Annotated in this window: 46 protein-coding genes and 2 tRNA genes (1 of these 48 running past the window's edge); 29 read left to right on the top strand and 19 right to left on the bottom strand. The window is 53.4% G+C overall.

Annotated elements, in window-relative coordinates; genetic code table 11:
• From dnaG to pyrC, 3 genes are all read right to left on the bottom strand, one after another.
• Nucleotides 1-972: the 5' portion of a DNA primase DnaG gene (gene dnaG / locus WCX19_RS01665; protein WP_373004007.1), read on the bottom strand. Its footprint begins 273 nt before the window's first position; only the first 972 of its 1245 coding nucleotides appear in the window; the start codon lies at nucleotides 970-972; the stop codon falls past the left edge of the window.
• Nucleotides 973-1150: 178 nt separating this feature from the next.
• Nucleotides 1151-1474: a DUF167 domain-containing protein gene (locus WCX19_RS01660; protein WP_373004004.1), complete on the bottom strand. Its 324-nt coding sequence runs from the start codon at nucleotides 1472-1474 to the stop codon at nucleotides 1151-1153.
• Between the two features lie 290 nt (nucleotides 1475-1764).
• Nucleotides 1765-3063: a dihydroorotase gene (pyrC, locus tag WCX19_RS01655; RefSeq protein WP_373004002.1), complete on the bottom strand. Its 1299-nt coding sequence runs from the start codon at nucleotides 3061-3063 to the stop codon at nucleotides 1765-1767.
• Between the two features lie 150 nt (nucleotides 3064-3213).
• Here pyrC and WCX19_RS01650 point away from each other — a divergent pair, with 150 nt between their 5' ends.
• Nucleotides 3214-3957 (top strand): hypothetical protein, encoded by a 744-nt coding sequence (locus WCX19_RS01650; RefSeq protein WP_373003999.1) that lies wholly within the window; start codon nucleotides 3214-3216, stop codon nucleotides 3955-3957.
• A gap of 79 nt (nucleotides 3958-4036) precedes the next feature.
• Nucleotides 4037-4273, top strand: coding sequence for a YwbE family protein (locus WCX19_RS01645; protein ID WP_373003997.1), 237 nt, complete (start codon nucleotides 4037-4039; stop codon nucleotides 4271-4273).
• A 43-nt stretch (nucleotides 4274-4316) separates the two neighbouring features.
• On the opposite strand, the gene WCX19_RS01640 is transcribed toward WCX19_RS01645, so the two are convergent.
• Together WCX19_RS01640 and WCX19_RS01635 are read right to left on the bottom strand one after the other, a co-directional pair.
• Nucleotides 4317-4571, bottom strand: a complete 255-nt coding sequence (locus tag WCX19_RS01640; RefSeq protein WP_373003994.1) for a hypothetical protein — start codon at nucleotides 4569-4571, stop codon at nucleotides 4317-4319.
• Between the two features lie 98 nt (nucleotides 4572-4669).
• Nucleotides 4670-4752 (bottom strand) — tRNA-Leu (locus WCX19_RS01635).
• 223 nt (nucleotides 4753-4975) lie between these two features.
• Here WCX19_RS01635 and WCX19_RS01630 point away from each other — a divergent pair.
• The 5 genes from WCX19_RS01630 to WCX19_RS01610 are packed head-to-tail and all read left to right on the top strand — an operon-like array spanning nucleotide 4976 to nucleotide 11824.
• Nucleotides 4976-5980 (top strand): asparagine synthase C-terminal domain-containing protein, encoded by a 1005-nt coding sequence (locus tag WCX19_RS01630; protein ID WP_373003991.1) that lies wholly within the window; start codon nucleotides 4976-4978, stop codon nucleotides 5978-5980.
• Nucleotides 5970-6239, top strand: coding sequence for an Asp-tRNA(Asn)/Glu-tRNA(Gln) amidotransferase subunit GatC (gene gatC, locus WCX19_RS01625; RefSeq protein ID WP_373003988.1), 270 nt, complete (start codon nucleotides 5970-5972; stop codon nucleotides 6237-6239). The genes WCX19_RS01630 and gatC overlap by 11 nt, the downstream gene beginning before the upstream one ends.
• Nucleotides 6239-7543, top strand: coding sequence for an Asp-tRNA(Asn)/Glu-tRNA(Gln) amidotransferase subunit GatA (gatA, locus tag WCX19_RS01620; protein ID WP_373003985.1), 1305 nt, complete (start codon nucleotides 6239-6241; stop codon nucleotides 7541-7543). Before gatC ends, gatA begins: the two co-directional genes overlap by 1 nt.
• Nucleotides 7540-8994 carry an Asp-tRNA(Asn)/Glu-tRNA(Gln) amidotransferase subunit GatB gene (gene gatB, locus WCX19_RS01615; protein WP_373003982.1) on the top strand — a complete coding sequence of 485 codons (1455 nt, stop codon included), beginning with the start codon at nucleotides 7540-7542 and terminating at the stop codon, nucleotides 8992-8994. The genes gatA and gatB overlap by 4 nt, the downstream gene beginning before the upstream one ends.
• Nucleotide 8995: 1 nt before the next feature.
• Nucleotides 8996-11824, top strand: coding sequence for a DNA topoisomerase I (locus WCX19_RS01610; protein WP_373003979.1), 2829 nt, complete (start codon nucleotides 8996-8998; stop codon nucleotides 11822-11824).
• 10 nt (nucleotides 11825-11834) lie between these two features.
• Here the strand turns inward: WCX19_RS01610 and WCX19_RS01605 are convergent, their stop codons facing one another.
• Together WCX19_RS01605 and WCX19_RS01600 are read right to left on the bottom strand one after the other, a co-directional pair.
• On the bottom strand, nucleotides 11835-12200 hold the full coding sequence (locus tag WCX19_RS01605) for a response regulator (protein ID WP_373003976.1): 366 nt from the start codon (nucleotides 12198-12200) through the stop codon (nucleotides 11835-11837).
• A 48-nt stretch (nucleotides 12201-12248) separates the two neighbouring features.
• A complete protein-coding gene (locus WCX19_RS01600) occupies nucleotides 12249-14345 on the bottom strand; it encodes a CHASE4 domain-containing protein (protein WP_373003973.1) in 2097 nt (698 codons plus the stop codon).
• Nucleotides 14346-14631: 286 nt separating this feature from the next.
• Here WCX19_RS01600 and WCX19_RS01595 point away from each other — a divergent pair, with 286 nt between their 5' ends.
• The 9 genes from WCX19_RS01595 to WCX19_RS01555 all read left to right on the top strand — a co-directional run bounded on the left by WCX19_RS01595 (nucleotide 14632) and on the right by WCX19_RS01555 (nucleotide 25420).
• On the top strand, nucleotides 14632-15318 hold the full coding sequence (locus tag WCX19_RS01595) for a phosphoglycerol geranylgeranyltransferase (RefSeq protein WP_373003970.1): 687 nt from the start codon (nucleotides 14632-14634) through the stop codon (nucleotides 15316-15318).
• An 8-nt stretch (nucleotides 15319-15326) separates the two neighbouring features.
• Nucleotides 15327-16112 carry an RNA methyltransferase gene (locus tag WCX19_RS01590; protein WP_373003967.1) on the top strand — a complete coding sequence of 262 codons (786 nt, stop codon included), beginning with the start codon at nucleotides 15327-15329 and terminating at the stop codon, nucleotides 16110-16112.
• A gap of 650 nt (nucleotides 16113-16762) precedes the next feature.
• Complete coding sequence (gene dcd / locus WCX19_RS01585; RefSeq protein WP_373004230.1) at nucleotides 16763-17314, top strand: dCTP deaminase; 552 nt, start codon at nucleotides 16763-16765, stop codon at nucleotides 17312-17314.
• Nucleotides 17315-18429: 1115 nt separating this feature from the next.
• Entirely contained in the window at nucleotides 18430-18870 is a 441-nt protein-coding gene (locus WCX19_RS01580) for a peptidase domain-containing protein (protein WP_373003965.1), read from the top strand.
• 17 nt (nucleotides 18871-18887) lie between these two features.
• A complete protein-coding gene (locus tag WCX19_RS01575) occupies nucleotides 18888-19595 on the top strand; it encodes a winged helix-turn-helix transcriptional regulator (RefSeq protein ID WP_373003963.1) in 708 nt (235 codons plus the stop codon).
• A 300-nt stretch (nucleotides 19596-19895) separates the two neighbouring features.
• Complete coding sequence (locus WCX19_RS01570; RefSeq protein WP_373003960.1) at nucleotides 19896-21110, top strand: Kelch repeat-containing protein; 1215 nt, start codon at nucleotides 19896-19898, stop codon at nucleotides 21108-21110.
• Between the two features lie 354 nt (nucleotides 21111-21464).
• On the top strand, nucleotides 21465-23291 hold the full coding sequence (locus WCX19_RS01565) for a S8 family serine peptidase (protein WP_373003958.1): 1827 nt from the start codon (nucleotides 21465-21467) through the stop codon (nucleotides 23289-23291).
• Nucleotides 23292-23304: 13 nt separating this feature from the next.
• Nucleotides 23305-23469 (top strand): hypothetical protein, encoded by a 165-nt coding sequence (locus WCX19_RS01560; RefSeq protein WP_373003955.1) that lies wholly within the window; start codon nucleotides 23305-23307, stop codon nucleotides 23467-23469.
• Between the two features lie 103 nt (nucleotides 23470-23572).
• Nucleotides 23573-25420, top strand: coding sequence for a threonine--tRNA ligase (locus WCX19_RS01555; RefSeq protein WP_373003952.1), 1848 nt, complete (start codon nucleotides 23573-23575; stop codon nucleotides 25418-25420).
• Between the two features lie 196 nt (nucleotides 25421-25616).
• On the opposite strand, the gene WCX19_RS01550 is transcribed toward WCX19_RS01555, so the two are convergent.
• From WCX19_RS01550 to purB, 4 genes are all read right to left on the bottom strand, one after another.
• Nucleotides 25617-30554 carry a PAS domain S-box protein gene (locus tag WCX19_RS01550; RefSeq protein WP_373003949.1) on the bottom strand — a complete coding sequence of 1646 codons (4938 nt, stop codon included), beginning with the start codon at nucleotides 30552-30554 and terminating at the stop codon, nucleotides 25617-25619.
• Nucleotides 30555-30736: 182 nt separating this feature from the next.
• Complete coding sequence (locus WCX19_RS01545; protein ID WP_373003946.1) at nucleotides 30737-31102, bottom strand: response regulator; 366 nt, start codon at nucleotides 31100-31102, stop codon at nucleotides 30737-30739.
• Nucleotides 31092-32897 (bottom strand): PAS domain S-box protein, encoded by a 1806-nt coding sequence (locus WCX19_RS01540; RefSeq protein ID WP_373003943.1) that lies wholly within the window; start codon nucleotides 32895-32897, stop codon nucleotides 31092-31094. The genes WCX19_RS01545 and WCX19_RS01540 overlap by 11 nt, the downstream gene beginning before the upstream one ends.
• An 80-nt stretch (nucleotides 32898-32977) precedes the next feature.
• Entirely contained in the window at nucleotides 32978-34318 is a 1341-nt protein-coding gene (purB, locus tag WCX19_RS01535; RefSeq protein WP_373003940.1) for an adenylosuccinate lyase, read from the bottom strand.
• Between the two features lie 578 nt (nucleotides 34319-34896).
• Here purB and WCX19_RS01530 point away from each other — a divergent pair.
• From WCX19_RS01530 to WCX19_RS01510, 5 genes are all read left to right on the top strand, one after another.
• The gene (locus WCX19_RS01530) at nucleotides 34897-36903 is read left to right on the top strand and encodes an ATP-dependent DNA helicase (protein ID WP_373003937.1); all 2007 of its coding nucleotides are present in this window, start codon (nucleotides 34897-34899) and stop codon (nucleotides 36901-36903) included.
• Nucleotides 36894-37343 carry an MGMT family protein gene (locus WCX19_RS01525; protein WP_373003934.1) on the top strand — a complete coding sequence of 150 codons (450 nt, stop codon included), beginning with the start codon at nucleotides 36894-36896 and terminating at the stop codon, nucleotides 37341-37343. Before WCX19_RS01530 ends, WCX19_RS01525 begins: the two co-directional genes overlap by 10 nt.
• An 85-nt stretch (nucleotides 37344-37428) precedes the next feature.
• Nucleotides 37429-38046, top strand: coding sequence for a molybdenum cofactor guanylyltransferase (locus WCX19_RS01520; RefSeq protein ID WP_373003931.1), 618 nt, complete (start codon nucleotides 37429-37431; stop codon nucleotides 38044-38046).
• Between the two features lie 175 nt (nucleotides 38047-38221).
• Complete coding sequence (locus WCX19_RS01515) at nucleotides 38222-39079, top strand: PAS domain-containing protein (RefSeq protein ID WP_373003928.1); 858 nt, start codon at nucleotides 38222-38224, stop codon at nucleotides 39077-39079.
• Complete coding sequence (locus WCX19_RS01510) at nucleotides 39055-40551, top strand: ATP-binding protein (protein WP_373003925.1); 1497 nt, start codon at nucleotides 39055-39057, stop codon at nucleotides 40549-40551. The genes WCX19_RS01515 and WCX19_RS01510 overlap by 25 nt, the downstream gene beginning before the upstream one ends.
• A gap of 453 nt (nucleotides 40552-41004) precedes the next feature.
• On the opposite strand, the gene WCX19_RS01505 is transcribed toward WCX19_RS01510, so the two are convergent.
• Both WCX19_RS01505 and WCX19_RS01500 read right to left on the bottom strand, forming a co-directional pair.
• Nucleotides 41005-41769, bottom strand: a complete 765-nt coding sequence (locus WCX19_RS01505; protein WP_373003922.1) for a dihydroorotate dehydrogenase electron transfer subunit — start codon at nucleotides 41767-41769, stop codon at nucleotides 41005-41007.
• Nucleotides 41762-42649: a dihydroorotate dehydrogenase gene (locus tag WCX19_RS01500; RefSeq protein ID WP_373003919.1), complete on the bottom strand. Its 888-nt coding sequence runs from the start codon at nucleotides 42647-42649 to the stop codon at nucleotides 41762-41764. Before WCX19_RS01500 ends, WCX19_RS01505 begins: the two co-directional genes overlap by 8 nt.
• A 115-nt stretch (nucleotides 42650-42764) precedes the next feature.
• Here WCX19_RS01500 and WCX19_RS01495 point away from each other — a divergent pair, with 115 nt between their 5' ends.
• The 3 genes from WCX19_RS01495 (at nucleotide 42765) to WCX19_RS01485 (ending at nucleotide 47743) form a co-directional block, all read left to right on the top strand.
• Nucleotides 42765-43631 carry a malate dehydrogenase gene (locus WCX19_RS01495; RefSeq protein ID WP_373003915.1) on the top strand — a complete coding sequence of 289 codons (867 nt, stop codon included), beginning with the start codon at nucleotides 42765-42767 and terminating at the stop codon, nucleotides 43629-43631.
• Nucleotides 43632-43634: 3 nt separating this feature from the next.
• A complete protein-coding gene (locus WCX19_RS01490) occupies nucleotides 43635-46100 on the top strand; it encodes a DNA-directed DNA polymerase (protein WP_373003912.1) in 2466 nt (821 codons plus the stop codon).
• 296 nt (nucleotides 46101-46396) lie between these two features.
• The gene (locus WCX19_RS01485; RefSeq protein WP_373003909.1) at nucleotides 46397-47743 is read left to right on the top strand and encodes a PAS domain-containing protein; all 1347 of its coding nucleotides are present in this window, start codon (nucleotides 46397-46399) and stop codon (nucleotides 47741-47743) included.
• An 88-nt stretch (nucleotides 47744-47831) separates the two neighbouring features.
• Here WCX19_RS01485 and uvrB read toward each other — a convergent pair whose 3' ends face one another.
• The 4 genes from uvrB to WCX19_RS01465 all read right to left on the bottom strand — a co-directional run bounded on the left by uvrB (nucleotide 47832) and on the right by WCX19_RS01465 (nucleotide 53348).
• Nucleotides 47832-49778 carry an excinuclease ABC subunit UvrB gene (uvrB, locus tag WCX19_RS01480; protein ID WP_373003905.1) on the bottom strand — a complete coding sequence of 649 codons (1947 nt, stop codon included), beginning with the start codon at nucleotides 49776-49778 and terminating at the stop codon, nucleotides 47832-47834.
• A 64-nt stretch (nucleotides 49779-49842) separates the two neighbouring features.
• Nucleotides 49843-51165, bottom strand: a complete 1323-nt coding sequence (gene rbcL / locus WCX19_RS01475) for a type III ribulose-bisphosphate carboxylase (protein ID WP_373003902.1) — start codon at nucleotides 51163-51165, stop codon at nucleotides 49843-49845.
• A 921-nt stretch (nucleotides 51166-52086) separates the two neighbouring features.
• Nucleotides 52087-52296 carry a hypothetical protein gene (locus WCX19_RS01470; RefSeq protein ID WP_373003898.1) on the bottom strand — a complete coding sequence of 70 codons (210 nt, stop codon included), beginning with the start codon at nucleotides 52294-52296 and terminating at the stop codon, nucleotides 52087-52089.
• Between the two features lie 65 nt (nucleotides 52297-52361).
• Nucleotides 52362-53348 (bottom strand): archaeosine biosynthesis radical SAM protein RaSEA, encoded by a 987-nt coding sequence (locus tag WCX19_RS01465; protein WP_373003895.1) that lies wholly within the window; start codon nucleotides 53346-53348, stop codon nucleotides 52362-52364.
• 30 nt (nucleotides 53349-53378) lie between these two features.
• On the opposite strand from WCX19_RS01465, the gene WCX19_RS01460 reads away from it, so the two are divergent.
• The 5 genes from WCX19_RS01460 (at nucleotide 53379) to hypE (ending at nucleotide 56545) form a co-directional block, all read left to right on the top strand.
• Nucleotides 53379-54473, top strand: a complete 1095-nt coding sequence (locus WCX19_RS01460) for a hypothetical protein (protein ID WP_373003892.1) — start codon at nucleotides 53379-53381, stop codon at nucleotides 54471-54473.
• Nucleotides 54474-54612: 139 nt separating this feature from the next.
• A tRNA-Ser gene (locus tag WCX19_RS01455) sits at nucleotides 54613-54697 on the top strand.
• A gap of 287 nt (nucleotides 54698-54984) precedes the next feature.
• Nucleotides 54985-55209: a HypC/HybG/HupF family hydrogenase formation chaperone gene (locus WCX19_RS01450; RefSeq protein WP_373003889.1), complete on the top strand. Its 225-nt coding sequence runs from the start codon at nucleotides 54985-54987 to the stop codon at nucleotides 55207-55209.
• Entirely contained in the window at nucleotides 55209-55547 is a 339-nt protein-coding gene (locus WCX19_RS01445; protein ID WP_373003886.1) for a hydrogenase maturation nickel metallochaperone HypA, read from the top strand. Before WCX19_RS01450 ends, WCX19_RS01445 begins: the two co-directional genes overlap by 1 nt.
• 2 nt (nucleotides 55548-55549) lie before the next feature.
• A complete protein-coding gene (gene hypE, locus WCX19_RS01440; RefSeq protein ID WP_373003883.1) occupies nucleotides 55550-56545 on the top strand; it encodes a hydrogenase expression/formation protein HypE in 996 nt (331 codons plus the stop codon).
• A gap of 513 nt (nucleotides 56546-57058) precedes the next feature.
• On the opposite strand, the gene WCX19_RS01435 is transcribed toward hypE, so the two are convergent.
• A complete protein-coding gene (locus WCX19_RS01435) occupies nucleotides 57059-57397 on the bottom strand; it encodes a hypothetical protein (protein WP_373003880.1) in 339 nt (112 codons plus the stop codon).
• 69 nt (nucleotides 57398-57466) lie between these two features.
• A complete protein-coding gene (locus WCX19_RS01430; RefSeq protein ID WP_373003877.1) occupies nucleotides 57467-57670 on the bottom strand; it encodes a hypothetical protein in 204 nt (67 codons plus the stop codon).
• Nucleotide 57671 lies beyond the last annotated feature (1 nt).

Here is a 57671-nt window from a genome sequence, read left to right as displayed (position 1 = left end):
CGTCACCGGAACTTTGGACACGCTGTCTTTTGCTTTCTTCGGTCCCGCGCCGGGCCGGCTGTCCATATCACTGCGATCCCCACTTTCTGGAGATGGTACCACACGGGGTGACCGGGGCAAGTCTGCCGGCAACTCGGCTGCATCCTCGAAGTACTGGTCACGAACGTACTCGACCGGTACCTTGTTCCGCAGCGTCTTGATGACCTCTTTTCGGGTCATGTCCTCAACGCTCTTTCCCCGGGGGGAGAATGCAACATAATCAATGTCTGCCACCTGCAGGAGTTCCCGCAGGATAAGTTCTCCGCCCCGGTCGCCATCAAAGAATGCGGTTGTTGTCTTCTTCTCGCAGAAGTCAATGATCGATTTGGGGATGTTGGTTCCCTCTACGGCCACTGCGTTCTTGATACCGTACCGCAGGAGGTTAATGACATCCGCCCGGCCCTCAACGATGATAATCGCGTCCGACTCAAGGACGTTTGGGCCGGCCGGCAGTCTCTCCTCACCGATTGTCCCGATCTTCTCAACTCTCATCGTCTGGCGGACATCGTCAAGGAGCTCGTCGCTGTCTATGGCGCCGTCCTCAAAACGTTCGACAAGGATTTCCTTTGCGCGCTCAACAATCTTCTTTCGCTTGCTGACCCGGATGTCCTCGATCGTGTCCACTGCCACGTGTGCGACACAGGGCCCCACGCGGTCGATGGTCTCAAGTGAAGCGGCAAGAATTGCCGTCTCTGCCCGGTCAAGGGAGGTGGAGATCAGTATCTCCCCGGTTGTTTCGCCTTTCTTGCTTGCTATCTGGACGTCAATTCTGCCGACCCGTCCGGTTCTCTGGAGATCCCGCAGGTCAAGGTCTTCGCCGAGTAACCCTTCAGTCTGCCCGAAAATGGCACCGACTACATCAGGTTTCTCGACCACCCCCTCTGCGGTGACGCTGATATGAATAAGGTACTTGGTAGTATCTGGTGAATACACGTAAACGCACCCCCATGTATCATGCGATGAATGAATAGCCTGATCATAGGTATAAAATATATATAACGTGTGGAATTACTTAAAGTGTAGGTTCGTGTTCAGGCCTTTTTTGCATGATTTTAAAAAAACAGTACTCGTTTAACTGTGTCCCGTTTGTATCATGATAGGATCGCCTTGATTATTCCTTTTCGCTACTCTCACAAATCTGCCTGGCAAGCTGCGCCTTCGTGACACCCGCTATTCTCACTTTCTTCTGGGATGAGGTGAGCCCGGACACAATAGAAACCGCAGAGGCCGGTACCCCGATCGTGGTGCTGATAAGCTGGATCACCGCTTTGTTTGCCTTCCCGTCAACCGCAGGAGCCGTGACCCGGCAGCCGATCGCCTTTCGCCACTCGTTGTAGCCCGCAGGAAAGAGTGCTGATTTTGCACCGGGTGAAACCTCGACGACAATCAGTGTACCGTTACGGTCATCGAAAAGTGCATCTGTCATCGTTGACATGGAGCATCCTCACGAGAAAGGAAATGTCGCCCGGCTTAAACACACGTGGATCATTAGTGGCTGCTACCGTTCTTCACCGGTGTATAAAACCCTCGGCCGGGCGATGCCTGTCGCGCACCCGGGTTGTCCCATGGATCACGTCCAGGCACTTGCCAATCGATCACCCGGGGACCTATGGGTGCGCTATATCGGCACCCTCTTTCATCTGTTCTCCGGGTTCTTTATCGTTTCGTGGCGAAAAAACTGGCAGACTGCACTGTTTTCTTTACCGCTGCCCGGCAAAAATCAGCTCACGCATCCGTGGGAGTATATCCCCGGCCGGCAAACCAGACCGGCTCTTTGCGACAGAACTCCCCGTGATCGTATACTATGTCCCCGCCCCGGATCACGATTTGGGGAAAAACGGCCCGCAGTCCTTCAAACGGTGTCCAGCCGCACCTGCTGTGCAGGAGTTCCGGTTCCACCGTCACCGCAGCTTGGGGGTACAGCGCAAAGTCTGCGCGGTCGCCCGGCGCAAAACCGGCCGGGGGTATGCCGATAAGTGCGGCAGGTGCGGTCGCGGTCTTTTGAATCAGGTCAGGCAGGGTGATCCGGCGGTCAAGTACTTCAGCCATGAGGAGGGGAACCATGGTTTCCACACCCGGGACGCCCGAGGGAGCATCAGAAAACGGGAGCGCTTTTTCTGCTTTTGTGTGGGGTGCGTGGTCTGAAGCAATCATGTCGATACGGTCCCAATATGTCCAGAGTAACTTTCGCTCCTTCTCGCTCCTGACCGGGGGGTTAACCTTAAACCGCGTGTCGGCGGCACCGGCTTTTTCCCGGGAGAGGAAGAGGTGATGGGGGGTCACTTCCACGGTTCCCCGTGCGGCATCGATCGCTCTCGCCATGCTCATGTGGCAGAAATGGATCCGGCAGCCGTCATGATTACAGGCCTGCACCGCGATCACTGCCTCACGCTCACGTTCGGATGAACGCAGGGCATCGTGCGTGGCAAGATCCGTATCCTGTCCCGTAGCTACACCTTCGGCATGGATCGTGGCAAGTCCGCCGAGCGCCCGGATGCGTCCAAGCGCACGGGAAAGTGACGGGGTGTCCAGTGCCTCGCCGTAACTTGAAGGTGCAAAAAAGGTCTCGCCAAACGCCATTGCCCCTGCCGCCCACATCGCCTCAAAGGGGGTATCCGGGGTGACCGCGCTGTTTATGGCAAAACTGCAGAACGAATGTGCCTGTGCCTCGCGGACCCGGGCCAAAAACGCTTCCGGTGTCGTCAGCGGCGGGACCGTGTTGGGCTGGTCGACGACCACGGTCACCCCACCGGCAAGGGCGCTCATGCTCCCGGTTGTCCAGTCCTCTTTTGCCGACTGGCTCCCGCCCCGCATGTGGACATGGACATCAACCGCCGCCGGAAGGACATAAAGACCTGTACAGTCGATTACCCGGTCGGCTGCCATCCCGGTACCGGTATGAACGACCCGGCCATCCTGAATCGTAATATCCGCTCTTCTTCCTTCGGGAAGCTGGACATTTGCAAGCACGAGTGCAGGACGGCGTTCCATGCAGATATGATCGGCACCGGACCATATAGTCATGCTGTTTTTAAGAGGAGACCATAAGTCCGGTCCGGGGAATACAATGTTTTTTCTGTCGCGTCCCGGAATAAATATTATACCGGGCTTGAAAAGTAGGGATGTATCTTCGCATGAGCATACCTGCGGAGGATCCGGCATCAAGGGGAGATTATGGATAAGATCATAAAAATCACGCTGGGATTCTTCATCGTTATTCTGCTGCTTTTTTCAAGCGTTGTTTCCTACACTTCGTATATCGATACAACCTACAGAACCTCGCTTACCGGCACGTATGTGTACACCTGTAACATTACGACCGATACCGTCCTTTCAAACGTCACGCTCTTTTTACCAGTTCCCGCCGACCTGAAAAGGAACTCACCGCTTGATGCTCAGATAAGCGGGCAGCATGTTTCCGGGGTTCCGAATGACTGGACAATGACGCTCTTTGATACCGGCAAGGCCACACTCCTGAAAGTCACTGCCCCGACGATTGGGCAACCTGCCGTCAACGGGAGCGCGCAAACGACGGTTATCACGATCGGGGTGAACGCATCTTCGCATTCCCTGATCGACACGCGCTCGCCCGTTGAGAATGCGGCCGTTTTCCGCCCGGTCCAGAGTATTCATACGGTCGCATGCCCCGTCGGCGATGTAAAAAACGATAGCACGCCGGAATGCTCTGAATATCTCACCAGTATTTATGCCGATTATACGGCCGCACCTTCGGCTTCGGTGAGTATCAGCGCCAGTCTTGAGGTGACAAACTCGTGGAAAATCTTTTCCCCGGAGTTCAATGGCTACAAAAACCGGATCTACGTGCTGATGCTTGGGGACAACCATGGATGGGTGACCACCCGGGGCTGGCTTGAATCCGGGATCGGTACTTATGATGCCCCAAAAATAGTCTCATAATTTTTTACCTGCATTTTAAAATGACAATATTACCGGTGTATTCCGGTGACTCATACCTGAACATACTCTGCACATTCACATGGAAAACCGACCTGACCCAACAACCAACGGAAAATGCCGTGACGCCATCCATCCCGGTTGCACGGTTGATATAATTCTCAAGGCAGACCAGCGGAGCGGAAAACTCACACGGGGCATCGTGCAGGAGATCCTGACAAATTCCTCGTTCCACCCGCACGGTATCAAGGTCCGGCTCCGGGATGGGCGCGTTGGACGGGTTGCAGGGGTTATCGGTCAGGACTCCCCCGGAATCTAAAAAACGCTAAAATACCACAATACCCAAAAAAAGCATGCCGGTCTTATTTCCAGTCCCGGGTAATAATGGTATACCCCTCCTCTTTCTGGTGCGCGATCTGTTCTTTGAGGGTTGCAAGCATACCTGGTGTGATCAGGTCCCCGGTCATCACATACAGCGACTTCTTTTTGGTTTCAGGATCGGTCTCATACGTCACCACGAAATCCTCGTGATTGGCCAGAGCCGAAACCACCATCTCCGGGAGGGTATCGATCAGGGATTTTTTCGTTCGTAACCGGTGTTTTTTTACCAAGGTCATACAGGAGTGTTTTCAGTATGAGCCAATAAGGACTTGTCCCGGTTTGTGCGCCAAACCGGGGCCCGATACAGGATGTACCTGCAGGAAAACAGATCTTATGCGAGGGATGGGAGTCGAACCCATGAATCCCTGCGGAACTGGATCTTAAGTCCAGCCGAGTTGGCCACTTTCGTACCCTCGCGCTCTATAGTATTTCGTGTGTATGATAAAAAGAATCGTGACCGGGAGAGTGCCGGTTCTGCCGAAGTCCAGGGTACTGTATCCTGTGCAAGACCTGCATTTTTCCCAGGGATCTCTCATGGTTCCATCGCTTACCCTGAAGTCATGCGCCTCTACGGATACGGTGTCACCCCATTGCCACGCATTATATGCATAGCCGGTTCCATACACTATCCGGCGAGTGCATGACCTTATTTCAGTGTACAGGCTGGATTGAGCTGGAGGGTACGCGGCTCTCTATTGCTGACGTTGAGAAGATCGTACAGGCAGATCCGGAAAAGATCCGCACCTTCGGGGGTGAGTTTGCACTCTCATTTGATACCTGCCACGCACGCGACCATTTTGGCATTATTCCGGGACCGGGCCCCAAAGGTGCGCTTGTCTGCAATGGGCAGGTGCGGTTTTCGATCGAGCCCGACCCTGCGCCCTGCGCCCTTGATGAAGCAATTGTAACGGCGGTCCGGCTCAGGAGTGATGAAGGCGTGACCGCGCTCTCGGGCGGGGTGGATTCAAGTCTCGTCGCCGCGCTTGCAAAACGGGAATGCGTGGCAGTTGGCCTTGCCGGGTCTCATGACCTTGCGCAGGCCCGGCACGCAGCAGAACTGCTCGGCCTGACCTGCACAGAAGTCGAGATAACCCCAGACGAGATCGCAGATGCTCTTCCCGCCGTTATTGCCGCGATCCCGAAAAAAGACCCGGTTAATACCAGCATTGCCGTCACCCAGTACTTCATCGCCCGTTGGGCAGGAGCACACGGGTACCAGCGCATCATCACCGGGCAGGGAGCGGATGAACTCTTCGGCGGCTACGCCCGGTATCTCACCTCCCCCACACTCGAAGATGATCTTGCCCGGGATGTCGCGGGACTTGAGGCGCAGGCACAGCGCGATCAGGCAGTCGCGGCCCTTCACGGTACGTACCTCTCCATGCCCTATCTTGATATCCGGGTTGTGCGCGCCAGCCGCGCGATCCCGGCCCATGAAAAGGTTCACGACGGGCAGCGGAAGATCCCGCTGCGACATGCCGCAGAGCGCCATATCCCTCCAGAACTGGCAGGATATGGCAAAAAGGCCATGCAGTACGGGAGCGGAGTCTGGGGAGTATTGAAGAAGCTTGCCCGTAAAAATGGTTATAAAACGTCCGTGCAAGATTACATAGACCACATCGGACGGGTGGAACATGGTCACTGAAAAAGACGTAGAACATATCGGTGAACTTGCCGATATCGGAATCGATACCGCTGAACTGGCCACTTTTACCGGCCAGTTCAACGCAATTGTGGAATATTTTGACGTGCTTGACCGGGTGCAGGGAGATGGCGCGGTCGCCCGGGATCTCTATAACGTGCTGCGGGACGACATTGTCGAACCGTCCCTTTCGCAGGACGAAGCGACACGAAATGCCGGTGCACAGGAAGATGGATTTATCAAGGCACCCCGGGTGATGTAGTGGCCGTGCACACGATTAGCTTCGAGCCCGACGACCGGTACAATGCATTCTTAAAAGTCTGTGCAAAGCCTTCCCATGGTGAGGGAAAACTTACCGGGATCGCGGTTGCGGTCAAGGACAATATCTCGACCCAGGGAATCGAGACCACCTGTGCCTCGAAGATCCTCAAAGGCTACATCCCGCCCTACGACGCGCACGCGGTCGGTCTCATAAAGGCCGCCGGTGCCGCAGTCGCCGGGAAGACCAACATGGACGAGTTCGGGATGGGTACCAGTACCGAGAACTCGGCGTTTGGCCCCACCCTTAACCCCTGTGACACCGGCCGGGTTCCCGGAGGTTCTTCGGGAGGAAGTGCCGCAGCAGTAGCGGCAGGTATGGTTCGGATGGCACTTGGTACCGATACCGGCGGCTCGATCCGGTGCCCTGCTGCATTCTGCGGGATTGTAGGGCTCAAGCCTTCATACGGTCGGGTCTCACGGTACGGCCTGATCGCATACGCGAACTCGCTGGAAACGATCGGGCCGATGGCAAAAAATGTTGCCGATGTCTCGCTCCTGATGTCGGTGATCGCCGGCCACGATCGGAAGGATACCACCTCGTATAACAAGCCCTATGCCCACGCCCCGTCTGCGGACATAAAGGGGCTCCGGATAGGGATTCCCGAAGAATATTTTGGGAAAGGTGTCGATCCCGAAGTAGCATCAGTTGTAAGAAAGGCCATCGGCCGCCTCGAAGAACTCGGGGCAGTCACCGTCCCGTGCAGCATCCCTTCGATGGAATACGCGCTTGCCGCCTACTATGTCATCTGCACGAGCGAGGCGAGTTCCAACCTCGCCCGGTTCGATGGCGTGCGGTACGGCCCTGCCGCCGACACAAAAAAATCGTGGCACGCGGCATACCAGGATGTGCGAAAGCAGGGGTTCGGTCCTGAAGTCAGGCGCCGGATCATGCTCGGAACATTTGCCCTCTCCTCCGGCTATTATGGGAAGTACTACGCAAAGGCGCAGATTGCCCGGGAGAATGTAAGAAAGGACTTTACCCGGCTCTTCTCCGATGTGGATGTGCTCTGCGGCCCGACAATGCCCACGATTGCGTTTAAACTTGGCGAGAAAAGTGACCCTCTCTCCATGTATCTCTCCGATATCCTCACGGTGCCGGTCAACCTTGCAGGTATTCCTGCGATCTCGGTGCCCTGCGGGAAGGTGCAGGGAATGCCTGTCGGCCTTCAGGTTATGGGGAGGCAGTTTGAGGATGAGCGCGTCATCGATGTTGCATATGCTTACGAGCAGGCGGTGAAGCAATGATTGACTCTGATATCGTTGTCGGTCTCGAAGTCCACTGCCAGCTCGACACGAAAAGCAAGCTCTTCTGTGGCTGTTCCACGGATTACCGGAATGACGGACCCAATACCCATGTCTGCCCGGTCTGTCTGGGACTGCCCGGTACGATGCCGGTACTCAACAGGAGGGCAATCGAGTATGCGATGCGGGTGGCAAAGGCCCTCAACTGTACGGTCATCCCTGAGTCCGAGTTCTCGCGGAAGAACTACTTTTACCCCGACCTCGACAAGGCCTACCAGGTTACCCAGTATGACAAGCCGCTTGCTGAAGGGGGGTACGTGGAGATCGAGGGGGACGACGGGAAGGAGCGAAAGATCCAGCTCACCCGGATCCACGTAGAGGAAGACCCGGGCCGGCTCGTGCATATGGGTAACGCCGAACGCGGCCGGTACTCCCTTGTGGATTACAACCGTGCGGGTATCCCACTCATCGAAATTGTATCAGAACCGGAGATGCGCTCACCAAAAGAGGCGCGCAAGTTCTTAAACAAACTACGGGCCACGCTCGAATACCTTGGCGTCTTTGACCCGGAAAAAGAGGGCTCGCTCCGTGTCGATGCGAACATCTCGCTCCGGGGTAGCGAGCGCGTGGAAATAAAAAACATTACCTCCTATAAAGGGGTCGAGAGGGCGCTTACTTTTGAGGTGACCCGGCAGAAGAACCAGCTCCGGCGCGGCCTTAAGGTCGATCGCGAGACCCGGCATTACCTCGAAGCCAGGGGGATCACCCAGTCGGCCCGGTCAAAGGAACAGGAGAACGACTACCGGTACTTCCCGGAGCCGGATCTCCGCCCGCTCCGTGTCCAGTCGTGGGTCAAGGACATTGTCCTCCCCGAGCTCCCAGATGCGCGGCGCGAACGTTTCGTCCGGCAGTACGGGTGCTCTTTAAACCATGCCCGCACCCTGACCGGTGAATTAAAGATGGCAAACTTCTTTGAGGCCGTCGTTGCTGGGGAGAAAACCGGGCTCTGTACCCTCGCCGCAACCTGGATCGCTGATACGCTTGCCGGTGAACTCAACTACCGGAGCATGGGCATCGATGCGGTGGACGCTAAAAAGTTCACCGGCCTGCTTGATCTCCTGAAGGCAGGGACGATCACCGACAAGAGCGGTGTCGAAGTCCTGCGGGTGATGCTCGATGAGCGTCTTAAGGGGGAGACTGTGGAGACGCCAGAGGCAATTGTGAGCCGGTTAAACCTTGCAAAGACGACCGATGACGAGGATGCCTATATTGCTGTCATTTCAGAAGTAATCGATGAGAACCCAAAGGCTCTCGAAGATTATAAGGCCGGAAAGAGAGGCGCCATCAACTTCCTCGTGGGACAGGCCATGAAAAAGACCCGGGGCAGGGCCGATCCCGACATGCTCAACCGGCTTATGATTGCGATTCTGGACAAATACGGAGCAGTGACCTGACGTGCACCTGATCGTTGCAGAAAAGAATATCTCGGCCCGCAGGATCGCCCAAATCCTTGCCGGGGGACAAAAAGTTGTCGAGAAGAAGGACGCCGGGGTCTCGACCTACAGTTTCGGCGACACGACAACGGTAGGGCTGCGCGGCCACGTTGTCGAAGTCGACTTCGAGCCCGGCTACGAGAACTGGCGCAGCGAAAAGTATACCCCCCGCAGCCTGATCGATGCAAAGACCATCAAGGTGCCAACCGAGAAACGGATCGTTGCGCTCCTCCAGAAACTGGCCCGACACGCAGAGCGCGTCACCATTGCAACCGATTTTGATACCGAGGGGGAGCTAATCGGAAAAGAGGCGTACGAACTGATCCGGGCCGTCAACCGGAACGTGAAGGTCGACCGGGCCCGGTTCTCTGCGATCACTCCGCAGGAAATAACAACTGCGTTTGCGAATACGACCGACCTTGACTTTGCGCTTGCCTCAGCAGGTGAGGCACGGCAGTCCATTGATCTCATGTGGGGCGCGTCGCTGACCCGGTTCATCTCGCTTGCCGCACGCCGGGGTGGAAACAACATCCTCTCGGTCGGCCGGGTGCAGAGTCCCACACTTTCCATGATTGTCGACCGGGAAAAGGAGATCGAGAAATTTGTCCCGGAGAAATACTGGCAGCTCGGTCTTTTGACCGAGAAGGCCGGCGAACAGATCGAGGCCCGGCACACGAACGGCCGGTTCAGGGACCAGAAGATCGCGGAACTCGCCCGCGACCGTACAAAGGAACCGCTGGTCGTGACCGAGATAAAGGAAGGTACCAAGCAGGACCGGTCCCCCTCGCCATTCGATACTACGACCTATATCGTTGCCGCCGCCCGGCTCGGCTTTTCCGCCGCAAATGCGATGCGGATCGCCGAAGAACTGTACATGAACGGGTATATCTCCTACCCGAGGACCGACAATACGGTCTACCCTGCATCGCTGGACTTAAACGGCGTGCTTGCGACTATCCGGAATTCCCCGTTTAAAAAAGATGTGGAGTGGACAATCGCCCACCGGCGCCCGGAGCCAACACGGGGCAAGAAGTCCACCACCGACCACCCGCCAATCCACCCGACCGGCACCGCCACGAAGGAAGGGATCGGGGACGATGCGTTCCGGATCTACGAACTCGTGCTCCGCCGGTTCCTTGCGACCCTTGCTCCGGACGCGCTCTGGCAGACCTTAAAAATTAACTTCGATGCCGGTGGCGAGCCCTACACCACGACCGGAGGTCACCTGATCGAACCGGGCTGGCACGTAGTCTACCCGTTCTCCGAAGCAAAAGAGACAATCCTCCCGAAATTTGCCACGGGTGAGAAACTACCGATCCGCAAGGTCAGTCTTGATGAAAAGGAGACGATGCCCCCGGCCCGGTACACGCAGAGCAAACTTATCCAGAGAATGGAAGAGCTTGGGCTTGGAACAAAGAGCACGCGTCACGAGGTGATCGCGAAGCTGGTCTCCCGCAAGTACGTGGAAGGGAACCCGTTGCATCCGACACTCGTGGGGCGTGTCGTAACCGAGGCGCTCGAACATAACGCCGACGCGATTACAAAGCCTGACATGACCCAGACGATCGAGTCGCATATGCAGCAGATAAAGGAGAGCAAGCGCACCCGCGACGACGTCGTAAAAGAGTCCCGCAGCATGCTGCACGCGGCATTCGACCAACTTGAGGCAAACGAACGGGTAATAGGGGACGACATCCGGGACCGCACTGCGGAGGAACTGAACCTGGGTTACTGCCCGATCTGCGGCGGCACCCTTGCGATCAAGCACCTGCGGGGCTCGACACAGTTTATCGGCTGCTCACGTTATCCCGAGTGCACATTCAACATCGGTCTCCCGGTCACCCTGTGGGGCTGGGCGGTGCGGACTGACGAAATCTGCGAGAAGCACCACCTCCATTTCGTGCGTCTCGTCAGAAAAGGCGCCCGTCCATGGGATATCGGGTGTCCGCTCTGCCACCACATCAGTTCCAATACAGAATCGCTCACCGAGATCCCCTCCATGAATGAGACTCTTCTCGAAAAAGCCCGGTCCCGACACATCTATACCGTTGCCGAGATCGCCCGCAGCGAGCCCGAACGCCTTAGTAAGGTTCTTGAACTGGTACCGGATGCGGCGCAAAAACTTAAAACCGAGGCTGAATGCGTGCTCGAAAAACTGCGCAGGCGCTCCGAATGCCGCAAGTTCATGCGAAACCACCTTATCCCGAGAAAAGGGCGTAGTTATTCAAAGATCATGGCAGCCTTAAAAGAGTCCGGGGTATCAGATCTTGCCGGCCTCGCAAAGGCAGACCCGGGAACCCTCCAGAAGGCCGGTATCGGAGAGAGTGAGGCACGTGACCTCCTGGCCGAAGCCCGGATCACCCATAACGGGCGGCTCTTAAAGGAGATTGGCATTCCGGCAGTAAGTCTCAAGAAGTACATTGCGGCAGGAATCATTAGCCCGGACGAATTTGTAACGACAACTCCGGAAAACTTAAGCAAGAAGACCGGTATGAGTATCGGCACCGTGAACCGGCATGTGGCGCTTGTCTGTGAATATCTGCACCGGCCTGTACCCATAAAGATCCCCCGTGCCCAGAGTGAGAAAGGGCGAAAAGAACTGCTTTCGGTGAAGGGCCTGACCGGGACCGTGGCTGAAAAATTTGCCGACGCCGGGGTCATCAACGGGGATAAACTGCTCGCGGCGGATGTAAAGCAGCTCAGTGTCACCACCGGGATCGACAAAGAGAAGATCCGGAATTACCAGCTCCTCTTACAAAAGAAACGTGAGAACGCAATTATCAGGATCTGACGCTATCCGGTTATTTCAGGGCAAGCCCGATGGCTACCCGGAGATCGTTGTCGTCAAACGGTTTGACAATGAATCCATCGGGTTTTGTATCCCGCGCCCGTTCCAGGGTGGGGCCGTCGGAATGGGAAGTGACATAGATCACCGGGATATTAAACCCTTTTTTAATCATCTTTGCCGTCTCGATACCATCGATATCCCCTTTGATATTGATATCCATCAGGACAAGGTCCGGCTTGTTCTTTACCACTTGTTCCATGGCCTCGGCACCGGTGACAGCCCGCCCGCAGACCTTGTATCCCAGGTTTTTTAAACGCCATTCGGCGACCTTTGCGATGATATCGTCGTCTTCTACCAGAAGAATTACTTTTTCAGACATTGCCTTCCCTGTCTTGTTGTGTGTATATGCCCGGGGGACATATGGTTGTCACACCCGTTTTTCATCATTCGTTTCTCTGATAAACCGGAATGCACCGTTGGGGATCAGCATCTCGAACCGTGCCCCCTGCCCAAACCTGCCGTTCTCCAAGATTGTAATACCGGTGATGAGCAGGATCTCCCGGGTTAAAAACAGGCCCATGCCAGTATTCTTGCCAACCCCCTGCTCGAATATCTGCACCTTTTCAGTGTCAGGGATACCGATCCCGTCATCCTCGCAGATCAGGGTAAGCCCCACATCGGAGATCTGGTAATAGAACCGGACGGTTCTGATGTGCTCCCCGTACCGGATTGCGTTGTCGATCAGATTGTAAAAGACTTTTTCGAGGAGGGGATCTGCGTAGACTTTGACATTCGCGATCTCATCATCTAACGTGATCCTGGATCCGGCAAAGTTTACGATCACCCGGTTTAAGACCTCGCCGAGGTTCTGCCATGACGGAGCGTTCACTCCCACCGATTGATATGCACGGGTAAACTCAATCTGCCGCTGGATGATCCGGGTGAGTTCCTTGATCTGGCCGAGGAGCTCCTCGCGTTCGGCCGGCACTTTTGTGGCGTTTGCCATGTCCACGCAGCCCAGGAGCGCAGTGATCGTGTTGAGGATATCGTGGCGGGTGATGTTGTTTAAGAGGTTGAGCTTCTTGTTAGCGAGCATGATGGATTCTTCGGCCCGCTTGCGGTCGGTGAAATCGCGCAGGACTCCGTTAATCCCGGTGGTTTTCCCGAATACGTCCATATTGATGGCACTCTTGGTCTCAATCCAGTGGAAAAATCCCCACTTGTCCACCAGCCGGAACGTGGTGACAAGAGGGGTGCACTCAACAACCTGCCGATGGAATTCAAGGCTGACCCGGGTGCGATCTCCGGTGTAAACAAAGCAAGAGAAATCCTGCGATATCAGGTCTTCGATCAAATAACCGTAGCGGTTGATGGAAGGGGTGACATACAGCACCTTGCCGGCCGTATCCATGGTAAAGAGAACATCGGAGGTGTTTTCGGCCAGTTCCCGGAACCTCATCTCGGTTTTTAACAGTTCTGAATTCGTTTTTTCGATATCGGTAAGCATGCGGTTGATTTCGGTGGCAAGCTCGGAGAGTTCGTCGCTGCCATCCATTTCCACCCGGGATGAACGATTGGAACCGGTACCGATGCGGCGCACCTGCAAACCCAGGGACTGCATTCGCGAGAGGACGATCCGGTCCAGAAAGAAGATCATAACGATGCCAAACGTCAGTTCCGAAAGAAGGAGGATGACGATGAACTGGAAAACCGTGCTGGTTCCCTCCCGGTAGATATCGCGTGGCTCGGTAATTTCAAGGACGAGCGCCGGGTTCCCGGAAATATCACGCATAAGCGCATAGCCGGCCACGGTGTTCTCGTCGGTTGGCTGGATGATCATGGACGTACCCGGGGTTTCCAGTGCCGACTGGAGAGATGGGGATATGGCCGGGTCTATAACCCGGTAAAATGCGATGGACGGGATGGTCATGCTGGACAGTCTTCCGATCTCATCCTGATCGAGGAACCTGCCCATGATCATAACACCCTGCGGTGTCCCGGAAAAATCCGTACGGACGATCGGATGTGATGTGATGAGCACCGGGGTGTCTGAATGCATGAGGATACCGGTTGTTTCCGCGTGAGGTGCGGTCAGGTTCATGAGAGGACGGTTGGCGTTTATTTCCTGCAGCAGGGATGTGGTCACGGGAATTATGGTCCTGTTTGCCGGGTCAAACGCCCCGGAATAGACGATCTCTCCTTCGTGGTTCGTAATAATCATAAAATCGAGATTCAGGTTGGCAAAGGTATCCGGGTTAATGTTTCTCTCGATATAATCCGGTCGTTTCCCGATAACAAAATCGTAGGTATCGTCCCACGGAGCCCAGTCGTTGTCGATGGCTGAAATCGTATGCTCCTCGTTCTTGATCTGGGAGATCGTCCGGTCAAGGTCATTTGTTATGTATTTCTGTTCAAGCGACTGGTAGTTTGAAAGGAGAAGAACTGTAACAAAAACACCGGTCAGTGCGATAGCCAGGATCAGAAACGTTACCAGGACGATAAGGGTCTTTTTCTGGAGATCCATGGGTTTTCACAGGCATTCGTCATTTGACCTTCAAGATATATAAATGATCTTATTTTTTATAATGTCAAAATTGCGTTATTTTGGCATTTACTTAATAAAATGAGGGGAAAATCCCCGGAATAAGGAGGGAGTCATTATTTTTTAGTGAAGTGCCACGGTTTCAGGAAACAAAGAATGACTCCAGGGAAAGGGTGTGATTATCCATAGTGCGCATACCCTCTCTTTTGCGTAAAGGACAACGCACCGGTTTATTGGGATAAAGAACACATGTAATTCTGATACTGACATGAAGTGGAAAGACTGGGTGCATGTGACAAAACTCGACCCTGACAAGCAGCTCAAAGCCGGTGACATCGATGCGATCGCTACGAGCGGGACCGACGCAGTGATGCTATCGGGCACGCTGAACGTGACAAAAGAGAACCTGCTCGCTCTCCAGAAGCAGCTCGCTGCGTACGACCTTCCGCTCGTGATGGAACCTGCCGGCCCCGAGGCAGTGCTTCTCGATGGGATTGATTATGTCTTTGTGCCAAGCGTGATGAACACGACCGACGTGCAGTGGATAGTCGGGAAGCACCGCTTCTGGGTGCAGCAGCAGAACGGCCGTATCCCGTGGAATCTGGTTATTCCCGAGGCTTACATCGTGCTCAACCCCAATTCGTCTGTGGGCCGGGTCACAAAGGCGGTCTGCGATCTCAAACCCACGGAAGTCGCGGCATATACCTCAGTCGCCGACCGGTACTTCCATTTCCCGATCATATATATCGAATATTCCGGGACATTCGGCGATCCCGCTGTCGTGAAAGCGGCATCGGAAGCGATCGACCAGTCGATCCTGTACTATGGCGGCGGGATCAACTCGGCGGAGAAAGCCGCTCTTATGGGTAAATATGCGGATACGATCGTGGTCGGGAACGCGGTCTACGACCTGGGTGCCACAGTTCTCAAGGCAACCGTGGACGCGGTCCAGTAACCTTTTTTATGCCCGATATTGACATCGTGCTCGTGGCCCCCCTCTATGAAGGAAACGTGGGGTTTGCCGCACGGGTGATGAAAAATTTCGGGTTTACCCGTATGGTGCTCATCGATCCCTGTAAACTCGGGAACGAGGCGAAAGCCCGCGCCTCTCATGCGCAGGATGTCCTGGAGGATGCGGAGATCTGCACTATCGAGGACGTGTTTGCCCGGAGCAGTCTCGTGGTCGCGACGACCGGGGAGGTCAGTAAATCAGTCTGCACCCCGATGAGGATGCCATTCTATTCCCCCCGCGAGATCCGGGAACGGATCGGTACTGCGGAAGGAAAGATTTCGATCCTTTTCGGGCGCGAGAACTGGGGACTCAACAATGACGAGGTAAAGAAGAGCGACATGATCTGCACGATCCCGACCTCCGAGGAGTATCCCATCATGAATCTCTCCCATGCAGTCGGCATCGTCTGTTATGAGCTCGCGAACCTCCCGTTGCCCCAGTACCGCCTTGCTTCGCCGTACGAGATGGGTTACCTGTACCGCCATATCGACCGGTTCCTGGACTCGGTGCACCACCCGGCATTTAAGCGCGAGAATACGATGATCATGATCCGCCGCATACTCGGAAGGGCCGGCCTCACGACCCGGGAGGCGAGCACCGTGCATGGCCTCCTGCGCCGGACCGAGTGGCATGTCGATCCAGATGCGCTCGACCGGGAGAAAGAGGCGCAGCGGCGGCACAAGAACCAGCATGATGAGGGGGAGTCAACCCCGGATAAAAATGTTGGGGAGAAATAGCCTCCGTGCGTTACCGGTCTCTATAAGACTTGAAGACACTGGAAAAAACTGCCTGTGGGGGTACCCCTGCCACTCATCTGAGGGTAGCACCCCCTTTCATAAGCAAAGAGAGGGGGATACCTCCTCCACCAATGCAACCACTGTTTCCTGTGACTTCAGATGGCAACAGGAATGGTATCAACTGTTTCAGCAAGGGGGGTACCCCCCACTTCCAAAACGAAGGGGTACCCCTACCCCCCGACCAATTTTTTTAAAGCATGACACCCCCACCCCCCTGTCCGGGCACATGAGAGGGTACTACCCCCAAAAAATTCCAGTACAATAACCTGCGCTTCGCGTGGAGTTATCGTCTGAAACCCTGTTTTCCCCGATCCATGTCAAGGGGGGGTAGGGCCCACACTTATAAAAAAGGGGTACCCCCCACTCCCAAAACGGAGAGGTACCCCTACCCCCGCCAATTTTTTTAAGAGCGTGACACCCCCACCCCCCTCTTGTGGCTCATGGGTGGGGGGTGCCACTTTCGTACAAAAGAGGGGGTACCCCCTCAAACACTGGTTCGCGGGGGTCATGGTGTCCCATGACCAGACTCCATAAACCGGAACCCGGTCCCAAGAGAAATTATGACCGATCAACGCCAACCGGGTATTCCAATGATTCTCGTGGACTGGCAGCTCCGGGACCGTATCGCCCGGGGCCATATCAGGATAGATCCCTACGATCCAAAACTTGTACAGCCCAATTCGGTTGACATCCGGCTTGGCAACCACTTTGTCTGGTACAACCCGGGGGAGCAGGTTATCGACCCGTACGACAAGGCACGCGTAACCGCCGATGTGGGCGAGACACACGCCGACTTCTTTGTCCTCGTACCGGGACAGTTCGTGCTTGCCGAGACGCTTGAATGCATCGGCCTGCCGGATAACATTGTCGCTACTATCGAAGGTAAGTCAAGCATCGCCCGGCTTGGTGTCACCCTCCACCAGACCGGCGGCTGGATCGATGCCGGGTTCCGAGGTACGATCACGTTAGAGATGGCAAACGTGAACGCACGGCCGGTAAAAGTCTACGCCGGGATGCCGATCGGTCAGCTCGTCTTTTACACGACCGAGCGGGCAGAAAACCCGTACGACAAAAAGGCCGATGCAAAGTATCTCAACCAGCACCAGGCGACTCTTTCGCGGTACCACGAGAATAAGCGGTAAGGATCGGGCTTCGGCGCCAAAACTCTCCGTTTGGAAGTACTATCAGTGTTATTGCAGATTCTGGGTTGTGGTTATATAAAATATATAAAAAATCCCCGTTCCAGTTTGAGTTTATGGACAGAACAAGTAAATAGTAAAATTATAAATCAATTATTATGGGCTATCAATGGCTCTATCGAGGATTCTCTATGCCCTGTCGATTTTTATCGTATTCCTTATCCTGGTGGCGGGATGCACGACAACACCGGTTTCAGAGAACCGTACTGCAGGTGCTTCCACTCCGAATATAACCCCTTCAGCTGTTTTGGGATCCAATTCTTCCTGTCAAGGCACCTATTCCCAACCGGACTATCCCGTTCATCCAGACTTTATCAAAATGGATTCAGAGGTATACAATCAGGGGGAAGTTATTGAATTTTACCTCGTAAATGAAGGAGCAGAAACCCTTACCTGTAACAACACGCCCCCATCATTCTCAATCTTCCGGCAAACCGAAAATAAGTCATGGGAAATCCAGTCGGAATTCGAAGAGACACGATCACCCATTATCTCATATTTAAAGCCCGGGGAGTCAACCCGTTCACAGAGAATAACGACAACTAACCTGTTGCCCGGTCGGTATAACGTTGTTTTTGATTGTGGAGTTTCGCGGGAATTCGAGATACGGTCTCTGTGAAACGCACTTGAACAGGAGCGATTCATGAACCGGTTTGATAAAAACCGGTTTGCTTTACTCATATCTGACATTTTGAATTCTATATATACTTCATCTTGCCGCTGAAGATTTATGATAATCTAGATTGATTCAACGGCAATATCCTTGGATTTGAACTCATTTAAAAACAATTCCCCAAAGCCTACCTGATGAGCCGCGATTATAAGTGGGGATATTCTCCGGTCGATGGCCCTACATTGAGTATAAACTACCGCTGACAATTGATTGCCCGTCCCTGAAACATCTGGCGATCCTCCATTATCGCGACTCGCTAAATGGCGCTTTGCTCTTCAAAAAAATATTAGGGGGCTCAAACGAAGCCGAATAGTCTGTATCGAAGATTGCCAGTTTGATTATTTGGACAGAAAAATTAAGCAATGTTTCCCGAAATCGAAAGTTCATGTCGAAAAGACTGGGAATCGTAGCAGTGGTGCTTCTTGTGATGGCATCATGTGCAGTTGTATCGGCAAGCGAATTAAAATCAGTGAACAGCGGTACCATCATCCAGCCGGCAAACAATATGGGATTTGGCCAGATACACCCCTTGACCGTCACCGGCTCAGTGACTCAAGGCCAGACAGCGTGGCAAACAAGAACTGTATCATCGTACATTACATCAATGAACGTGAACCTCTACTGGGGCGTTCCCGCCAATTCGCTTCAACTGAAAATTTACTCTCCGGATGGGTCGATATATGGACCCTTTTACGACAATTTTGACGGTGCCACGGACGGGAGTGTCAACGTAGATGTCATAAACAGCGGAGGAATTCCACAAGGCACATGGACTTACGAGGTCTATGGGTACAGGGTGACGGGAAGGCAATATTATACGATCTGAAATCTACCCTACATTGAATGAAATCTTCTCTAATTGTCCTTATTTTTTTAGTGGCGGTCGTTAGCAATATCGCCATTGTTCAGGGGGAGACAACATATGTTGTTCCCCATTCTCCCCAAAACGGACCATCGGACACTCTCGGTGCCGAACGGATTATCTCCTTTTTTGATCTGCCCCTGTGGATCCAGGCTGCCTGGATCTTTTCAATTGGGCTTGGAATTTTTGGCCTGCTTACGTTCTGGCCGGTTATTGTTGGTAAAGTAAAAACGATTCTGCAAAATAAAAATCGTACTGCAATTCTTGAATATATTGGCGATCATCCCGGGTGCACGATTGCGGATCTCTCAAAAAATACCAGTATCAACCGTGGCTCCGCGAAATATCACTTGTCTGTGCTTCTTCTTGAACGAAAGATTGTCCGGAAAAAAGAAAATAAGCTCGCCTATCTATTTCCGAATTTCGGGACCGCTCCCGATAAGAAACGAATGTATGGGTATATCATGAGTCATCCAAAACAGGAGATCCTCAAAGTGATCCAAGATGAGCCGGGTATTAGCAACAAAGATATCGCACAACGCTTTGGTCTGGACCCGAGCACGGTTCACTGGCACCTTAAGCAGTTTCTTGAAGAAAAAATGATCGTATCCCAGTGGGATGGCAGGAATATGAACTATACTCTGACCCCAACTGTTGACGATATTCTGGAAAAATACAGAATAAAATAGCATTGGGCCTTTTTGCGGGTAAAGACATGACGTGGTTTTGTTATCGTATCTCCCTGATGAAGAGGGGAGATCCTGAAAAGCCCGGCTTCAAGCTCTTTTTGGTTTCCGTTTTTCTTAAAATCCGGTCCAGTTGGAATATGTGGACATGAATAATAAATATCATAATTATGCATTGATCTGTGTGGATAACAGGCATTTGTCCCAAAAAAAGGCCCGGGATCACCTCTCTTTTTGTACACCGATGAACCGATGGAGAGGATTTTTAAGGATTCACGAAATTTTTACCGGGGGATATTCATCTTGAGATCACGGTATGAGGCTGTACCGGTAAAAGCAGGGCTTCTCATCGTCCTTGTCGGTATAGTCTGTATCGGTGCTGTTGATGCTGAGATAATCGGGGAGAAATGGACTCCAGTGACGGGTAATGCCACCTGGTCACCCCGTTTCGATCACACCGCACTCGTATTCGATAATAAGATGTGGGTGTTGGGAGGATCGGGCGGGAACGATGTCTGGGATTCTTCTGATGGAATCACCTGGAGCAAGGCAACGGACAGCGCCGGATGGCTTCCCCGAAGCGGACATTCTTCCGTTGTTTTTGATAACCGGATGTGGGTCCTGGGAGGGGGATCCGGCGCCGACCTGAAAAACGACGTGTGGTATTCGACCGATGGCAGTACCTGGACACAGGCAACAGCGGATGCCAACTGGTCACCCCGAAGGGGGCATACGGCTCTTGTATATGATAATAAAATATGGATAACTGGCGGCGAAGGGATCGATAATGGAAGCTCAATGAATTATAATGACGTGTGGTATTCAGCCGATGGCACTACATGGACACAGGCAACAGCGAATGCCAACTGGTCCCCCCGGGGGGGACATACGGCTCTTGTATATAATAATAAAATGTGGGTCATTGGCGGCGAAGAGATCGATAACCGGCGCTCGATACATTATAATGACGTGTGGTATTCGACCGATGGCAGCACATGGACACCGGCAACGGAAGATGCTGAATGGTCTCCCCGGTCTGATCATCAGTCTGTGGTATTTGGCCAAAGAATGTGGGTGCTTGGAGGGTATACCGGATTAAAATCCATGTACGGCCGACAGGAGGTCTCCTCTAACGATGCCTGGTATTCGTATGACGGGAAAATCTGGTACCCGGCAACGGATAATGCCGGCTGGTCACCGAGAAACGGTCATCGGGCGGTTGTTTTTCATGATCGGATGCAGGTTCTTGGCGGTATCCACCCGGGAGGGCCCGAAGGCGCAGTATTCGATCTGGGGCCTGGAGAATATGTCTATTCAAAATTACCCGATACTCTGGATAATGATGTATGGGAAAGTGTTTCCGTTATAAAAAGTCCGGCATCCGCATCTGTCACATCGTCCCCTCAAGGAGAAAAAGTGACGCAGTTCTCGCCGGTTTCGCTTATTACAATTTGTTTATCGCTGGCTGCATGCATCCTTATCTATGGTCGAATGTCCCGACGAAGAAAACAGAACTAAATGAATTCTCTACAGGGTTTTTTAGGGGGGTTCTAACCTCGATGCGGGCGTCTTCTCCCGCGCAGGTTTTTGGTTTATCCGGTAAATCCTGAAAAGTCCGAATTTAGGCTCGTTTTGTTTTTCGTTTTTCTTGAAATCCGGCCCAGTTGGAATATGTGGACATGAATAATAAATATCACAATTATGTATTGATCCATGTGGACGACCGGAGGTTGTTCCAAAAGAAGGGACTGGGATCATCTCAAGTTTTGCACACTCAAATGAACCCAGAACCGCCCGTAGGCATGATGAAATTGTGCTTTTCCTGTTAAAAGACCTTCTCGTGCCTGCAAGAACTTGTAAAAGAGGCGAGTTATGACGATAAATGCAGAACCGAGACTGAATTATCGAATAGTCATAATATCTGTATTATGCATACTGATCTGCAGTATTCATCTGGTTAGTGCCCTGGATGATAACAAAGGAATTACGAATCTAATAACAAATAGTTCTGTAAATACTGCCAACGCAGGAACTCCGGTAAACGTTCAATTGCCCGAAAAAGAATTGCCTTCGCACCAGCAGTTGAATACTGATCCGACAGGGAAATATGTGGAAGGTCAGGTCATTGTCCGTTATAAACCCGAGGTGGTTAATAATGAAGTATCCTATCAGGCAGCAACGAAAAGCGCAAATGAAAAAATAAATCCCCAAAAAATTGAGGAAATAGGTTCAAAGAGTGTGCCTGGAGTTCAGTTTATTCTTCTTCCTTCAGGAATTTCAGTCGAAGAAGCGACTGAAATCTATTCTAAAGATCCAAATGTTCTCTGGGTTCAACCCAATTACGTTTATCATTTAACGAATGTACCAAATGATCCCCTTTTCGATCAACAGTGGTCGTTACATAATACCGGACAATCCGTCAATGGTCAGCCTGCCGGTACTCCGGGAGATGATATCCATGCCCCGGAAGCGTGGGATACCTTTACTGGACCTGTAGGATCGAATGATGTTGTCGTAGCAGTAGTGGATACTGGGATTGATTATACACATCCGGATCTTCAGGATAATATCTGGACAAATGCCGGTGAAATGGGAACGGATTCCCAAGGAAGGGATAAGAGATCCAATGGGATTGATGATGACGGTAATGGGATCGTTGATGACTGGCATGGCTGGAATCTGGTGGATAGGAACGGAAACATCACAGATGACATCGGACATGGAACAGAAATGGCCGGTATTATTGGTGCGACCGGTAATAATGGAATTGGAATCAGCGGTATTAATTGGCGGGTAAAAATAGTGCCTGTAAAGATCTTTAATAATTATGGATCCGCTAGCGATTTTTGGATTATGCAGGGAATGACTCGTGCCGTTGAGGAGGCTCACGCAACCATAATCAGTAACTCATGGTCAGGGGGAGATTCACCCGATCATTATGTAAAAGACTTCATCACCCAGAACCGCAACGTTCTTTTTATGTTTGCTGCAGGAAATTGCAATCCCGATCTAGCAAGTCCATGTAATTGCAGTTATTCAGTAAACAGAAATATGGATGATACAAATACCCATTGCAAAGCTTTTCCAGCATCATATGATGTGAACAATATTATTTCCGTTGCTTCGAGCGATCAGAATGATAATCTTGCTTATCATTCGAACTATGGGGCAATATCTGTCGACTTAACTGCTCCTGGTACTAACATAACGACAACAATTCCAATAAGAAATGGCATATATTATCATGTAAGTGATGGAACATCCCCGGCCACCGCTGCGGTTTCCGGTGTTGCAGCACTTATAAAATCTATCAATCCTTCAGCAAGCCCGACTACAATTAAAAATGCCATATTGCAAAATGTTGATCAAAGAAGTTCATTATCCGGGTTAGTCCTGTCGGGTGGACGGTTAAATGCCAATAGGGCATTATCTTCTATCAGTGTAACGGTTCCTCCAATACCTGATTTCAATGCAGATGTTACATCAGGGCGGGTGCCGCTGACGGTTCATTTTACGGACAAATCTGCCGGTGCACGTATCAATTCGTGGTCATGGGATTTTGGGGATGGCGGACGGTCGTATTTACCAAATCCGACTTATTCATATAATACTGTCGGGACCTACACGGTTAGTCTCTCCCTCAATAATGGCTATCCCAACACAACGACAAAAACCAGTTACATCACGGTCAGTACATAGACGCAGCAGCAATATGATTGTCAATACCATTTTTCCCGGGCCACTTCCGGATTATACTGCAAGGGAGATCGTCGATGCAGGACGGGTCGGTATAGCCAATATCGAAGGAGTTCTGGCACCCGGTAAAATATCCGATATTCGCGTCCTTTCCCCCGGCACACCGGCTTGCCTCCTGTAATAAACTAACAACACCCCTCCCAACCGGGTGCCGGGGGCAATGAGGGTATATACCTTAAGAACCCATTTTATACGCATAATCGTTCCGGTTTGGAGATGAAGCAATGCGACTTCTTCTGATACATTCAGATTACATCGAATACGAAGCAAAAAAGAAAACAAAGATGGCAGAGGAGGGAGCCGTCCTCGCGGATCGCGAAGAAGACGCGCTTACGGTCTTCACTGCGGTTGAGTCCATCGATGAAGAGGATATGGAGGGCGTCATCCTCCAGGCCATCGAAGAGGTAAAAAAGACTGCAGGTCAGGTGCATGCCGACAAGATCGTCATCTACCCGTACGCCCACCTCTCAAGCGACCTTGCCCGGCCCGACGTGGCAGTGCCGGCGTTAAATGCCCTCAGGGATGGCCTTGCCGTGGAAGGCTTTGCCGTCAAGCGTGCGCCGTTTGGCTGGTACAAGTCCTTCAAGATTTCCTGCAAGGGTCACCCGCTCTCCGAGCTCTCAAAGACGATTGTGCCCGGCGGCGAAGAAGGAGAAGCCATCTCCGCGAAGAAGAGCAAGAAAGAGGTCACCCACGACTGGTTTGTCCTCACTCCCGACGGGAAGTCCCACGACTACCACCAGTACCTCGACAACACGCCGTTTGGCTGCCTTGTGAAAAAGGAACTGGGCGTCGCAGAGCCGACCGGCGGCGAACCCGCTCATGTCGACCTGATGCGCTCAAAGGAACTCGTCGATTACGAGCCGGCAAGCGATGTCGGCTGCCTGCGCTGGCTGCCAAAGGGCAAGCTCGTCCGCGACCTGCTCGCCGATTACGTCCTTGCCCTCGTGCTCCCCTACGGTGCGACCCCGGTCGAGACCCCGGTTATGTACGACCTCGGCGACAAGGCGATCTGCGAGCACGCGGCGAAGTTCGGCGAGCGGCAGTACCGGTTCAAGAGCAACAACCGGGACATGATGCTTCGGTTTGCCGCATGCTTTGGCATGTTCTCGATCATGCGGGACATGCACATCTCGAAAAACACCCTCCCCATGAAGATGTACGAGCTTTCCACGTACTCTTTCCGGCACGAGCAGAAGGGCGAAGTGATCGGGTTAAAGCGCCTGCGCTGTTTCACGATGCCCGACATGCACTCGCTCTGTACCGATATGCCCGAGGCGATGAAGTGCTTCGAGGAACAGCTCGCGATTGGCTGGAAGACGGGCAGGGACTTTGAGACAAAGCTTGTCGCTGCATTCCGGTGCACGAAGAAGTTCTACGATGAGAACGAGGCATGGGTCAAGAAGATCGTAAAAGAATCCGACTGCCCGATGCTTATCGAGATCCTATCAGAGCGCGTCCACTACTGGGAGGCAAAGATCGACCTCGCAGCTATCGATGGCCAGAACCGCCCGATCGAGAACCCGACCGTGCAGATCGATGTCGAGAGTTCGACCCGTTTCAACATCAAGTACTTCAAGGACGACGGTACTCCCGTTTACCCGCCCATCCTCCACTGCTCCCCGACCGGGAGTGTCGAGCGCGTGATCTGTGCGATCCTCGAAAACATCTCGACCCAGAAAGTCCCGGCCCTCCCCACCTGGCTCTCACCGACCCAGGTGCGGGTCGTGCCGGTTGCCGAGCGTCACACTGCGTATGCACAGGAAATCTGCGACGCCTTGAACGCACAGAGCATCCGGTGCGATATCGATGACCGCGAGGAGAGTGTCGGAAAGAAAGTCCGTGAATCCGGTATGGACTGGGTTCCCTACGTGATTGTAATTGGCGACGAGGAAATGGCAAATAAGAAACTCACCGTCACCATCCGCAGGAAATCGGAGCCAAACAAGCCCTTCAAGGAGCAGATGACCGCAGATACCCTTGCTGCTGCTGTAAAGAAAGAGACTGCAGAAAAGCCGTTCCGCCCGCTCTATACCCCGCGCAAGCTCTCGCTTAAAGCGCGGTATATCTGAACCTTTTTTCTTTTTTAGGAAATGTCCGGTTTTATTATGACCAACCGGTTGAGCAGATGCGGTAGTCAGGCCCGGGGGACCGTGTCTGTCCTCCCGCAATCTCCGGACTAAAAAATATGAATTACCAGTTACCCTAAAAAAAACCGGGATTCTCGTAAGTGTGGAGGGCGTACCATCATAAAAAAAGTGCCCATGCCTACTGCGTCTGTCTGATTCTCCATTTTCCCGGAGGAATGATCATTTCGAATCGCGAGCCCACCCCGGCCACCCCTGTCTCTTTTATGGTAATGCCGGTGATTGCAAGAATGTCCCGGACCAGAAACAAGCCAAGGCCGGTTGACTTTGTGGAACCGGACGAGGTGGTAAAACCGCGTTCGAAAATCAGTTCCTTTTTATCCTGCGGGATCCCCACACCATCGTCCTCATAGACAAGTATGCACCCGGTCTTTACCGTCTCGCAGTGTATCCGGATATGCCGGACATGTACCCCGTGACGCAACGAGTTGTCGCAGAGGTTGTACAATACTTTGCCAAACATCGCGTCGGCAAAAACGGCAAAACCCGGCTTCGGCTCCTCAAATGCAATCTCTCCTACATCAAAGTGCGACCTGACATCGGCAAGGATGGGTCTGATCTCCTGCCAGATTGGGGCGGTTCCCCCCAGAGACTCATAATCCTTGGTAAAATCGATGTGGCGCCGGATGGCGTTTGCCGAGGTCTCGGCCTTGTCAATAAAGCCGATCAGCTGCGGGTCACGCAGGGACACCCGGAGCAGATCGAGATACCCCAGAACCCCGGTAAGTTTGTTCTGGATATCATGCCGGGTGATACTCGATAGGATGCCCAGTTTATGGTTGGCATACGCAAGCGCTTCTGCTACCTGTACCCGGTCGGTGATATCGTAGGCATAGATCCTGATGAGAGTCTGCTCGTGGGCAGAGCAGATCGATTCATGGAACGATCGTTCCTTGATCTGCACCACGCGATCTACCATTACCGTCTGCGCCGGATTGAGCGTTTTTCCAATCGTATCAAAGTCTGCCGGCAGGAATGCAGCCGGATCACCCGGAAGCCCGAGAGATGAGAGCACCGCAGCGGTTGCCGGGTTGGCATAGGTTATTGTTCGGTCCAATTGCACCTCGATAACCGGGTTGGGGTTCATATGCGGGTAGGATGCAAGCCTCAGGATCTCGCGCTCCGCCCGGTTATGTTCCGTCATATCGACTATAACGACAAGTTCCTGCCACTCCCCGCGAATGAAAAGCGCGATCAGGGTGATATGTGTCTCAAGGGTCGTGCCGTCAACTCTCGTGGTAACCCAGGGAAATGCCTGCGGCGTTCCTCCGCGAGCTGCCTCAAGGTACTCCCGTGCGGCATCGGCAGATTCCTTCCCGTCCGGCTGGTACCTTGGGGAATATTCAAGCAGGCTGTGCCCTATGAGTGCCTCGCGGGTACAGGCAAACAGCCGGGTCGCCGCTGCGTTGCAATCGGTAATATGGTCGCTTACAAGAAGGGTGGCATCTGCCGTGCTCTCAAAAATGGCCCGGTACTGCGCTTTTTCCTCCCTCAAAGCTACCTCTGCCACCCTGCTTTCGTGAATATCGAAGCAGGAGTACGTGATGCCGGTTTCCATCCCGACCGCCGCAGGGTCTGGTATACGGATCTCGCGGATCCACCGGTATTCACCGGTATGATCCCGAAGACGATACTCCCTCTCCAGCGGGTGACTGGAGTCACCCCGATCCCCGGTGGATTCCCTATAATGTTCGCGGTCTTCGGGATGGATTCCCTCCATCCAACCGTCTCTCATCTCATCGGCAGGAGCTCTTCCGGTAAACGTGAGCCACGCTTTATTGAAAAAGACAGATTTGCCTTCGGCATTAGATCTCCGGATGGGATTAGGCAGGCAGTCGAGAAGGGCAACCGCCATCTCCTGTTCCTGCACCCGTGCTGCTCCGGCTTTTTTCTGTCCGGTAATATCCCAGAGGATCAGGTTCATGGCGGCCCTGCCGTTTCGGTCGACAAAACAGGCGGCCCGGGCCGCCGCGTCAAACTGCGTTCCATCTGCCCTGATAAGCCGTAGTTCCCCCTGTGCAGTTCCATTCTTCTTGCACTCCCGCGCAAGTTCGACAAACCGGGGATCTCCAGAGCCCGCAAGACATCCATTTTCGGCCGAACGCAGCGTATCTTCAGTCTGGCCGAACAGCCGGCACGCGGCCGGGTTGGCGGCAATGATGGCACCCGCTGGCGTTGTGATCAGCGTGGGCGTGCTGCCGGTCAGAAAGAACGTGCAGTACTGCTGCCGCTCTTCTTCGAGCATATCCATGTGCTGTTTACGGTCTGCAATATTGGTGATAAAGACAGAGACGCATAACTCACCGGTGGTCTCATCGGTTATTGTCTGGAGGAAGAGTTCGACCGGCAGAATGGTGCCGTCCTTTGTATGGAGCGCGCCCTCGTAACGCTCCGGAGTTTTTGAAACTAGAATACGTGAGAACCGCTCTTCATCAGCCGGTTTACCCCCTGTAAGGAGGCGGGTTAACGGAAGTGCGAGCAGTTCGTCCTCAGTGTACCCGGATAAGGTGCAGAGCGCTGCATTTACCGCCCCGGTGCTTCCATCGGGAAAGACCGCGGCAAATGGGACGGATGCGGACTCGATCCCACTGGCAAGGAACCGGGTGCGTTCCCAACTGCCGTGGGATCCCCTGCCGGCCCGGCGCTGGAGTGTTTTTTTATCGAGCAGGTCAAGCGATGAGGAGAGCGTGGAGCCAAGGAGTGCGAGTTCTTCTGCCTCGGTCTCTGAGAATGCATCCGGTTCACCGGAGCAGATGGTGAGTATTCCGACGATCTCACCTTTGAGCCGGAACGGTACGGCCGCGAGCGAACGGTACCCATGCCGGAGTGCATCATCTCTCCAGAGTTCCGCAGCAGGACCGGTCCCGGTATCGCGGCAGACCCTGGCAGTGCCCGTGCGGATGGCGTCACCGGCCAGCTCATCCCCTTCCTGACCCGTATCGGCGATCCGGTATCCCTCTTTGGGCAGTTCTTCCCCGTTCCCGGCATGTGCCACGGGCCGGAGAATGCCGGCAGCGTGATCGAAGAGCCCAATCCACGCCATGCAGACAGCATCTTCACCGGCGGCGATACGGCAGGTCTCAGCAAGCAGCACCTCCAGCTCGCGGGTGTTTGTTGCGGCGGCGCTGACCTTTGAACTGATTGCATAGAGCCGGTTTGCCGCCCGTATCCGCTGGACGGTTGTTGTGCGGGCGGTAATCTCCTGAACTACCCCGATAATCCCTCCGATTTCCCCGGGAGCGTTCCGCAGGGGGGAAAAGATTGCCCGTGCCCAACCATGTTTCCCGGTTCCGGTATACTCATACCAGGAATCGGGAGTGGCGACAATCTCTCCGGCCAATGCACGCGCTGGTGGCGAATCAGGCCCGGTGCCGTTTAAGAATGGCAGCAGGTCAACAAGCTGCTTTCCGACTGCGTCCCGGGCAAGAATCCCGGTAATATCCTCCATTGCCGGGTTCCAGCCGGTGAGAAAAAGATCCGGTGTGCAGACAACGATCCCGTCGCGTGCCCCGGCAATAATGCCCTCTCTGGATGCGGCTGTTGCCTGAAGCGTCGCGGCTTCCTTTGCTTGTCCGGTGATATCGCTCAACGTGACAAACAAACGGGCGGCTTTCCCGGTAGGATCCCGGGCCACAGAACCATTGAGAGAGACAAAAGTAGTATGCCCGTCGTTACGGGCAAGAGTAAACCGTGCATCACGGATGCTGCCGGATTGTTCCAGTTCCTGGATACCGGCAAAAAACCGTGCCTGTTCTTCAGGGACGATAAATTCTCCAGGGAATTTCCCTATTATCTCGTTTTTGGGACACACCAGCAGCTCAGTGCCTGCCTGGTTGATGCCTGTAACACGGCCGTCCGGGGAGAGCGTCATGAAGGCGAATGGGGCCTGTTCGTAGATCTCCTCGAACTGGTCAGCCCGGTCAGTAAGGGCCCGCATCGCCACGTTCTCATCAGTGACGTCGTGGATGATTACCCCAATCTTTTTTTGATTGTCAGTATCAATGGCCCGTGCGGTTACGACTACTTCACGGATCCTGCCGTCTTTTGTCCGGTGCCGGGTCTCGAACGTCATCTGGCCTTTCCGCAAGATCAGAGGGATTAGTTCCCGTAGTTTCTGAGGTTCATCTGCTACCACCCAGTCGCCAGGCTTGAGTCCGGCAAACTCCTCCCGGGTATAGCCCAGCTGCCGGCAGGCTTCTTCATTGAACTCGAACGGAGTTCCGGTTTTGGGATCGAGAACAAGCATCCCGTCGGTTGCGGAATTAAGCAGCAGCCGGTGCAGGATCTCGCTCCCCCGCAGCACCTCATCGTTCTTCTTGTCTTCAGTAATCTCGGTCAGCAGGCCCTGCACACCAATACACCTGCTGTGATCTATCAGAGGGCTGCCTGATGCACGCACCCAGCGGGACTGCCCGCTCGTATCGGTTATCCGAAAGTCAAATGATGAAATAATTCCCTGTTTCACATCGGTAAAGTGGCGGGCGACAGAGGGAATATCCTCTGCGCAGACAAGCATGGCAAAATCTTTTCCGGTCACATCTTTTGGATCGTAGCCGAACCGGCTTATACGGGGGCTGGCATAAGTGATGGCTCCCTCATCATTGACCACATAGACTACATCCGCAAGGTTTTCAACGAGAGAACGATATGCCATCTCTGACTGGCGGAGTGCCTTCTCGCTCTGCCGCCGTGCCACGGCAGATCGTATTTTTGTTTCGAGTTCCGCAAACCGGATCCTGGGCGAACCCCCTTTCTGGATGTAAAAATCAGCGCCGGCATTAAGAGCCTCGATCGCAACATCTTCTCCGCCTTTGCCGGTAAAAAGGATAAACGGTATCCCGTTACAGCGTGGACGGAGGTATTTTAAAAGTTCTATGCCGTCCATCTCGGGCATCTGGTAATCAGCGACCAGCGCCTCGTACCGCTCAACTTTCAGTTTTTCTATCGCTTCGCGTGCCGAGGTGGCAGTGTCGACCCGGAACTCGCCTCCCCGCTCCATAAAATCTTTTGTCACTTCAAGGAGCGCTGATTCATCGTCAACGTATAAGACCGAGATCATGGCTACCTCCGGCGGAGCCGGATCGAAAACTTACGTATATTTCCATCGTTTTTCAATATAGATAATGGTGTATGTCACGTTTGTGCCTGCCCGGCATCGTGGCGAACAAAAATTAAGCACAATAACCTGGTTAAAGGCAATCCGTCACAAAAAAAGGCGGCACTGCAACCTGTACCGGATGATTATTCAAGAAAGTGTCTGATGGTGGTTTTGAGTTCGTCAAAGGTGACCGGTTTCTGGAGAATTCCCAGTTTTGGATCATGAAGGGCTGCCATCTGCCCGGGAACCATGGGCGAGGCAGTAAAAAGGATTACGGGGATCTCCCGCAGGTTGTTCTCCGCCCGCAGATTTTCCAGGAACTCCCAGCCGGAGAGGGGTGACATCATGATGTCAAGCAGGATCAGAGCCGGCGGCTCTGATCTGACATTGGCCAATGCATCGAGTCCGTTAGTGATAAGGACCGGCTCGTATCCCAGTTTTTTCAACAGGATATCCATAAGGTCGAGAGTTGGCTGGTCGTCCTCGACAACAACAATCTTACGTATCATGGCGATCACCTTTGTCCGGTCGTTTTTTCGGGATATGGATGGTAAACGTGCTGCCGATGTTTACCATACTGTCTACGCTGATGTATCCCCCGTGCAGATGGATATACTTTTTTGAAATCGCTAGTAACTGCCCGGTATCTCCGGTGCTGGGCCGGCGGGAACCAGCACACCCGTCATTTTCGGGTTTGAAGATCTCGTCAAGCTGGGCCTCAGTAATACCTACGCCGTTGTCCCGGATCGAAAGCCGGTGGAACGGAAGGGCGGGAGAGTCGGCATATGACGAGATCCAGATTTTCTTTGGCGGTTTGGAATAACTTACCCCGTTTGCAAGAAGCACATCGATGACATAGGATAACTTCTGGCGGTCGGCCTCAAACGTTAGGTCGGGGGGGACATCGATCGCAATCTCTGCCTTGAGTGCATAGCCCCCGTTCGCGATGATGGCATCGATCATTTCCCGGACGGAAAAGATCGAATAATCAAGGCTGGTCTCCTCCCCATCCAGTACTGATAGTTCCAGCATCTGGATGATAATCTGGCGTTCGCGATCCACACTTTTTGAGCACTTTTCAAGGATCTGCCGGGTCTCCCCGGTCACACCGAAAGCCTGCGGATCCTGGAGAATCAGATTGAGATACCCCATAATCGGCTGGAGCGGTGTCCTGAGCTCATGGGCGACGGCACTCATTATTTCGTGCCGCCGTTCTCTGGTCTGCTCGACCCTCTCGCGGTACTCTTCCCATTCGGTGTTGTCGATGATGTTGATAAGACCGGCCGGCCGGTTGTTCCGGGTGATGGGGGTAAAGTAGAGAACTGCCCGCCGGATCTCACCTTTCTTTGTGGCAAACCGGAACTCTGCCCGGTCCGGTACCGGCGCTAATGCATCCCAGCGGCCGGCAAAAGTCATAAACCGTTCCCGGTCCTCATCAAGGACGTTGTCAGCAAGATCGCTACCTGTGTATTCGGCCGGTTCATACCCGGAGATGGTGGAGAAGGCCGGGTTGGCAAAGAGAATTCTCGTATGTTCGGTAATCACAAGGCCGGTGGGCGAGTTTTCCGTCACCTGACGGTACTGGGTTAAACTGTCGGCAGCTACCTGCCGGGCCAGTCTCTCGGCATTGATATCGATAACCGAACAGCTGACTACGGTGTCATCGATTCGGCTCCAGGAGAGATTAACCCAATGGGGCTCCTTTGTTTTTGTGGCAAAGCAGGTCTCAAAATTCCGGATGTTTTCTCCGGATCCCAGATGCTCAAAAAACTGACGCTGAAAGTCGTGGGAAAAGAAGAATTCAGAGAATGTCATCCGGCCGAGCTCTTCGGGGGTATAGCCGAGCATCGCTGCAACCTGCTGGTTGACAAGCCGGATCACAAAACTGTTCTTGTCAAAAAGGATGACCCCCAGAAGCGAGTTCTCAAAAATGCTGCGGTAACGGGCTTCTGACACCCGGATGATGTTCGTGAAGTATGCGACGCCAAGCGCGACGCAGATGAAGAGGACGGCCTGGCCTGTGGCTGACCAGAGCGCGAGCAGGTCCGGGAAGAGCGAGAAGTATACGAGACATTCATACACGATGCCGCAAAGGCCGGCAAGAACGATCCCGCGCCGGGGATAGAAATAGGTCGTGTACAGGATGGGGAAGTAGAAGAGCTGGGGACAGATGGCCCCGACATCCGAAACGAGAGCAATCGCCGTAATCAGGATGGATACGAGCGTAAGCGAGACAATAACCGAGAAGCGGACAATATCCGTGTGAGTGAACCGGTGTCCCCGAATAATGATCTGCCGCTCCATTGCTAGTGCGATTTAACGTTAGTAGCGTATAAATCTGTCATTATTGTTCCCGCACTTTTTATACAATAAAATCCGGGGGATCACCGTACGAGGGGTCGGAGTTTTTCAATCACCCGGTTGACCTGCGCGACCGACGTGCCAATATAGGCATCCGGTGCGAGGAGGGTAACAAGATCGTCCCTCGAACAGAACCGGATCACCTCAGGGTCTGCGCCAAGCACATCAGCAAGCGGCCGGCTTTCGGCAAGTGCCTGCATACTTGCCATCCGCACACGTTCGTGGGCGTCCTGCCGGTTCATGCCGCGCCGGGTGAGTTCGATCATCACGGATTCTGCCATGTTGATCCCGTGGAGGAACGCGAGGTTACGCCGGATTGCTGAACGGTTAATCACCAGCTTGTCGAGCACGGTCGTCATGATCTTAAGACAGTGATCGGTAAGGATGGATGCTTCGGGAAAGATCACCCGTTCGCAGGAGGAGTTGGTGAGGTCCCGCTCATCCCACAGCGTGTTGTTGAGGAGCGCAGGTTCGACGGAAGAACGGATAATCCGCGCGAGGCCGCAGACCTGTTCGGATTTTATGGGGTTTCTCTTGTGCGGCATCGTGGATGAGCCCACCTGTTTTGCGCCGAATGCCTCCTCCACCTCTCCGATCTCGGTGCGCTGGAGCGAGCGAATCTCGACGCCAATCTTGTCGAGAGTGGTTGCAACATTGGCAAGGAACATGAAATACTCCGCGTACCGGTCGCGTGAGATCACCTGGTTTGAGACATCCACGGAAGTGAGATGGAGCAGCTGCATCATCGTCACCTGCACGTCCATCCCCTTTGGCCCGATCGCGGCCTGCGTCCCCACCGCGCCGGTCATCTGTCCGACCGCGACCCGGGGGCGCAGCTGTTCCAGTCGCTCGATGTGCCTTCCTACCTCGCTTGCCCAGATGGCAAACCTGAGGCCGTAGGTAGTCGGCACTCCCTGCTGCCCGTGGGTTCTCCCGACTGCCACAAGGGTCGTTGTCTCCCCGGCTCTTTGAATCAACACCCCGAGAAGATTACGCAGTTTTGCATCGATAAGGTCCATTGCCTGTGCCAGCTGGAGACCGGTTGCCGTATCGAGAATATCGTTTGATGTGGCACCGTAGTGTACCCATCTCCCCGAATCGCCGCAGACCTCAGTGATAGATTTCACGATCGCCATCATGTCGTGGCTGATCTCTGCTTCGATCTCTTTTGCACGAATAAGGGATGCCTTCTGTGCGTTCTGTGCGATCTCCCCGGCCGCTGCCCCGGGGATCAGGCCATGGGCTGCCTCTGCCTGTGCCAGCGCGACTTCCGCGGCAACGACACAGGAGAACCGGTTCTCCTCGCTCCAGACGGCTCGCATCTCCGGTGTGCCGTACCGGTATTCGATGGGGTGGACTGCCATGAGAACAGATGGGTTGTACGGGAATATAGCGGTTGAGGATCGTAAGGGAAAATGGAAGAAATCCAAAAATGTTGCACGGTGAATTAAAGGCCGAAAATAAATGATATCCCTATAATCAGGTCCGGGGAAATATCCTTCCCATAATGAGCTCTCGAATAGGGGATCTTCTCCTGCACCCGCACACATTATTTTCCGGCAAATCTAACGAAATAGTCAACCTGATCCCGCCGTTTGCTCTTGTGGGTGCGGAGCGGTTTTTATCGCAATAATTCATGTGCTTTTTGTGGTTACCTCCGGCCTTTTGGATCAAAAGTCCGAAACGCAGCAGTCAGTTGTGCATCTGATTATCAAATGAGCAATTGATTATCAAATGTACATCTGACAAAAATCCGGATCTTCACGACGGACGAATCCGGGCAGGGGTGGGGGGGGTCCCCTTTTTTTAAAAAGCCCGGGCCGATTGTTTTTCGAAATGATGCGATGCGACCCTGCAAGGGTCACCGGATCGCGGGCGATAAGATACACGTTCCCTCAGTCCCACACCCATAAAACATCCGGGTGCCAATGGTACTCCAGCAATGGACAGCTTCGATCCTTTCTTCCCGTATGCGGAATACCGCCCCCACCAGCGCGAAATGCTTGCATTTGCTGCAGAGGTCGCCCGGGAGGGCGGGATCGGTATGATCGATGCGCCGACCGGGAGCGGGAAGTCGAGCGTGGTTGCATCACTTCTTGCGGAGCGCAAAAACCGGAAAATTGTGATCGCTGTCCGCACGGTCAGCCAGCTCACCACCTTTATCCGGGAACTGGCGCTTGTCAAAAAGAAACAGCCGAAGTTAAAGATCGTGTACCTGGTCGGGAAAAAGAGCATGTGCCCTCTGGGTGGCGAAGGCGACGTGTACCGGCGCTGCGAGGGGGTCAAGACATTTTCCTCCTCGCTCATGCGCGACCGGGCGGAGAAAGGGGCCCTTGTCCCGATAAAAGATCCCTTTATTGTCCAGCAGATACGGAGAATGGACCGGGAGCACCCGCTTATCTGCCCGTATTTTATCGCGAGCAAGATGTTCGTGCCCGGGGACACCGGGGGCCTCAAGATGGTGCCTTCGACAACGGTGCGCTCGAAGTCCGAGCGGGTGCTCACGGATCCTGTCCGACCGCAGGAACTGGCCGGTTTTGCCGGTGATATCTGCCCGTATGAACTGATGATGCACGCCGCAAAGAACGCGGACGTGATCATCCTCAATTACCACCACCTCTTCGATCGCGAGATCCGTGAGCAGCTCTACGCAAACCTCAATGTCGAGTCGCAGGACGTGATGCTCTTAATCGACGAGGCCCACAACTGCGGGGATACGATCCAGTCGATCGAAAGCATCGGGCTTGCGGAAAAGGATCTTGAGCAGGCCATCCGCGAGCTCTCGGGCATGAAACGCCACCACAAGGGAGCAGAAGCTGTTCAGCATGTCCTTCCCCGGCTCACCGAGTTCATCCGGGGGCTCGCCAACTCGACAGAACCCGAGGACTGGTTCGATCCCGGTATCTTCGATCGGATGATCGTCAAAGGCTCGCTCTGGAAGGACATGGACGATATTGTCGACGAACTTATGGGCCTTGCCGAGACGATCCGGGACAGGAACCAGAAGGCCGGCGAGTTCCGCGAGACGGCGATCGAGCGCCTGACCGTTTTCATGTACCGGCTCTCCCAGTCCTCGAATAACCCCGCATACCTCACGGTTTACAAAAGGACTGAAGAGGGGATCATCCTTGAGGTGCGAAATATCGATCCGTCCGCCCCGCTCACCGAGATCTGCTCATCACATGCCTGCTGTATCATGATCTCGGGCACGCTCTCACCGGTCGAAAGTTACCGGCGCCTCTATTTCAATAACGCGAAGGTGGCCACCCTTGCGCTGCCCAATTCGTTCCCAAAGAAGAACAGGCTCATCTGCTGCGCGACCGATATCACCACTGCCTATTCCCTACGGCAGAACAAGGAGAACACGGACCGGATCGTGCGGTACATTGCCGCGTTTGCGGCGCTTAAGAAAAACCGGGCGATCTACTTTCCCAGTTACCAGATCCTCGAATCATACGCATCGCTCGCCGCCGATACGATCAGCCGTCGGAAAATCTACATCGAGCCCCGGGACGCGGCAGGTGCCGGCGCTGTACTCAATGAGTTCCTCTCCCTTCCCACGCAGGGAGAGTCCGGGATCATGTTTGCCGTGTGCGGCGGTAAGTGGAGTGAAGGACTGGACTACCGGGGAGAGATGCTCGCCGGTGCGATGGTTATAGGTCTCCCGCTTGCTCCCTTTAACCGGGTACGGAAGATGGTCATCGAGTACTTCCGGCACAAGTACGGTGAGGAGGGAGAGTTCCTCTGTTACACGTTGCCGGCGATTAACAAGGCGCTCCAGGCGCTCGGGCGCGTGCTGCGCACTCCCGAGGATCGCGGGGTGCTCGTGCTCGGCGAGCGCCGGTTCCTTGAAAAACGCGTGAAATCGGCGCTGCCTGTCTGGATACAGGAAGAGATGATCGAGTGCGACAGTACGCAGTTCCGCGAGGTGATCGCGAAATGGAAGTGACCGGGGGATCCTGCCGGCTCGGTCTCTGGCATGTCCATGTCTGGTGGAGCGGGGATACGATTCACCGTATCCGGTTTGCTCCCACGGGCATCCCCGGCCCGGTCCCGCCGCCAATCCTGAAATACTGCGCCGGCCATCCTGTGGACCTGTCTGGGCTCGCAACCATAGCCTGCGAAGGAGATACCGTCTCTGCCCGGATCTACCGGGCCGTCCGGAAGGTGCCGTATGGCAGCACCGCAACGTACGGGCAGATCGCGGCACTGGTAGGCACCTCGCCGCGTGTCGTTGGGCGTGCGATGGCGCATAACCCGACACCGCTCGTTGTGCCCTGCCATCGGATCGTGGCGGCAGACGGTATTGGCGGGTTCTCTCCGGCACTTGAGATCAAGGAACTGCTTCTTGTGCTGGAGCAGAAAGGCAAAAAACGGGCGGGGCAGTGAACAGGATGTGTGGTTATCTGCCAGACTCTTTCGGTATCTCTAATTGCCACCCGGGAAAATATTGTAATGGTTCTGGAGTACCCTGATGCGATCTGCGGTAATACTTGCGGGAGGCGAGGCACGGAGGGCAAATGGCCAGGAAAAATACTTCTTTACGTACGAGGGAAAGACGTTCATCGAACGGCTGGTCGGTTCGCTCTCGGGAGTTGTGGATGAGATTGTTATTGTCGCCCGCAACCCAGTGCAATGCACCCGTTTCCGTGAGATCGACGGTGTTACCTGCATAAGCGACATCCGGCAGGGTCTTGGCCCTATCGGCGGGCTTCACGCCGGTTCTCTTGCGGCAAAGGGAGAACTTGTCTTTGTATCGGCCTGTGATATGCCCTGCATCGAAACCGCAGTAATCTCATATCTTTTCGAGGCCATTGGCCAGCACGAAGCGGTCATCCCCCAGTGGAATGAATGGATGCTTGAACCCCTTCACGCAGTTTACCGTCGGACTGCTCTCCTGACCTATCTGGAAGGCCACACCTCCCTCTCGCTGCGTGCCATGATCCAGTCCATGGACACCCGGTACATCCCGGTTGATGAACTGCGGGCTTTCGATCCGGATCTCAGAACGTTCACGAACATCAACAAGCTCGAAGAACTGGAGCATATCAATCGCTCTTCGTCAGAAGAGTTCGGAGAAAAAATCCCATAAGTGCCCCGCAGGTGCGGGTGATGGCATAGAGAGAGTACGAGGCGATTGCCTGGAATACTCTCGCATATTTTTAGATCCCTTCCTCTAACATTATATGTATTAAGATTCACAGTTGAGTAACGAAGTGTAGTGGCAGGTTGAGTCTCGTCCCTGTCATATGGGAGCATACAAGTAAATGGGACCATTCTCATGCGATAAGGAGGAAAGGCTGCAACTCTTTATCGTGGCCATAGCATCGATCAGTGCGATCCTCGGCACCCTCATCTCCCTCACCCATGGCATCTCTTCGGTCTTCCCGTTTCTTTATATCTTCCCCATTATCTGTGTCGTCTATTTCTATCCGCGGCGTGCTATCCTCTTCGCGCTTGCCATCAGTATCATCTATATTATCCTTGTATACCTGCTCGGGGCGTTCGATCCCATCCTTGTTGCCATTTCCACCGCATGGTTTGCCATATTTATCACCCTTGCTGTGGTTGCATCTTCCTACGCGAACGGGCTCCTGGAAGAAAAAGTGAGGATCCGGCATATCATGGAAAATAACCGGGAGGGAATCTTCTGTTTTGACCCCGGCACCCTGCGTATCCGTAGGGTCAACCAGAAATGTGCTCAGTGGCTTTTGTATTTCCGGGAAGATCTTGAGGGCAGACCGGTCAATACAGTGTGGATGGATTCGGATTCACAACAGCGGTTCATTGATGAGGTAAAGGTTAAAAAAACCGGCGTGATGTCAGAATCCCTTTTCCGGCAGAAAAATGGCGGCATGCTCCGCTGCATTATTTCCCCCCTCTACGTGACAAAGGATACGGTACTCTGTTCAGTTACGAACGTTACGGATGCAAAAGTTGCCGATGAGGAGATCCGCCAGACGCTTGAAGAACTTGAACGGCAGGTGCGGGAACGCACCGCGCATCTCGAAAAGATAAACGAGGACCTGCGGGCTGAGATCATAGAGCGCCGTACACTTGAACATTCTCTCCTGTTAGGGGAACACAGGGACGATTCCGGATGCGAAGGAAAGAAACAACCATGACCGGGGATTTTGCTCCGGTAAAAAAGCAGCAGATATACTGGACGGTCACGATCATTATCGCGCTTCTCGTCACCATATCGTCTACAATCTATTCCCTCTCCCGTGGCATTTACGATGTTTTCCCGTTCATCTATTTCCTCCCCATCATCCTGTTTGTCTATTTCTACCCGGAGCGGGGTGTGCTCTTCTCACTTGGGATCAGCACGGTGTATCTCCTGCTCGTTTACTTTTACAGCGGTTTTAACCCAAATGCCGTTGCGGTCTCGACTGCGTGGTTTGTGGTGTTCGTCACCATCGGTGCTGTTACGTCATCCTTTGCCGCGGGACTGCGCGAGGAGGAACGGAAATACCAGGGTATCTTTGATAACTCCCTGACGGGTATCTTCACGTTCGATCGGGACACCCTGAAACTTACTGAGATCAACGGGAAATGTGCACAGATGCTCAGGTACGAGATCCCAGAACTCATCGGTACGGATCTGTCGCGCATCATGCCTGATAAAGAAAGTCGTAACCGGTTTGTCCGGCAGATCCAGGAAGGCCGGGAGACCGGAGACATTGAATTACACTTTACCGCCCGTGACGGAACGATACGTCAGTTTCTGGTCTCTGCATCGGTCACCCCGGGCAATGTCGTGATTTGCTCTGTGATTGATATTACGTCCCGCAAAATGGCAGATCAGGTGATTGAGAGGGCACGGGATGACCTTGAGCGCCGGGTGACCGAACGGACCCGGGAACTCCTGCGGGCAAATGAGGAACTCGTGGCCGATATCGAGGAACGCAAACGTTTCGAGGCAGCAATTCGGCTTGCCAACCACAAACTCAATACCCTCTCCAGCATCACCCGCCACGATATCCTCAACCAGATTACCGCAATGGTGATGTATCTCTCGCTCATCCAGGAAGTGGAGACCGACCCGGCCCTCCACGAGTACCTCGGAAAGATCGAGGAGAGCACCCGGAGAATCCAGAAGCAGATTCAGTTCACGCGTGATTTCCAGGACATCGGGGAGAGCAAGTTCCGTTGGCACAACATCGGCACGACCATCAAAGAGGCAACTGCCTGGATAGATCTCAAAGATGTGACGCTCGACCTGCATGTCGATGATCTTGAGATCTTTGCAGATGCGGGGCTCTCAAAAGTATTTGCAAACCTGATAAAAAATGCGCTTATCCACGGCAAGCACGTAACCGCGATCCGGTTCTTTTTTAATGAAACCAAAAATGATCTGGTTCTCTCATGCGAAGACAACGGGGTCGGCATCCCCGAAGATGCAAAGGAGCGGATATTCCGTCGTGACTATTCGCGCAATACCGGATACGGGTTGTTTTTGATCGTGGAGATCCTTGGTATTACCGGACTTTCCATAAAAGAAACAGGTACTCCGGGAAACGGGGCAAAGTTCGAGATTCATGTCCCAAAAGGAAGTTACCGGGTTGTCCAAAAGACCAATAGGCCGGCCTCCTGACATTGATGCAACCGGTACTCTTCCTGATTGTTTATACCAATATTTGTCACAGGACCCGGGACTCAGTACTTCTCAAAATTTTTCTTTACACACATCAGAATTTTTTAATAGGACTTGCCGAAGCGATTCACGATCCATTGGGGGTACCCCCCTCAACCAGCCCGGGGTGGCACCCCCCGCTCCCAAAAATGAGAGGTACCCCCCGACCGATTTTTTAAAAGCATGATACCCCCACCCCCCACTTGTTACCCGGGAGTGGGGGGTGTCACCTTTGTACAAATGCGGGGGAGTACCCCCTCCTGACATAAAGGAGAATGGCGGCTGCCAAAAAAGGGTTCTCCCGCTTCCAGATCTGGCTCATACGAATTTTCGGCGGTTGTTCTTTTACCGTGAAAATAGAGAAGTACTGGGACTCACTATAAAGACCTCTTGGTCCGGGGGAAATAGTACCGGTCAGATATTCTTCTTCCTGCCGCTTGCGTCCCGCAGGTAGTGCCCGAACTCACTCTTTTTGAGTTGATCCCCGGAAAATATCGGCCCGTCCCGGCAGACCCGGAGGCCATCCGGGTCGATACAGCAGGAACCGCAGATCCCAATCCCGCATTTCATGTAACGGTGGAGGGAGAATTCTGTCCGGGATGCAAATCCCAAACCATCGATTTTTGCAAGCACGGCCCGCATCATCGGTTCCGGCCCACAGACAGCGATACGGTCATACGTGGCAAGAGGAAGGTCATTCATAAGATCAGTCACGAACCCGTGCTGTCCCAGCGTCCCATCGTCAGTTGCGATCAGGACATCGGTGCTTTCGTCCAGCTGGTCGATAAAGAGCAGTTCTTTCTCGGTCCGTGCGCCCAGAAGCATTGTCATTACACAGTCAGAACGGGCGAGCGGCAGGAGGGGTGCCGCCCCGACACCCCCGGCGATGGCAAGCATCTTCTCACCTTTGGTAAACCCGTTGCCGAACGGCCCCCGGATACCCAGCGATTTACCTGCTGCAAGATCGAACATGGCCCCGGTCGCGTCACCGACTTTTTGGACAGTAATGCTCTTTGCCGAGGAAAGTGCCATAGGTACTTCGTCCACGCCCGGCACCCAGACCATGACGAACTGCCCGGGTTCAAAGGAAAACTCACGGTCAAAGAAGAATGTCTTTACCGAGGGCGTTTCGTTTTTTATCTCAGCGATGGAAACCTGCACGGGTAACTGGTCATCCATGGGCGCACCCCACGATCTCTTCGGGTACTATGCCATTTTTCGCGTACAGCTCGCTTTTTATGGTCTCAAAAATCCCGATATCCCTTTGAACCGCACTGCCGATCTCGACCGCCCGGGCGCCGGCCATCATCATCTCGATCACATTGTCCGCAGTCGAGACTCCCCCGCACCCGATAATGGGGATAGTGCAGGCCTCGTAGAGTTCATACACGCAGCGGACAGCAACCGGGAATATCGCATTTCCCGAGAGCCCGCCGTACCGGTTGCCGAGCACCGGTTGCCTGAGTGCTGTCGAGATGCGCATGGCTTTTACCGTGTTGATGGCGACGATCGCAGTCGCCCCGCCACGTTCCGCCGCCTTTCCAATTGTGGTAATATCGGTCACATTCGGGGTGAGTTTCACCCATGTCGGTATTCCGAGCGCACTCACCGCGTGGGTACATGCCTCCACAAGTGCAGGATCGACACCGATCGCCGCCCCGTAGCCTTCCGCATGGGGACAGGAAAGGTTGAGTTCAAAGCCTGCGGCTTTTCCCTTAAACCACCCGGCGACTTCGGCAAATTCCTTCGGGTTCCCCCCGAAAATGCTGACAATCACCGGTTTATTGTTAAGCGATTGTAGTTCCTCGGTAAAATCCCTAGATGGGTTCGGGAGCCCCATGGCATTTAAAATCCCGTTGTCAAGCACAGCAACACAGGGACCTGCATGCCCATTCTTTGGCTGCGGGCCAATGGACTTGGTTACCACGCCTCCGGCGCCCCGGGTAAGCATCCTTGATAAGGATGCTCCGGTTGTCCCGAGAACCCCGGCGGCAAGTATGAGGTGGTTGTCAAGTGCGACACCACCGACCGTCACCGGACCCGTCCTGAGTACGACCATCCATCACAAGATGGACGTGATAAATAATAAAGAGCATCTGTGTTTAGAGGACTTGGTATCACCTTGTCGGTAGTCACTTAAATTCAGGAGATACATACCTAATACTGGACGAAAAATGGTGCGGCTTGCGGTAGTGGGTGTCGGGAGAATCGGAGGGGAGGTTGCCTATCTTGCTGCCGCGATGGGACTCGTAGATGAACTTGCCCTGTATGATCGCACCAGCATCCTGCTCAAGGCCCAGGTGCTCGATATCCAGCATACCGGTCTCCCAATCGATATTATGACCGATACCAGCGCTATACGGGATGCCGATATCTGCGTCTTTGCGGCCGGCAGGCCCCGAACACCTGCCGTGAAGACCCGGGCAGACCTGCTTGCCGTAAACCTCCCCGTGACCCGACATTGCGCCCGGTTGCTTGACGGGTTTTCCGGCCTTCTTATCACGGTGACAAACCCTATGGACGTGAACAATTTTCTCCTGCACCATCTCACCGGCATTCCCCGGGAACGGTGTATCGGGTTTGGCGGACAACTGGACAGTGCACGGTTCGCGCTTTCCCTTCGCATGCGGGATATAGAGGGCCCGGCCGCTGTCCTTGGCGAGCACGGGGAGTACCAGGTACCAGTCTTTTCCCGGCTCAAAAAACCGGTAGCCGATGAGCGACGTGATGAGATCACGAGCGAACTCCGTGGTGCAAGCATGGAAGTGATTAAAGGAAAAGGTGGGACTGTCTTTGGTCCGGCATACCATATCGCCTCTCTCCTGCGGATGCTGCTTGCCGATACACGGGATACAGTTCCCTGCTCATCGGTACTTGAAGGAGAGTATGGTATTTCCGGGTGCTCGCTTGGAGTTCCGGTCAGGGTCGGGCGGGAGGGTATCCACGAGATCGTGCAGTGGGATCTTGACGAATGGGAAAAGGCAGGAATGGCACAGGCCGGGACATTTGTCCGGGATCTCTGCCGCACGGTGGTGCCTTAGATCATGCCTGCACAGGCCATAAGATCCGCAGAAACCCTGACCGTTACCCGCACCCTTGAGGAGTCCGGTTTACTGACCATCGCGATCAACCAGGTGGAATACAGTAACAGTCCCGACGGGCCAATCATCCATATCTTCGGGCGTGACAAGGAAGGGACGGCGCACCGGATTGACGTGACCGGGTTTCTCCCGTACTTCTATGTACCCGAGGATCAGGTGGGCCAGACACTTTCCCCCAATGTGACTATCGAGCCCGATACTATCTACCGATCGATCCGTGGCGAAAAACTCAAACGGCTGTATACTGTCCGGCCGGGTGACGTGCGGGATCTCCGGGAACGGTACCGGCATTTCGAGGCCGATATTCCCTTTGCGACCCGGTTCATGATTGATAGCGGGCTCACCGGTGCCGTATCAACTGCAGAAACGACTGTGGATTACCACGAACTCGTGCCCACAGAGATTGACGCGCCGGCCCGGGTCTGCATGATAGATATCGAATGCGAAGATGAGCGGGGTTTCCCGGACACCCAGCGGGATGCGATCATCTGCATCACTTGCCATGACTCGTTTGACGACGATTACGTCACCTTCTTGTTCGGCGGCGGGGTGATGCCTGCCGAGATCGCGGAAAAGGAAACCGCAGGTGGTCTCGTAAACGGCTGTTTCCGGAAAGGCACCCACACCATCTGCACGTATGCTGACGAAGTCTCCATGCTCAAAGCATTCGGCGCGTATATTGCCAAGCGTGATCCGGACGTTCTGTCAGGGTGGAACTTTGTCGAGTTCGATATGCCCTATATCACCGGGAGGATGGAGAAACTGGGTCTCTCGCCGGTCATGCTCGCCCGCCTGCCCGGCATGACCGAGAGGAACGCGCTCCGCGGCCGGGCGCTCTTCGATCTCCTTACCGGTTACAAGAAGATGCATTCGACCCAGAAGGAGTCCTACCGGCTCGATGCGATAGCCCAGGAGGAGGTTGGGGAGAGCAAGGTGAGATACACCGGCACGGTCTCCGATCTCTGGAAGAAGCAGCAGGCACTTCTTGTCGAATACAACTACAAGGATGTCGAGCTCTGTGTTGCGATCAACAAAAAGGATAACATCGTCGGTTTTTACCGGGAGATCGCCCGCTACGTCGGGTGCCCGCTTGACAAGACCCTCAATTCATCGAGCGTGATTGACGTCTACATCCTAAGGAAGGCCCACGGGAAGTATGTCCTGCCTTCGAAGGGTTTTGCAAATGCCGAGGAATTTGAAGGGGCGACAGTCTTTGAACCGAGCAGAGGTGTGCGGGAGAACGTTGTGGTGCTCGATTTAAAATCGCTCTACCCGATGGCGATGATGACGATCAACGCTTCGCCCGAGACAAAAGATCCCGACGGCGAACTTGTGGCCCCGAATGGCATCCGGTTCAAAAAGCAGCCAGACGGGCTGACCCGGAGTATCCTCTCGGAACTTTTAAAGGAGCGGGACGCACGAAAAAACCTCCGCAACACCTTCCCCTATGGCTCGCCGCAGTACCTCCTCTACGACATGCAGCAGAACGTACTCAAGGTGATCATGAACACCTACTATGGGGTCTCGGGCTACACCCGGTTCCGGCTCTTCGACAGGGAGATCGGCGCTGCGGTTACCTCGGTGGGCCGGGCGATTATCGAGCACACCCGGCGCGTCATCGAGCAGCAGGGCTACAAGGTGATCTACGGCGATACGGATTCCTGCATGGTTCAGATCCCGCCGCTCGACCGGGAAAAAACCATCGAGACGGCCCGGATGCTCGAAAAACAACTCAATGCGAGTTACCAAGATTTTGCAAAGCGTGAACTTAATGCCGACACCCATTACTTCTCGATCAAGTTCGAGAAGATCTATGCCCGGTTCTTCCAGGCGGGAAAGAAGAAGCGGTACGCGGGACGACTCGTCTGGAAGGAAGGAAAAGACGCCGACCAGATCGACATCGTCGGGTTCGAGATCCGGCGCAGCGACACGCCGCAGATCACAAAAACCGTCCAGTCAAAAGTAATGGAGATGATCCTTGCAGGTACGGACTATTCCGAGATCAAAGCATATCTCGGCGGTATTATTACCAGGTACCGTGCCGGGAAGTTCACGCTTGACGAGGCCGGCATACCGGGCGGGATCGGCAAATCCCTTGACGATTACGAGACCGATGATGCCCAGGTCAGGGGTGCCCGGTATGCCAACCAATACCTGCATACGGAGTTCGGGAAGGGCAGCAAACCAAAGCGTGTCTACATAAAAGCCGTGACCGGGAAGTACCCCAAGACCGATGTGCTCTGCTTTGAATATGCCGATCAGGTGCCAAAAGAGTTTGTCCCCGACTGGGAGCTGATGCTTGAAAAGACCATTGAGCAGCCGATCTCCCGGATTATCGAAGCACTCGGCTGGAGCTGGAAGGATGTCGATCCCTCGCACACGACGCTTGCCCAGTGGGGTTTCGGATAAGGTTATAGCCGCGATCGATTGGCCCGTTCCTTCCATCTTTTATCGTGGCATGCAAACAGGCCCTATTAACCCGTGAAATACCCGGTATCTGTTGATAAAGGGATAAATATCCAAAAAACGGTGATTTATCACCCCGCCGTTAAAATGCCGCTCTCATTACTTATATTTAGTAAAATGCAAACCAAAAATTGTTAATACCAATTTGTGCAATGTGAAATTATTGACGGGGAAGGAACGGAAAGAGCGTTTGAAAAGTGTTTCTCACAATAGTGGTTCATATTTGAAGGTGCAAATTAATGACAGGTCAAACATCTCCCTTTGGGGAACGTGAAGAAAGTTTTGTGGATCTCTGGCTATTCATTATCGTCACCACAACCATCCTTGCGCTTCTCGTGAACATCCTCGCGCTCTATTACGGCACCGTGGCTGTCGCAACAAACCTTCTTTATATCCCGATTGTGATCGCAGCGTACTGGTATCCCCGCTGGGGGATCTTGTATGCCGCCGTGATCGCTGCCATCTATCTCGGAATAGTTGCAGTTATCACGGGCGGATCCCTGGGAGAACTGGCTGCTGCATTTGTCACCTGCGTTGTCGTGATAGGTGTTGCCGCCGTCGTCGCCAGCCTTGCAATCCACATGCGCAGGAATGAGATTAAATACCGGGGTATCTTTAACCATTCTGAAGCCGGGATAGGCCTCGTGAACAGTTCCGATCGCATGATAAAGGAAGTAAACCGGCGGTTTGCCGACACGCTTGGTTATGACCCCGCAGAGATTGTCACCATACCCTTCACGCGGCTCTGGTCCGACGTGACAGACCGGGACCGGTTTTTCCAGATTCTTTCCAATCAGGGTAGTGTGGAAAATCTTGAGACCCGGTTTATGACAAAGACCGGGACATCCCGGTGGGTTCTGCTCTCTTCCGGTATGCTCCCGGACAACCAGTTTGTCTGTACCATTGTGGATATCACGGCCAGAAAGCAGGCAGAGGAGGCGCTTATAATAAAAGATCATGCGATTAGTTCCTCCATCAATGCGATTGCTATTATGGATCTCGATTTCACGATCACCTACGTGAACCATTCCCTTGTAACCATGATGAAATACAATGATGCACATGAATTATTTCATAAAACCTTGTGGGAATATGTCGCGTCCAAAAAGGGGATCGACGCGATAAAGGATGCACTCCACTGGAAAGGTAGCTGGTTTGGAGAGATCCTCATTTATAAAGCCAACCAGACGCCGTTTTATATCCTGCTCTGGATCAACCTCGTGAAAAATGAAAAGGATAATCCTGTCTGCATCATGGCCTCATTTATTGATATTACCGACAGGAAACAGATGGAGGCAGTAAAGAGATCGGCACTTGAGCAGATAGAGAAGAATATCGAGCAGTTTGCTGTCCTTGGCGACCATATCAGGAATCCGCTTGCCGTGATCGTGGGGCTTTCGAGCCTTGCCCCCGGGGAGGTGACGGATAAGATCATCCTTCAGGCACGGGAGATCGACCGTATTGTCACCCAGCTTGACCAGGGCTGGATTGAATCAGAGAAAGTGCGGGAATTTATCAAGCGTTACTATATGGTCGGTGTCCCTGAAATGGGTGAGACCGGGGTTGCTAAAGGTATGGCCAAATAGCCGGACTCTCTTTTCTTTTTAACAGATCTCTTTCCAACCCTGTGTAATATTCCCGTGTAATATTCTGGTGTCCGTCTGCAATCCGGGATTACGGGTGAGTTCCCCCCTGTTTCAGCCGTTCATGGAGTTTTTTTACCTGTTCGCGAAGCGCTATTGCCCGTTCGAAATCAAGGTTGTCTGCCGCATCCCGCATCTGTTTTTCAAGTTCGATGACAACGTTCGGGATCTCGGCCCGGGGCACATATTTTGTGTCCTTGATCTCGACCTCTTTTTCTTTTACGGGTTTTATGATCGTCTGTGGGAGGATATGGTGTTTTTTGTTGTACGCGATCTGCATCTCGCGCCGGCGCTTTGTCTCGGAGATAGCGGTCTTCATCGAATCCGTCATTGAGTCCGCGTAGAGCACGACGTTCGCGTTCACGTTCCGGGCCGCCCTCCCGATGATCTGGATCAGGCTCCGTGCGTCCCGGAGGAACCCTTCCTTATCCGCGTCGAGGATACCGATAAACCCGACTTCGGGGATGTCGAGACCTTCCCGCAGGAGGTTGATCCCGACCAGCACATCGAATTTGCCAAGCCTGAGTTCGCGGATGATCTCGGTGCGTTCGAGTGTCTGGATCTCCGAATGGAGGTACCGGGTGCGGATGCCCCGGTCGGCAAGGTACTCGGAGAGTTCCTCGGCGAGTTTTTTTGTGAGGGTTGTTATAAGCACACGGTCGCCGCGTGTGATGGTCTTTTTTGTCTCGTTTATCACATCGAGTGTCTGTCCCTCAATGGGCCGGACTTCTACCGACGGGTCGACAAGACCGGTCGGCCGAATAATCTGCTCTACGAGCTGCGTGGAGTGACTGAGTTCGTACGGCCCGGGCGTCGCTGAGACAAAGATTACCTGACTCATGTACTGCTCGAACTCGTGGAATTTCAAGGGCCGGTTGTCGAGCGTGGAGGGGAGCCGGAACCCATAATTCACCAGCGTTTCCTTTCTGGACCGGTCACCGTTGTACATCCCGTGCAGTTGTGGGATCGTCTGGTGACTCTCATCGATGATCATTAAAAAATCTTCGGGGAAATAGTCGAGCAGGCAGTACGGTTTTTCTCCTGTCTTTCTCCCGTCGAAATGCCGGGAATAGTTCTCGATCCCTTTGCAGGAACCGGTCTCCTGGATCATCTCGAGATCGAAGTTCGTCCGTTGCCGGAGCCGGTGCGCCTCGATAAGTCCGAGTGTGGGGAGGACTTCATCGAGTTCCTCCCGGATGGATACGATCGCGGCTTTTTGTGCGCTCTCCGTGGTGACGAAGTGACGGGCCGGGTAGACATAGAAATACTTCATCTCCTCTTTTTTTACGCCGGTATTTTTGTCCACTTCCCGGATCTTCTCGATCTCGTCCCCGAACAGTTCGATCCGGATAATATCATTGAAATACCCGGGCACGATATCGATGGTGTCTCCCTTGACCCGGAACCGGCCCGGGGAGAGATCAATGTCGTTTCGCTCGAACTGGATATCCAAGAGCCGGCTCATGATCTCGTTTCTGGTGATCTTCTGGCCCACGGAAAGATCAAAACCCATGTTCCGGAAGTTCTCGGGGTTACCCAAGCCAAAGATACAGGAGACCGATGCGATAACGATCACATCGCGCCGGAATGAGAGGGATGCGGTGGCGGAAAGCCTGAGCATCTCGATCTTGGGGTTGATGGCAGAGTCCTTCTCGATATACTGGTCCTTTGCCGGGATGTAGGACTCCGGCTGGTAGTAATCATAGTACGAGACGAAGTACTCGACCCGGTTTTTCGGGAAAAAGTCGCAGAACTCCTGGTAGAGCTGGGCGGCAAGTGTCTTGTTGTGGGCGATGACAAGGGTCGGCTTGTTTGCTGCCGCAATCACGTTTGCCATAGTAAACGTCTTGCCGGAGCCGGTGACGCCAAGGAGCGTCTGGCACCGGGCATTGTCTGCCAGCCCGTCATTGAGTTTCGCTATCGCTTCCGGCTGGGATCCGGCAGGGGGAAAAGTGGAGACGAGCTGGAATTCTGTCACGGTGCTTTAAGTGTTTTTGCCGGGATATAAAAAGGGATTGGGATGCGGCATGAAGGTAATGCCGTCACTTTGGTTTATAGTGCCCCCACTTCGCGAGGGCTTCCTTAAGTTCCGTTGCTTTTTTTGCCTTCTCTTCGAGCGTCACGCCATCCTGCCACGCCTCGATTGCCTGCATGGTCGCCCGTGCCCCGGCCCTGGTACCCTTCGGGTGACCGTGGATGCCGCCTGAGACCAGCAGTATGAGATCCTTGCCGTAGATATCGAGTACATCGGGGACAAGTCCGGGGTGCAGTCCGCCCGATGAGACCGGGAATGCGGTCTTTATGGAACCCCAGTCCTGAGCAAGGCACTGGTGCGGGACCTCCGTAATTTTTTTCTTCCGCAGCAGGTCGGCAAGGAGGATCGACTCGGTTTTAGTACCGGTCAGTTTTCCCACGGCAGTCCCGGTGTGGATCTGGGAGACCCCGATAAGACGCATGATCTTTGCGAGGAAGTACATCGTCATCCCATGCTTCCGGTTCCGGTCGAAGGCTGAATGGAACGCCCGGTGCGCATGGATCGCGAGGCCCAGATCCGAGCAGTAGTCCCGCATCGTCATGACACTCGCATTTCCTGCGACCACCACATCGATCATCGCGTAGTTCCAGCCGTACTCCGCGAGCAGATCGGCACGCTTTTTCATGGTCTCCACATCGGCGGAGATATTTAAAAACGCCGATTTCTTCTCCCCGGTCTCCTTCTCGGCCTTGTCCCGGAGTTTTGTCATATATTTTACCCGGTCATCGAACCGGTTAAAAGAGGTCGATGTGAGGTTCTCGTCGTCTTTCACGAAATCAAAACCGCCCATCCACGTCTCGTACCCGACCTCCGCGTGCTCTTTTGCGGAGAAACCGATCTTGGGCTTGGGTACTGCACCGGTCAGAGGCCTGCCGTAGACCTTCATCATCTTCCGGATCCCGTCCATGCCGAAATGCGGCCCTTTAAAACCCCGGAGATAGGCTGACGGGAGCGTGGCGTCAAGGAGACGCAGGTTTTTGAGGGCCTTCATCCCGAAGATGTTCCCCGCGATCCCGCTCATCAGCTGCACGGCGTTTCCTTCCTCCCAGAGTTGGAGAGGGTAGGCGATCTTCACAAAATTTTTGTCGAACTCAAACGCGGTGGCCTCCAGTTTTTTCATACGGGGCGGCATCGTAAAGAGCGTCGTCCATGTACCTGTGGAACTCTCGGATGCGATCCGTCCGGCCGCCTCTTCCTTTGTGATCCCCGCTGCCGGTTCAAAATAATAGAGACAGACAAGGTCGTCTTTTGCCGGCTCATAATTTGTGTCGACAAACTCTTTGTACCAGTCAATTGCCATGGTTTTTCCTATACCTACAAATGCGTGCATGATTCAAAAATCTTCAGATAGGGAATCGCCCGGGGCTGGTTTTCTCAAAATCCCTGTAACAGGCAAAATGGGTGATGACCTATCCTGCAATTGAATAGGGTGTGACAAAAATTCTCCCGATGTCCAGACATGATCTAAAATTTTCTCAATCATCGCCGGTGTCTTTTGTTTGTTTTTTTTTTCAGATCCAGTACTTCTCTAAATTTTCCTTTGCAAACATCAGAATTTTAATAGGACTTGCCGAAGCGATTCCCGGTCCCTTGGGGGTACCCCCTCCTGCCAGCCCGGGGTGGCACCCCCCACTCCCAAAAAGGAGAGGTACCCCGACCCCCCGACCGATTTTTTAAAAGCAGGGTACCCCCACCCCCTGTCCGGGCATAAGAGAGGCCCTACCCCCCTTTTTCCTGCATTTCCAAAACCTGTGCTTCGCGTGGAGTTATCGTCTGAAGGTATATTTTGCCGGCCGATGGCTTAGTGGGGGTAGGGGCCTCTTTTCTTGCAAAGGGGGTACCCCCCGCTCCCAAAAAGGAGAGGCACCCTGACCCCCGACCGATTTTTTAAAAGCATGATACCCCCACCCCCCCTTGTGGCCCGGGGGTGGGGGGCGCCACTTTTGTACAAATGGGGTGTGCCCCTTCCTGCACTAAAGGGAGGGTGGCGGCTGTCAAAAAGAATATTCCCGCGTCCAGATCTGGCTTATATGAATTTTTGGTGGTTGTTCATTCAACTTGAAAATAGAGAAGTACTGAGATCAATGAAATTATTGATAGTGTAAACAACTCGCTGGATCTCCCAAGATTTTAACCCCTATTATCTCAACCAACCGATTGTCCTCTTTTCTTTTGATTACCTGACCATAATCGATACATGCTTCACAATACAGATCCACCAGTGTATCGACATACTGGGTATTTCAATCAGTCAACACGATAATTTTTGTTTTTGGATGAATGTCCAAAGTTCATCCAGTTCAACCCGCCCCGGTGCAATGTCCCGAAGATAACATTTGTTCAGGATCTCAAGCATGTTCTCCGATGAGACAATAATACCGGGATACCGTATCCCGATGATGACCAGTCCCGCAATGCCTGCGCAAATACTGTTGATTTCCCGCACAATTCCACCCGTCAATTTAGATCTTACGGTTTCTTTTGCCCGGGTTAAAAATTAGAGAAGTACTGAGATTCATAAATCTTTTATCGTGTCAGTGGCATGCAGTATGGCTGCTCACGCGCGAGAACGTATTCCCACTCGCTCTTGCAGGTACAGTCCATATCCAGAAGTGCCTCGATAAGGTCACGATCTGCGGAGAGGGAATAATCGCGGATGCCTTTGGTGATTTCAAAATCACATGTCCCGCAGTTGTGCGGCCCCCGTTTCTGCCCGCCACCCAACGGGTCGCAGGTCACGTGCATCGGTGCGTCTTTTAAGATCGAGAGCACGCTCCAAAGGTACGGCGGCCGATAAGTTCCCTGTTTCCAGTATAGTTCAAGTTCTGTCCGCTTCTGCACTGTGCAGGGATTCATCGAGACCATCTCCACGGTACCAGCGAGATCTACAAGAGATGACCGCATATCAGTGATGGCCTCGGACTCGGTCAGGAAGAGCGGCTTACAAAGGAGATACGCCTTCACCCCCGCTCCTGCAGCATGAGCAACTGCTGCGGCCTGTTTGAAATCCGCATACGTGAACCCCTTGTTGATGCACTTCTCCCGTATAGTATCGCTCGTGGTTTCGAGACCGATGGCGCAGTAGAGCGGGGTTGTCTGGGAGCCATCGCTAAGGTCTCCAAGAAACTGTTCGATGGTGTCGGGCGTTATATATTCTGGCCGGCTCTCCGCAATTACGATTTTTCCCCGGAATGCCTGTGCGACCTCCTTCTGGAAGGAAAGAGGGACCTCGGCAGGATCAAAAAAACTTCCCGAGGTAAAGATCTTAATCATCGCAAATTCGTCAAGGTTAAACTGCGATCGTATCCAGCCCAGCTGGGCATGCAGGTGAGAGGCAAGCTCTTCGCAGGATTGCGCCCGGTACCGTTCGTGCCGGTAACTGCACATCCGGCACCGCGCCCACGAGCACCCCCCCGACTCAAAGATAATAGTCAGGCATTCTATAGTGCCGCCGTTGTATCTCTCTTTTCCGCGCCAGCACGCAAGCGGTTTTTTCATACTTTCAGAAATCATTAACAACCTCATAGTTGATCTTGTACATAGATGAAGAAGATCGTCCTGCAGGTGCTTGGTTTTTTCATGCTAATCAGCTGCGCATCGGCATATCAGGTCTTCATTTATGCCCCGGATACCCTGACAGTAGGAAAGCCCCTTGTGGTCAATGGGACGACCACCTTTGGCATCGGGACCCCCATCGATGTGGTGCTCTACCAACAGGTGACCACCAGTACCGAGGTCAAACGCAAGATTGCATATGTCCAGTCTGACAATTCTTTCCGCGTGGTCTTTGATACGACCCATCTCCAGAAAGGGCTCTATAAAGTGGAGGTTCCGGCGAGCGGTACGGGTGAATCTATCTCCATGCGACAGGTCCGGCTTATCGATCGTTCCGATGAGATTACCCTAACATCTCAGGCGACTCAGACTCTCTCCGGTAAGATATACATTGAAGGAAAAATTCTCGGGAACATAAACTCCGGCGTCCAGATCGCTGTTATCGGGCCGGATAACTCAGTCATCTATGGTCCCATGTACGTAAGTACCGATTATCTGGGGGGATTTGACGTGGTTGTTCCCATCAGCCAGACCGGCGATTATGAAGTCAGTTTTACCGATGAGCAGGGGTACGTGGGTACAAGAACGATTAGCATCATCGGTGGACATGATACGGTTGCTCCGAAAACGACCGTGACGACTACTACCATTCTGTCTAGCCATGGGAGAACGTCCCGGGATAACCCGATCTATTTTGTTGTCCAGCCCATTGGTGACGCCCCGGTTACAATCTCCACATCCTCATCCGTTGACTGGGTTGTGGAATACGTTGTGGCAAATGGAGACCTTCACACGATTAATGATCAGGGCGACATTGCGTCCGAGGAAATTGTCTTGAATGGTGCTGGCAAGCCCCTGTACTTCAAGGTATACCCCTACAAGTATTCGGTCGATACGGTGGTTTATCTCTATGCGAAAAATGCAGACTCTGTTGTGGTTAGTCCAACGGTACCAGCGGTATTCGGTATGATGACTCCAACTCTGGCATCTCCGCCAGAGACGCAAAAATCCCCACTTGCGGTAGCTGGCAGCATGGCCGCCGCATGCATGGCCGCACTCTTTATTTACCTGCGCAGACACTGATCTTTGCGCGGGCGGGGACGGGAGGATCTTTTTCGAATCTCCTGCTCACAGTGTCTTCCAACTCCCGGAACGTACCGGGAAAACCGCATAGGTAAAGAAGCCTTTTTTATATTGCACGGCCAAAAGAGTAAAAACACATGCCGGGGTAGTCTAGTCCGGTAAGGCGGTGGCCTTGAAAGCCACTGGTGCCCCGCACCTCAAGAGTTCAAATCTCTTCCCCGGCGTCTGATTTTGTTTTTTTTTTGATTTTAACATTTCAAGATTGTGGATTAGAGTCTAATGGTACCCGACCGCACCTTTTGAGGTGAGTGTGGTATAAGAGTCCCCCACCGGTAGGTTTCCCGGTGTAACATGTTCCGTGCGGATCCGGTTGTCTGGGAACAGGTACTGATTTTTTTGCATGAAAAACTGACACCTGAAAAAACCAACGTCGGGCTGCCTATGCCATATCACTGTTTTTATGAGTGTGGAACTCCTACACAGTACAAACGGATACGGGTGTGAATCATCGATGTGCGTTGCAGTACCTGCGGAAGTGCTGGAGATCAAGGAGGGAAATGTTGGGGTTGTAGACTACGGCGACCTCAAACAGGAAGTCCGGCTCGATCTTGTTGACGTCAAGATCGGCGAGTTCGTGCTCGTGCATGTGGGTTTTGCGATCCAGCGCCTCTCCCGCGAGGAGGGTCTTGAGACCCGGGAGATCTTCAAGCAGGTCTACGCCGCGCTGGAGGAGTGATGCACGAATACAGTATCGCTTATGATCTATACGCGACCGCAAGAAAAGCAGCGCTCGACTACCATGCGACAAAGGTAAAAAAGATCAGCGTCGATGTAGGAAAAATGGCAATGGTGAATCCCGAGCAGGTAATCTTTTTATTCGATACGATAAAAGAGGACGATCCGCTCTTTACAACGGCCATCCTTGACTGCGCCGATGTAGAACCCGAGACGAAATGTCCCTGCGGGTATGCAGGAAACGAGATATATATCTGTCCTCGCTGCGGCGCGCTGCCGGAAGTGATCCGGGGTCGGGAGATTGTCGTAACCAATGTCGAGATTGAGGTGGCGGACTAACTATGAAAGTAAACATGATGCATGGCGCCGGGGGAGAAGTGATGGGCGAACTGCTCCAAACGCTCACGAAATTCACCCACAACAATGCTGGTGGGATCGGCCTTGAATCGATGGATGACGGGGCAGTAATCCCCATTAACGGCACCAATATTGTCTTTACCACGGATTCCCATGTGGTACGCCCAATTTTTTTTCCGGGCGGGGATATCGGCCGGATCGCGGTGAGTGGAACTGTCAATGACCTTACGATGATGGGCGGGCGCCCCATCGCACTCTCGTGCGGAATGATCATTGAAGAGGGTTTCGATGTCGCAGATCTTGAAAAAATCGTCAGCTCGATGGACGAGGCGCTCGGGGAGGCCGGGGCATGCCTCGTCACGGGGGACACGAAGGTTGTCGAGAAAGGGGCACTTGACGGGATAGCGATCAACACGGCCGGGATCGGTGTCGCAAAGACCATAGTACGGGACAACGGACTTGCACCCGGAGATGTGATCATTGTCTCGGGAACCCTTGGCGATCACGGCATTGCGATTATGGCTCATCGCGAGGGTTTCGATCTCGGCGAGCAGATACGGTCTGATGTCGCCCCGCTCTGGGGGATGATGGAGCCTGTCCTTGACGCAGGCACTATCCATGCGATGAAAGACCCAACCCGGGGCGGGTTTGCAAACGCGATAAACGAGATGGCCAAAAAGAGCGGTGTTCAGGTCAGGATAGTGGAGGAACGCATCCCGGTACGCAGGAACGTGAAAAGTGCAGCCGGGATGCTCGGTATCGACCCGCTCGAAGTGGCAAATGAGGGGAAAGTTGTGATGGGCGTGCCGGCCGCAGATGCAGACGCGATCCTTGCGGCGCTTCGCTCGCATAAATACGGTAAGGATGCAGCAATTGTCGGAAAAGTTGTCAAAGGATCCCATGTGATCATGGAGACGGCAATTGGCGGAGAACGGTTTATCGAGCCTCCCATGGGCGACCCGGTGCCCCGGGTGTGCTAAATTTGTTTGGTATTTCGGGGAAAAACAGGTTTTCTCGAATTGTTCCTTATTTAGTCGAATAGGAAGAAGCGGTTACCCCGACCTCCCCTTTTAAGAACCATACGTGCGACTTTCACCGCACACGACTCAAGCACTTCCCAACCCGAAATCGGGCAGCAACAAAAAGATGCTATTAATTAGCTTCGGCGAGCAGGAATCTTTCGTACGACGCTGTCGTTTGATGAAATATTCCCTGGCACTTTGGGAGCTCCAAACTGCTGGTAAACTCTATTTGGCGAATGGGGTTATGCTAAAAAAAGAGTGTTAACTATTGCAAAGTGGCGAAGTTAGGATAGATCTTCCGGTTTTATCTCGCTCTGTTCCGGTAATGGCTATTACGGGTTTCAAAATTAGAGAAACACAGACTATCGGGATCTCATAAAACAGGTTAATATAATGGAGATTGTACCGTAATGATGCGTGAGGATCCGGGACCATAAAAACAAGGGTATAATTCCAGCAAAGTGCAAGCGGTTAGTCCTTTCTGGTTAAGGCCGAGAAGATATCCGGCCCGAGAATTTCCTGCATCTCACCGTTATAATTTTTCTGCATGAGGGCAAGCAGTTTTTTGCTCCCTTTTGCCGTTGTCATGATGCCCACCCTCTCTGCACGGGTGATCAGGTCCTGTTCCTCCATCTGGGCAAAGTATGGCAGGATGTAATAATGGGGGACGTCAAGGAATTCCGCCAGCCTCCGGGTTGTGGGAAATCGGATCCGGACTGAATTCTCCGTGAACGTAAGGGATATCGATCGCTCCATCATCTGGATGCGGATGGCCGCGTCAAAAAGACTATCGATTGAAAGGGCTGCCATGATTATTCTTAACTGGATAATATATCCTGAAAGGTATTGAGGTTTGGCAAGTACGAAAAAAGGAGAAAATTATTTCTTCTTCTTGTGTTCATCGTCTACGGGTTTCATGAACACGATGTCGGCTTTGACATCCTTTGCGATCTGCTCAAGCTCAAATTTTCGGAAATGTGTGGCCTCAATTTGAATTTGTCCGCCGGTAACTGCGACAATGCGGTACTTGGGGGACTCAACACCCTCACCGACTTTCTGGCGCTCACGTGCATATATCTTCATG

Source organism: Methanoregula sp. (assembly GCF_041663825.1).
Lineage (GTDB): Archaea > Halobacteriota > Methanomicrobia > Methanomicrobiales > Methanospirillaceae > Methanoregula.
Note: the sequence above shows the minus strand (reverse complement) of the source record. Positions and strands in the feature narration are given on the sequence as shown.

Coding starts and splice junctions, on each gene's coding strand:
- WCX19_RS01660 (WP_373004004.1), bottom strand. CDS start 1,474: ATGTCAACGATGACAGATGCACTTTTCGATGACCGTAACGGTACACTG.
- pyrC (WP_373004002.1), bottom strand. CDS start 3,063: ATGACTATATGGTCCGGTGCCGATCATATCTGCATGGAACGCCGTCCT.
- WCX19_RS01650 (WP_373003999.1), top strand. CDS start 3,214: ATGGATAAGATCATAAAAATCACGCTGGGATTCTTCATCGTTATTCTG.
- WCX19_RS01645 (WP_373003997.1), top strand. CDS start 4,037: ATGGAAAACCGACCTGACCCAACAACCAACGGAAAATGCCGTGACGCC.
- WCX19_RS01640 (WP_373003994.1), bottom strand. CDS start 4,571: ATGACCTTGGTAAAAAAACACCGGTTACGAACGAAAAAATCCCTGATC.
- WCX19_RS01630 (WP_373003991.1), top strand. CDS start 4,976: ATGACCTTATTTCAGTGTACAGGCTGGATTGAGCTGGAGGGTACGCGG.
- gatC (WP_373003988.1), top strand. CDS start 5,970: ATGGTCACTGAAAAAGACGTAGAACATATCGGTGAACTTGCCGATATC.
- gatB (WP_373003982.1), top strand. CDS start 7,540: ATGATTGACTCTGATATCGTTGTCGGTCTCGAAGTCCACTGCCAGCTC.
- WCX19_RS01605 (WP_373003976.1), bottom strand. CDS start 12,200: ATGTCTGAAAAAGTAATTCTTCTGGTAGAAGACGACGATATCATCGCA.
- WCX19_RS01600 (WP_373003973.1), bottom strand. CDS start 14,345: ATGGATCTCCAGAAAAAGACCCTTATCGTCCTGGTAACGTTTCTGATC.
- WCX19_RS01595 (WP_373003970.1), top strand. CDS start 14,632: ATGAAGTGGAAAGACTGGGTGCATGTGACAAAACTCGACCCTGACAAG.
- WCX19_RS01590 (WP_373003967.1), top strand. CDS start 15,327: ATGCCCGATATTGACATCGTGCTCGTGGCCCCCCTCTATGAAGGAAAC.
- dcd (WP_373004230.1), top strand. CDS start 16,763: ATGATTCTCGTGGACTGGCAGCTCCGGGACCGTATCGCCCGGGGCCAT.
- WCX19_RS01580 (WP_373003965.1), top strand. CDS start 18,430: ATGTCGAAAAGACTGGGAATCGTAGCAGTGGTGCTTCTTGTGATGGCA.
- WCX19_RS01575 (WP_373003963.1), top strand. CDS start 18,888: ATGAAATCTTCTCTAATTGTCCTTATTTTTTTAGTGGCGGTCGTTAGC.
- WCX19_RS01565 (WP_373003958.1), top strand. CDS start 21,465: ATGACGATAAATGCAGAACCGAGACTGAATTATCGAATAGTCATAATA.
- WCX19_RS01560 (WP_373003955.1), top strand. CDS start 23,305: ATGATTGTCAATACCATTTTTCCCGGGCCACTTCCGGATTATACTGCA.
- WCX19_RS01555 (WP_373003952.1), top strand. CDS start 23,573: ATGCGACTTCTTCTGATACATTCAGATTACATCGAATACGAAGCAAAA.
- WCX19_RS01550 (WP_373003949.1), bottom strand. CDS start 30,554: ATGATCTCGGTCTTATACGTTGACGATGAATCAGCGCTCCTTGAAGTG.
- WCX19_RS01545 (WP_373003946.1), bottom strand. CDS start 31,102: ATGATACGTAAGATTGTTGTTGTCGAGGACGACCAGCCAACTCTCGAC.
- WCX19_RS01540 (WP_373003943.1), bottom strand. CDS start 32,897: ATGGAGCGGCAGATCATTATTCGGGGACACCGGTTCACTCACACGGAT.
- purB (WP_373003940.1), bottom strand. CDS start 34,318: ATGGCAGTCCACCCCATCGAATACCGGTACGGCACACCGGAGATGCGA.
- WCX19_RS01530 (WP_373003937.1), top strand. CDS start 34,897: ATGGACAGCTTCGATCCTTTCTTCCCGTATGCGGAATACCGCCCCCAC.
- WCX19_RS01525 (WP_373003934.1), top strand. CDS start 36,894: ATGGAAGTGACCGGGGGATCCTGCCGGCTCGGTCTCTGGCATGTCCAT.
- WCX19_RS01520 (WP_373003931.1), top strand. CDS start 37,429: ATGCGATCTGCGGTAATACTTGCGGGAGGCGAGGCACGGAGGGCAAAT.
- WCX19_RS01515 (WP_373003928.1), top strand. CDS start 38,222: ATGGGACCATTCTCATGCGATAAGGAGGAAAGGCTGCAACTCTTTATC.
- WCX19_RS01510 (WP_373003925.1), top strand. CDS start 39,055: ATGCGAAGGAAAGAAACAACCATGACCGGGGATTTTGCTCCGGTAAAA.
- WCX19_RS01505 (WP_373003922.1), bottom strand. CDS start 41,769: ATGGATGACCAGTTACCCGTGCAGGTTTCCATCGCTGAGATAAAAAAC.
- WCX19_RS01500 (WP_373003919.1), bottom strand. CDS start 42,649: ATGGTCGTACTCAGGACGGGTCCGGTGACGGTCGGTGGTGTCGCACTT.
- WCX19_RS01495 (WP_373003915.1), top strand. CDS start 42,765: ATGGTGCGGCTTGCGGTAGTGGGTGTCGGGAGAATCGGAGGGGAGGTT.
- WCX19_RS01490 (WP_373003912.1), top strand. CDS start 43,635: ATGCCTGCACAGGCCATAAGATCCGCAGAAACCCTGACCGTTACCCGC.
- WCX19_RS01485 (WP_373003909.1), top strand. CDS start 46,397: ATGACAGGTCAAACATCTCCCTTTGGGGAACGTGAAGAAAGTTTTGTG.
- rbcL (WP_373003902.1), bottom strand. CDS start 51,165: ATGCACGCATTTGTAGGTATAGGAAAAACCATGGCAATTGACTGGTAC.
- WCX19_RS01465 (WP_373003895.1), bottom strand. CDS start 53,348: ATGATTTCTGAAAGTATGAAAAAACCGCTTGCGTGCTGGCGCGGAAAA.
- WCX19_RS01460 (WP_373003892.1), top strand. CDS start 53,379: ATGAAGAAGATCGTCCTGCAGGTGCTTGGTTTTTTCATGCTAATCAGC.
- WCX19_RS01450 (WP_373003889.1), top strand. CDS start 54,985: ATGTGCGTTGCAGTACCTGCGGAAGTGCTGGAGATCAAGGAGGGAAAT.
- WCX19_RS01445 (WP_373003886.1), top strand. CDS start 55,209: ATGCACGAATACAGTATCGCTTATGATCTATACGCGACCGCAAGAAAA.
- hypE (WP_373003883.1), top strand. CDS start 55,550: ATGAAAGTAAACATGATGCATGGCGCCGGGGGAGAAGTGATGGGCGAA.
- WCX19_RS01435 (WP_373003880.1), bottom strand. CDS start 57,397: ATGGCAGCCCTTTCAATCGATAGTCTTTTTGACGCGGCCATCCGCATC.
- WCX19_RS01430 (WP_373003877.1), bottom strand. CDS start 57,670: ATGAAGATATATGCACGTGAGCGCCAGAAAGTCGGTGAGGGTGTTGAG.